This is a genomic window from uncultured Lutibacter sp. (genome assembly GCF_947493565.1).
GTDB classification, from domain to species: domain Bacteria; phylum Bacteroidota; class Bacteroidia; order Flavobacteriales; family Flavobacteriaceae; genus Lutibacter; species Lutibacter aestuarii.
On sequence record NZ_CANLRG010000005.1, the window covers coordinates 1 to 57671 of the forward strand.

Here is a 57671-nt window from a genome sequence, read left to right on the forward strand (position 1 = left end):
GTACTGCCACTCGGTGGGAGAGTATGTCACCGCCTTTCTTTTGAAAACCTTCAACTTTATTGTTGAAGGTTTTTTTTATGCTAATTTTTTTAATTAAAGCTAAAATCCATTTATTGTTTTATATTTATAGTATTCTAACTAAAATAATTAAATCATGAAGTATCAAAATTATAGAAATCATAGAAGATTTGTGGTAGGTTATCACATTGTTACTTTTTTAATAGTATTGCTTTTTATTGTGGGTTCAATTAGAAGTTTGTTAAAGGCAACAGATGACAATTTGTATTCTGCTTCTTTATTAGTGTTAGTGGGGTTTATTTTACTACTTATGTTTTTTTATTTAAGAATTTTTGCGCTTAAAGCTCAAGATAGAGCTATCCGAGCAGAAGAAAAACTTAGATATTTTATTTTGACAGGAAAAACATTAAGTACTACAATAACTACACGCCAAATTATTGGATTGCGTTTTGCGTCTGATGATGAATTTGTAAGTTTAGTTGAAAAAGCAGAGAAAGAAAATCTTTCAGAAAGTGAAATAAAAAGATCGATAAAAAACTGGAAACCTGATCATTATAGGGTGTAAGAGCTAGCTTATTTTTGAAAATTACTCAAATTCCTCTAAAATTTAGAGGAATTTTTATTTTTAAAGTATTTAAATCAAAAACTTAGTAATTTTACAAAATGTATGGAATTTTAGATTGTAATAGCTTTTATGCATCTTGCGAACGTGTATTTAAACCTCATTTAATTGGTAAACCTATTGTAGTTTTATCAAATAATGATGGTTGCGTTATTGCTAGAAGTGATGAAGCTAAAAGTTTTGTTCCAATGGGTGCTGAAGCTTTTAACTATGAAAAAGTATTTAGAGATCATAAAATTCATGTGTTTTCATCTAATTATTCTTTGTATGGAGATTTGAGCTCTAGAGTGATGTCTATTTTAACTACATTCACCCCTGAAATTGAAATTTATTCCATAGATGAAGCCTTTTTTAAATTAAAGGATGTGGCATCTAGTGATATTGAGGCCTATATTTTAGATATTAAGAGAACTATTGAAAAATGGGTTGGAATACCCGTTAGTATTGGTGTTGCACCTACAAAATCACTTTCAAAAGTAGCTAATAAAATAGCTAAGAGGTATTCAAGTAGAACAAAGGGTGTTTATGCTATTGTAACTGAAAAGCAACGTATTAATGCTTTAAAATGGACTAAAGTTGAAAATGTTTGGGGAATTGGAAGGCGTATTTCAAATAGATTAAAAATACAACAAATTTACACAGCACATGAATTTACATTATTGTCAGATGAATACGTTCGTAAAAATTTTTCTATTGTTGGATTGCGTTTAAAACAAGATTTGTTAGGAAAACCTATTATAGGATTTGAACAAGTAAAAGATAAGCAAAATATTGCAACTACCCGTACTTTTGAAAGTGCTTTAAAATTATATGAACCTATAAAAGAACGTATTGCTACCTTTGCAAATGCCTGTGCAGAAAAACTCCGAAAACAAGAATCTGAATGTACTTGTTTATACGTTTTTTTAAAAACAAGCAAATATTCTAAAACTTCAAGAAATGTGGGTTTAGTTGTTCATTTACCTTATGCTACTAACTCCAGTTTTACAATTTGTAAATATGCTATAAAAGGGTTAAATCAACTTTATATAAAAGGGTACAATTATAAAAAAGCAGGTGTAATTGTTATGAATTTAAAACCTGCATCAAAACATCAATTTTCTATTTTTGAAGATGAAAACCCAAAGCATCAAGTATTAATGAAAATACTTGATACGTTTAATTTAAAGTATGGCAAACCTAAAATTAAAATTGCAAATCAAGATTTAAATAAAACTTGGAAAATGAAACAAGAACATTTATCCCCAAGATACACAACGGTACTTAATGAAATAATTGAAGTAAAATGCGAGTAAAAAAATTTGAAAGTAAAGTATTAACAATATATATACCAGAACAATCAAAACTTATTACAAGACCAATTGTTAGTGAAAATATTCCAGCAGGATTTCCTTCCCCAGCTGAGGATTTTCAAGAAGTACGCATAAGTTTAGATAAAGAATTAGTTAAAAATGAAGCTGCTACTTTTTATGCTAGAGCACGGGGAAACTCTATGATTGATGCTCATATAGAAGATGGAGATTTATTGGTTATAGATAGAAGTATTGAGGCTAGAAACGATAAAATTGCAATATGTATGATTGATGGTGAATTTACCGTTAAGAGGTTAAAAGTTGAAAGCGATTGTATTTATTTACTAGCTGAAAATAAAAATTATAAGCCAATAAAACTTACAGAAGGAAATGAATTGATTGTTTGGGGAATAGTAACCTATGTTATAAAAAAAGTGTAATTTTTAAAAATTACACTTTTTTTATTGATTAATTATTTTAACACTTCTAAAATTGTTTTACCTGTACTTCCGTTAGGTTCTGTTATTTTTAATAAATTGGAAAGAGTAGGAGCAATATCTACTATTGGATAATAACGAGCAGATTTACCTTTTTTAATACCATTTCCATAAAATAATAAAGGAACATGAGTATCGTAGGCATAACCAGATCCATGTGTGGTTCCAGTTTTAGAGCGTGAAATTGTTGAAGGATATGGAATTAATAGTACATCTCCAGATAATTTTTGATTGTACCCTTTTTGTAGTATCTGTAAAATTCCTGAATTAAAACTTGTAGTTTGCAATGTATGTGCTGTAACTGTTTTATATACACTTTCAAAGTTGATAATCTCATCTGCTAAAATTTGAGATACTTCATGTACGTTTAAGTTTAATTCTTGAAGTTTTTCTTTGTTTAAAAATAGTTGATAATTGGAGATGTTTTCAACAATTTCATTTGAATTAAAATACTTGATTGTAATTTCATTTACAAAACCTTTAAATTTCTTTGTGTTAAAATAACCTCCAGGAATTTTAAGAGAGTTTAAGTAAGAAGGTACTTGTACCGCTGCGTGATCTGCAGTTAACATAATAGTATATTTATTTTCTCCTATTTCTTTATCTAAAAAGTCAATCAATCTTTCTAATTCTTTATCTAATCTAATATAAGTGTCTTCTAATTCTTTTGCATTTACTCCAAATTGATGTCCTACATAGTCTGTACTCGAATAACTAATAGCTAAAAAATCGGTATAATCACTTTTTCCTAAATTTTCACCTATAATAGCAGCTTCAGCAAAATCTGTTGTAATAGTATTTCCTGAAGGTACTGCTTTTAATAAGTTATAATTTCCATTTAATTTTCTTAATTCGGCAAGGTTATAAGGAAAGGTAGGGGTTGTTTTTCCTTTAAATAAACCTTCAAACTCATTATTGTCTGGAAGTGTCTCTGTATAAGTTGAAATGTCATAATAAGTATTCCAAGTTTCATTTAAATAAGTAGTTGCTTTTCCAGAATTGTTAAATTGTTTTACCCAATTTGGTAGTTCGTTCATATAGAATGTACTGGTAATAAATTTACCTTCGTCACCTCCTTCAAACCAATAAGCAGCATTTGCGGTATGCCCAGCTGGTAAAATAGCAGATCGATCTTTAATAGCAATTCCTATTGTTTTTCCTTTTGAATTTTGCGCTAACTTTAATTGGTCAGTAACCGTTGTTGTTACCATCCTGTGAGGTGATTTATTACCTCCAGAATTTGCCCCTACAGTTTTATAATTATTATCATCTACACAATAAATTGATTTTTTTTCATACTTATCATACCAATTATTTGAAATAATTCCGTGATTGGTAGGTGTAGTTCCTGTATAAATTGAAGTATGCCCAACGGCTGTGTATGTAGGGATGTAGTTATAGTGAACATTTTCTAAGTTATAACCATTTTCCATTAAACGTTTAAATCCTCTTTCTCCATATTTAGTATAAAAGCGTATTAAATAATCGTACCGCATTTGATCTACAACTATTCCAACAACTAGTTTTGGAGGAACTGTTTCATTATTTGTAATAGGATTTACAGTTATGGCTTTTTGAGTACTAATCGGACTAGTTGAAGTTGTAGATTTTGATTTAACAGCAATACATTGAGTTAAAATTGCACTTAAAAATATAAGGATAAAAAGCTTTTTCATTTTTAAAATTTAGGTTTCATATTAACAAAATCAAAAGTACTATTTTTTTTATGCCTACTATTAATTTTATGTTACAAAAAGAATATACCTAGTTTTAATTTAATATTTTAGCAAAAATTAATATTTAATGAACTATTTAGAGCATATAGGAAAGTATTTTATAATGCTAAAGCAGGTTTTTAAAAAACCACAAAAATGGTCGGTTTTTAAAGAAATGTTATTTAGAGAAATTGAAGATTTAGGATTGAAATCTTTAGGAATAATTATGTTTATATCGTTTTTTGTTGGTGGTGTTGTAGCGATACAAACAGCGTTAAATGTAGACAGTCCTTTTATCCCAAAATACCTTATTGGTTTTGCAACTAAACGTTCTATGATTTTGGAGTTTGCGCCAACATTTATGTGTGTAATTTTAGCAGGTAAAGTAGGCTCGTATATTTCTTCAAGTATTGGTACTATGAGAGTTACAGAACAAATTGATGCTTTAGAAGTAATGGGAATAAACTCATTAAATTACTTGGTACTACCTAAAATTATAGCGACCTTGTTTTTTTATCCGTTATTAATTTTATTAGCCATGTTTTTAGGAATTTATGGAGGCTATGTGGCAGGAACACTTACAGATTTATTTTTTAGTGAAGATTATGTGTATGGAATTCAATTAGATTTTAATCCTTATTTTATAAAATATGCCTTAATAAAAACCTTGGTTTTTGCGTTTGTGATTGCAACCATTCCTGCATACCATGGCTACTATGTAAAAGGAGGTTCATTAGAAGTTGGACGAGCAAGTACACAAGCTGTGGTATGGACAAGTGTTGTAATAATTTTACTAAATTATTTTTTAACCCAAATGTTATTAGGATAAATGATAGAAGTTAAAGATTTATATAAAGAATTTAATGGCATACCTGTTTTAAAAGGAGTTTCTACAACTTTTGAAAAAGGAAAAACCAATATGATAATTGGGCAAAGTGGTTCAGGAAAAACAGTTTTTTTGAAGTGCTTACTAGGTTTGCATATACCTGAAAAAGGAATTATTTCTTTTGATGGAAGGAAGCATACCGAATTGGACATTAAAGAACGCAGACAATTGCGACAAGAAATAGGCATGGTTTTTCAAGGAGGAGCTTTATACGACTCTTTAACAGTTGAAGAGAATATTATGTTTCCCCTAAAAATGTTTACTGATAATTCGTATTCAGAGATGTTGGAACGGGTAAATTTTGTTTTAGATAGAGTAAATTTAGAAAATGCCAATAAAAAATTTCCATCAGAAATATCAGGAGGAATGCAAAAAAGAGTTTCAATAGCAAGAGCTATAGTTATGAACCCAAAATATTTATTTTGCGATGAACCTAACTCTGGATTAGACCCAAATACTGCAACTGTAATAGATAATTTAATTCAAGAAATTACTAAAGAATATCAAATGATTACTGTTATTAATTCACATGATATGAATTCTGTAATGGAAATTGGAGAAAAAATTATTTTTTTAAAAAATGGTGTGAAAGCTTGGGAAGGATCCAATAAAGAGATATTTAAAACTGAAAATGAGAGCATTGTAGATTTTGTTTATTCTTCTAATTTATTTAAAAAAGTTAAAGAGGCTTATTTAAATGAAACAAAATAGAAAAGTTGTTTGTTTTTTTAAATTATACCTTTATATTTGCACCCGCTAAAAAGGAAAAGAATGACCTGGTAGCTCAGTTGGTAGAGCACCTCCCTTTTAAGGAGGTGGTCCTGGGTTCGAGCCCCAGCCCGGTCACAAAAAACTTCTCAAAATAGAGAAGTTTTTTAATTTGAAATTTTGGTGAGATACTCAAGTGGCCAACGAGGGCAGACTGTAAATCTGCTGCGCAAGCTTCGGAGGTTCGAATCCTCCTCTCACCACCAAAAAAGCGACTCAAATTTTGAGTCGCTTTTTTTAGTTTACAATAAGAGTATCTAAGTTTAACCTAGTTTTAAGCCATTTTTTAAGTAGTATTTCTTGCTGATTAGTATTGGGGACAGAATCGTGCCAAACGGTGTTAAAAACCGTAATGGTATCTATAGTGTTAAAGTTTGTTTTAATTTGTTTGGCGTAACTTAATTCTTTTAATCCATTGTAATTTATTTGAGCTTCTTTACTAATTTGCATAAATGGTATTTGAGCGTTATAATATTTAGACAATTCAATTTCTAATATTTTAATTTTATCTTCTTTTTCTTTAATAGATTCATCTCTGTTAGTAATGATTTTTTGATTTTGAACATACAAATCTGTTAAATTCTTTACTTCATGTCTTAAATCTGAATCATCCACACCTTGTTGAATTTCTAGTAAGGTTGATTCTAAGCCATATTCAGGCAATCGATTATTCCATTTCTCAATTTCACTTGCAGATAATTTATTACCATAAACAAATATTTTTACACGTTTGTTGTGGTAATCAATATTTTCATCAACTTCATCTATAATGCTAATTCCATCTTTTTTGATATCATCAATTAGGTTTTGAGCAGCTTGCCTAAATTGGTTTTCCTTAAATAAATTGAAAAATAGGTAAATACTTCCAGTAAGAACTAAAAAAGCAACAAATGAAGCTAAACGGGCAATACGTTTTCTTTTTGTTGAATTGATATATTTTAGCATTGGAAATCCTAAAAATTTAACAATTACAAAAGTTGCTAATGCTATAAAAATGGTGTTTATAGTAAACAAAAACATGGCGCCGCCAAAGTAACTTAAATTCCAAGTAGCAAGTCCATAACCAGCTGTACAAAGTGGAGGCATTAGCGCTGTTGCAATTGCAACTCCAGCAATAGTATTCGTTTGTTTACTTCTTCTACTTAAAGCAATAATTAAAGCTAAACCACCAGCAATGGCAATAAAAACATCTCGGACATCTGGAGCGGTTCTAGCTAGTATTTCTGGAGTTTCATTTCTAAATAAGGGGATTAAAAAGAAGAAGAATGATGTTGCTAAGCTTAATACTACCATTACTCCTAAATTAATTAGTGAGCGTTTTAACGTATCTATGTCATTGATTCCTATAGAGAGTCCAACACCTAAAATTGGACCCATTAGAGGAGATATAAGCATCGCTCCAATTACTACTGCAGTAGAACTTACATTTAACCCTATGGAGGCAATTAAAATTGAAAAAACCAATACCCAAGCAGTATGTCCTTTCATAGATATATTCCCTTTAATATCTTCAATGGTAGCTTCTTTGTCAGTATCTTTTCGAATGTCCAACAATTCAATTAAAAATTGTTTGATACTAATCCAATACCCGTTTAGATCTGGATTAGTAGTATTTTCAGAAGTTGTAAATTTTTCTTCTGATTGATTGTTTGTGGTATTTTCCATATTTAATTTGAATTAAACATATTTGTTTCCAAAAGCTTTTTGAACTTCGTTGGTTATTTCTTTAATATCTTGCTCTTTATTTTTAGGACAAATAAGAATGACATCTTCTTTTTCAACCACAATATAATCATTTAATCCTTGTATTACTACTCGTTTATTATTTTGAGTTTTAACAATATTGTTGTGAGCGTTTTTAAATACAACTTTTCCTCCCACAGTTGCATTTTTATTTTCATCTTTTGAAAGTTTTGAATAAAGTGACCCCCAAGTACCTAAATCATTCCAATCAAAATTAACTGGCATAATAAATACATTGGAAGCTTTTTCCATGATACCAAAATCAATAGAAATATTTTGAGATAAAGCATAATTGTTTTTTATAAAATTAGCTTCATCAGGGGTATTATAAAAACAATTTCCTTTCGAAAAAAGTTGAAACATTTCAGGTAAATAAGTTTTAAAGGCTTTCAAAATACTTTTTACACTCCAAATAAAAATTCCGGCATTCCAAAGATAATCACCACTTTTTAAAAATTGTTCAGCAGTTTCTAAATTGGGTTTTTCAGTAAATTTTTCAACTGTTTTTATGTCTTTATCTGAGTTTTTATACTTGATATAGCCATAGCCTGTATTAGGTGAAGTTGGTTGAATACCAAGAGTTAGTAAAGCCTCTTTTTTAGAACAAAAATTAAAAGCAGTAGCAATGTTTTCTAAAAACTCTTTTTCATTTTCAATCCAATGATCTGAAGGAGCTATCACCATAACTCCATCTGGATTTTCGGCATTAATTTTTAAAGCACTATATAAAATACAAGGAGCAGTATTTCTCATTGCAGGTTCAAGAAGTAATTGGTTTGATGAAACTTCAGGCAGTTGATTTAAAACTAATTGCTCGTATTTTTTATTAGTAGCAATTAAAATGTTTTTTGAAGGAATTATTGATTTGAAGCGTTGATATGTATTTTGAATTAAAGTGTTTCCAGTTCCAAGCATATCATGAAATTGTTTTGGAAATTCCTGAGTACTTATTGGCCAAAATCTTGAGCCAACTCCACCAGCCATTATAATTGCGTAGTAATTGTTATTCATTATCATTTTTTAAATATAAAACCTCTGCATTTTTATTAAACAAATAGGTTTTTTTACTTTGTAATTCAACACATTCAAAACGCGTTCTTCGAATGCTTCCTTTTTTATAGTTTTTATTATTAAATTTAAAAATACTTCCGTGTGCTAATTCAAATATAAAGTTCTTTCCTGACATTTCATCATATTGTTTTAAAGCGTATGTTAAATTCACATCGGAACCCGTACTAGCTTTAGGATTTTTTAAATAGTTTGCTAAATGTGGAAGAATGTTTTCAGGAAAAATTGATGGCTGTAAAAAAGGCAACATTAAATGTTGAAAATTTTGTTTCCATTCAAGCCCATGAGGTTTGCTGTTTTGGTATTTTTTATAAGTTATAAAATGAGCAATTTCATGTATTAAAGTGAGTAAAAATTGAAATTTATTTAAATTATTATTTAATGTTATTTGAAAATTACCATTGCTAAATCTTTTAAATTCACCATGTTTAGTCCGCCTGTTGTTAACTATTTTAATATAAATTGGGTGTTCAGTTAGAATTTCTTTAACTAAAGGAATTGCTTTTTCTGGAAGATATTTTAAAAGAAGTTCACTCATAAAATTATGGTGTTGTTGAAGACACTTGAATTATTTTTCCATTAAAAAATTGATTTCCTGTTAAAGCAAAATTGTACATGTAGCTTGCCATTTCTTTTGCAGAAACGGGAGCTTTATAGCCAGAAAAAGCTTCTTCTAACATTTCGGTTTGTACAGCGCCTAAAGCTAATGCATTAAATGAAATTTGCTGCTCTTTATATTCTTCTGCAAGTAATTCAGTAAGGGTTAAAACTGCTCCTTTAGAAGAACTATAGGCTGCTAAGCCTGGGAATTTCATACTTCCCTGTACGCCACCAATGCTGCTAATAGTAACCACATGACTTCCTTTAAAAAGAAATGGAATTATTTGACGAGTTAATTCTGCCATTGCAAAAACATTTACTTTATAAACTTCTAAAAAATCGGTTGAAGTTAAATTTTCAAAAGGTTTGTTAATTAATTTACCAGCATTATTTATTAAAATATCTACTTTTTTCCAGTGAGAAGCTATAAAATCGATTACTTTTTTTAAATCTGATTCATTAGATAAATCCACAGATAATGAAGTGATATTTTGAATATTAAGGTTGTTTAAAGGTTCAGAATTTCGAGATAAAGCCAAAACGTTATGGTTGTTTTTGGCAAATAATTGTGCCAATTCAAAACCAATTCCTCTACTGGTTCCTGTGATAATTACATTTTTCATTTTAAATTAATTTTCAAAAATTATATGTTGATATGCTCCAATATCTGCAGGCATTGTTCTTTGAATTCCTAAAATATCATAAGGAACTATACTTGTTGCTTGAGTAGTTGCTTTTTGAATTCCCTTAGAATTTTCACCAATAATTAATTGATTGCTGTATGGAGCTTTAAAATCTGAGATTCCATTAAAAATATTGTCTATATAATGATTTGAATCTTCAAAATTATATGTTTCAATAGTTGTAGCGTTTTCATTTAAAAGGTCGAATTTAATTAAGTTATTTTTAAACAAATAATTAAATTCAGTACCTTCAACTTTGTCTAAAATAAATTCATTTATATTACTTCCATCAATAATGCAATTGGTAAAATTAGCTGCAGCCAAAGTTCTAGTTTCTACAACTTGAGCATTATTTTTAAAATAAGTGAAATAATTGTTAATCAAAACGCTAGGGAATTTACGAAAACTGTTATTCCAAAAATTAGCAAATGTTGAATGAGTAAAATTATAAGTGCCGCCAATGGTACATGCTAAAGATGATTTACCACTGTTGTTTATAACGATGTTTTCTCCTTTAATATTGGTTTCTCGACCTAATAATCCAAATGATAAACTATTGTAAATTTGAGTGTTTTTTATGGTTAATATTGGAGTTGAAGAAAAACCCAACGAATCTACAATAATACCTGCTGAAGCATTTTTAATAATTGTATTATTTATTTCATGGTGGTTACTACCAGCGCGTAACCAAATGGTTCCCCATTGACCTGGAATATTTTTATATGAAGGCTCTAACCGATCTCCTTCAATTATAACTTTATTGTTCAACTCTCCATTAATAATTAAAGAGGAGTTTTTAGAGGCAATTAATCCAGAGTTTGAATGGAAATAAAGTTTACTTCCAGCTTCAATTATAAGTTTTTTTCCTTCTGGAATTGCACAATAACCATAAATTACATAAGGTTTTTCATTAGTAAAAACAGTATTTCCATTTAAATAAAATCCTTGAGTTCGAATTTCTTCTCCCTCATCATCAACGCCTATATTGATAGTTGCTATAAATCCATCTGTATTTTTTGATGGATATAAAAAGTGAGCATCTTTAACTAAGGTAACTAACTTTACATCTTGAAGTTTTTCTCCTGCATCAAAAACAATAGAATCTGTATAAATTGGGTTAGAAATTTGTTGGTAGTTTATAGTAGTTTCAATAAAAATATAGATACTGTCTTTGGCTAAAATTTCAACATTATCGAAATTTTTTCCTGGAACTCCATCTACGTTTAATCTATAAAATGAATTTTCACCTCGGCCTAATTTAATGGAGGGAATAGAAATAGCCTTATTGCTTTTATTGTACACTTTTAAATTATAAGTACTGGAACCGATATTTGTAAATACCGTATCTAAATAAACAGTGTCTTTTGAAAAAGTAAGCTCTCCACTACTTAATTCTGTTGAAAAATCTTTTCTACAAGATGAAAAAAATATTGTAAAAATTAAAAAAGTAATGGTATAACGCATTGAGGATGTTTTTGTAAAGATAAGAAGAATGATTCAGAATTATTTTTTAATCAATTCAATTTCATACAATTTACCCCAATGTTTACCAGTAACAAAAAGTCTATTATTTTCTTTGTCAAAAGCAATACCATTTAATACTTCATCATCATCGGTTAAATTTTGTTCTTTTAAAATATCTTCTTTTAAACTGTTTAAATTAGCAACGCCTTCCACTTTTCCTGTCTTAGGATTTATCATTAAAATAGAGTTTTGTTGCCAAATATTTGCATAAATTAAGCCATTTACATACTCTAATTCATTAAGTTTTTCAACTTTTCTATCGTTGGTATAAGCTTCAATATAACTTTCTTCAACTAACGTTTCTGGATTTAAAAACCAAATACGTTCGGTTCCATCAGTTTTTAATAATTTTTCACCATTATTTGCAAGTCCCCAGCCTTCTCTGCTTTTGGTATATTTAAACTCTTTTTCTTTCTCAAAAGTATCTAAGTTATATACAAATCCAACACCGCTTTGCCAAGTAAGTTGATAAATTTTATGGTTAAATATGGTAATACCTTCGCCAAAATATTGGTCATCTAAATCTATTTGTTGTAATACTTTTCCAGATGTAAGTTCAACTTTTCTAATGTATGAACTTCCTTTTCTCCCTGTGCCTTCATATAAATAACCATTATAATATTCTAACCCCTGTGTAAAAGCATTTTTATCATGAGGGTATTTGTTAATTATTTTAAAGGTATAAATATCAGGTGCTGTATCAGCGGTAAAATATATAGGTTTTGTAATTTTTTTAGTTTTGCTTTCAAAAAAAACAATAGCAGTTATGGTGTGCTTACCTAACTTATAATCTCTAATGTTTATTGTTGAAGTATTGCCTTTATTTATAATTTTATTACCATCAATAGAAAATTGAACAGAATCTATTGGTTTATTGTTTTTTTCCGAAATTGAAATGGTTAATTCTTGATTGCTTTTTATTTTTTTAGGAGTATTTAAAGTGAATTTATACTCACTTTTACAGGATATTAGTAAAATAAAAGTTAAAAAACTAAATAGAGGCTTATAGGACATAACTTTGTTTGAAGATTTATATTTTTTATGTAAATAAAATAAATTATTTGTTTGAAGTTTCAAAAATATAGTTAAATTTGCAGTCTTAAAAATAAAAATAGAATTAAAACGAGTTTACGATGAGAAAAGGTATACACCCAGATAATTATAGAATGGTAGCATTTAAAGATATGTCTAATGAAGACGTGTTTTTAACTCGTTCAACAGTAAATACTAAGGAAACTATTGAAATTGAAGGTGTTGAATATCCTTTAGTAAAATTAGAGATTTCAAGAACTTCACATCCATTTTACACTGGTAAATCTAAATTAATAGATACTGCTGGACGTATTGATAAGTTCAAATCTAAATATGCTAAATTTAAAAAATAAGCATTTTTTAGTTTAAAAATATTTAAAATCCTCAACGAAAGTTGAGGGTTTTTTGTTATTAAATACTTAGGTTTAAGATAGATATGAATATTTTATAAAAAAATTGCTATATTGTATAAAAAATCTACACTATGCCAATTTATATGGATCGTCATGATATCCCAAAAGAAATTAAAGCAGAACATGTAGCTGAGATGCATCAAATTGATTTAAAAATTGAACACAAATTTGGCTGCAGGGGATTAACATATTGGTGTGATGAAGAAAGGAATACTGCTTTTTGTTTGATTGAAGCTCCTAATAAAAAAGCCATTCAAGATATGCATAACCAAGCTCATGGTGAATTTCCTCATAGCATTATTGAAGTTGATAAAAAAATCGTTGAATCTTTTCTAGGAAGAATTGAAGATCCAGTAAAAGCTAAAAATACGAAGTTAAATATTATTAATGACCCTGCTTTTAGGGTTATTATGGTCTTAAAAACGAGTAGTTTTTTAAATAGATTAGAAGCCAATCAGTTTAGTTTATTTTTGCAAAAATTTCATAATAGTGTTTTAAAAACCTTTAAACATTTTAAAGGAAGTATTGTTAAAAGAGATAATAATCACTATTTAGTATCTTTTAAATCGGTAAGTAATGCTGTAACTTGTATGTCAAAAATTCAATCAAATTTTAAATACATTACTCCAAAATTTGATTTAAAAAATAGGAGGATAAAAATTGCATTAAGTGCTGGTTCTCCAGTTTCTGAAAAAGAAACAATTTTTGAAGAAGCCATAACATTGGCTACAAGAATGTGTGATATTGTTAAAAATCAATTAGTAATATCAAACGAGGTAAGAGAGTTGTATGAAAGTGAAAATAGAAATTTGATTATTGATCGAGAATTGATAAAAGTTTTAAAACCAAACGAAGAAGTTTTTTTAAATAAATTAATGAATTTTGTTGAACAAGTTTGGAATAAACCAAGTTTTAAAGTAGCTAATTTTTGTAAAGGTATGGGGTATAGTAAATCTCAACTTTATAGAAAATTAATACAATTAACAGGAATGTCTCCAAATAATTTTATTAGAGAATTTAGACTACATCAAGCTCTAGGATTACTCCACAAACAAAGCCAAAATATCTCTGAAATAGCTTATGAATCTGGTTTTAATAGTCCAGCGTATTTTTCTAAATGTTTTATAGAAAAATATGGAATTTTACCCTCAAAATACATTCAACAACATAAAACTTAGTTTAATTAAGTTTTATAAATGACCCAAAATTATACTTATTTGAATTAAATATAGAGGTGTGTTCCTTTATATATTGTTAAAATTGGTTATATAAAAGATGAACTAATTAGGTTGTTAATTTTTAATAATTAATAATCGTAAAGAATATTTATTTACTAACCTAAAAATAAAATTTATGTTTAATTCAATAAATAATTTAAACGAATCAATTATTGAAGAATTTAAAGCTCAAATAAGAGGTGAGTTGGTTTTTCCAAATGATTTTAATTATCATACTGCTCGTAAAGTCTATAATGGTATGATCGATAAATATCCAGGTTTAATTGTTAAATGTATAGATGTAGCAGATGTTATACATTCAGTAAACTTTGGAAGAAATAATGATTTGCTAGTAGCTGTTAGAGGTGGAGGTCATAATGGAGGAGGATTAGGAATTTGTGATGATGGTTTAGTGATTGATTTATCTGGAATTAAATTTGTAAGGGTTGATATTTCAGACCGTACTGTTCGAGTAGGAGGGGGTAATTTATGGGGAGAAGTAGACCATGCAATTCACCCTTTTGGATTGGCAATACCAGCAGGAATTATTTCTACAACGGGTGTTGGAGGTTTAACTCTTGGAGGTGGTGTTGGTCATCTTTCTAGAAAATTTGGGTTAACCATTGATAATTTATTAGAAGCGGATATGGTTTTAGCTGATGGTAGTTTTGTTACAGTAAATGCCAAACAACATCCTGATTTATTTTGGGCTATTAGAGGTGGAGGTGGAAATTTTGGAATTGTAACTTCTTTTAAATTTAAAGCATATAAAGTAAAAACGGTTATTGGAGGACCAACTTTATGGCCAATTGAAAAAACTGAAGAGATTATGGAATGGTATCATAATTTTATTCAGAATGCTCCTGATGAGTTGAATGGATTTATTGCGACTATGATTATTCCTGGAGATCCATTTCCTAAGCATTTACACAATAAACAATTCTGTGGTATTGTTTGGTGTTATGTAGGTGACCCAGCTAAATTTGATAAATTGTTTGAAGCTGTATTAGAGTTAGATCCTTTATTTCAACATGTAGGTGAAATGCCATATCCGTCTATACAAACCTTGTTTGACGGTTTGATGCCTCCTGGGATGCAATGGTACTGGAGAGCCGACTTTTTCAATGAATTGGGAGCAGAAGTTAGAGAACAGCATTTAAAGTTTGGTTCAAATATTCCAACACCACTTTCTCAAATGCATTTATATCCTATAAGTGGAGCAGCAAGCAGAGTTGGGGCTCAAGAAACACCTTGGGCGTACAGAGATGCTAAGTATGCTGGAGTTATAGTTGGTGTAGATCCAGACCCTAAAAAAGCTGACAAAATTACCTCGTGGTGTAAAGATTATTGGCAAGCTTTACACCCATATTCATCAGGTGGCGCATATTCAAATTTTATGATGGATGAAGGGCAAGACCGTGTAAAAGCAAGTTATAAGCACAATTATGAACGCTTAACAAAAATTAAAAAGAAATATGATCCAACTAATTTATTTAAAGTAAATCAAAACATTCAACCAAGTAACTAATTTAAAATCAAAATAATCATGAAAACTACTAAACTAATTGTCATTTTTATAATGACATTATTCATTACAAATTGCTCGAATAAAAAGGCAGAGAAACAAAATAACTCAGATGAAAAAATAACTGAAGTTGTTGAAAGTACACCTGAAGAGGTAAGTTTATTTAATCGTTTAGGAGGTGAAAAAGGAATTTCTATGATTGTAGATGATATTGTTCAGGCTCATTTGGACAACCCTACCATAAATGAAGTTTTTTTGCCTTTAAAAGAAAACCCTGAACACTTTGAAGCTTTTAAACGTCACGTAAAAGAATTTTTATCAGCGGGTACTGGAGGAGAAGCCACTTATACTGGGAAAGATTTACCAGCTGCTCATAAAGGTTTAAATACCACTGAAGCTCAATTTTTGGCAGCTGTAGATGATATTTTAGGTGTTTTAAGCAAGCATAATATAGATGAGGAAACCAAAAAAGATATGCTTTATATTTTGTATTCTATGAAAGGAGCAGTAATTGGATTATAATTATTTTTTAAATAACTAAAACCTATTTTTATAGAATATTAAGTATAAAAAACCCATTGTAAAAAACACAATGGGTTTAAATTATTTATAGATGTTCTATGTAACTAAGCTAACATTGTTACAGGATTTTCAATGTATTGTTTTAAAGTTTGTAAAAATGCAGCACCAGTAGCTCCGTCAACCGTTCTGTGATCACAAGCTAAGGTAACTTTCATAGTATTTCCAACAACAATTTCTCCATTTTTTACTACTGGTTTTTGAATGATAGCACCAACGGATAATATAGCTGAGTTTGGTTGATTGATGATTGAAGTAAATTCTGAAATTCCAAACATTCCAAGGTTAGAAACTGTAAAAGTACTACCTTCCATTTCTGCAGGAGTTAATTTTTTAGTTTTAGCTTTAACTGCTTTATCTTTTACTTCTGTGCCTATTTGAGTTAAACTTTTTTGATCTGTAAATGGAATCACAGGAACAAGAAGTCCATCTTCAACTGCAACAGCAACACCAATATTTACATGGTGGTTTATTCTAGTTCTATCATCAAACCATTGTGAATTTACTTGAGGGTGTTTTTTAAGCGCCATCGCACTTGCTTTTACAACCATATCATTGAAAGACACTTTGGTATCAGGAATTTCATTAATAACTTTTCTTGACGCTATTGCGTTATCCATATTTATTTCCAACATTAAGTAATAATGTGGTGCAGTAAATTTAGATTCGGCTAATCTGCGTGCAATAGTTTTACGCATTTGAGAATTGTTAGTTTCTTCAAAGCTTTCTTCTCCTAAATTGATAGGGGAAGTTACTGTAGTTGTAGCTGTAGCTGTAACAGGAACAAAGTTCTCAATATCGCGTTTTATAACTCTACCGTTTTCACCAGAGCCAGCTACTGTTGCTAAATTGATACCTTTTTCTTCAGCAATTTTTTTAGCTAAAGGGGAGGCTACAATTCTACCTGAAGTATTTACAACGGGTGCTGCTACTTGCTCAACAACAGCAGTTTTAGGTGTATTCACTTCTTTTTTAGGCTCTTCAACTGGTGCTTTGGTTTCTTTTTTAGTAGAAGTTTTTTCTTTTACAGGAGTTTCTAAATTAAAGTTTTTTACAATATCATCTATATTTTCGCCTTCTTCACCTATAATTGCTAATAAAGAATCTACAGGAGCACTTTCACCGTCTTCTAAACCAACATATAAAAGAGTTCCTTCGTTAAAAGATTCGAATTCCATAGTTGCTTTGTCAGTTTCAATTTCGGCTAAAATATCGCCTTCTGAAACTTTATCACCTACTTTTTTTAACCACTGAGCAACAACCCCTTCGGTCATTGTATCACTCAAACGCGGCATTGTAATTATTTCTGCCATTTATCTATGTTTTAAAAATGGATAATCTTCTTGTTCGTAAACTACATCATATAAAAGTTGCTTATCTGGGAATGGAGATTCTTCAGCAAACTTTTGACATTCTTCAACTTTATCTTTAACTTCTTGATCCCAGGCTTTTATTTGTTTATCAGTAGCGTATTTTTTCTCTTTAATGATATTTAATACCTGAGTAATTGGATCAATTTTTTTATATTCCTCAACTTCAGCTTTTGTTCTATATTTTTGAGCATCACTCATTGAATGACCTCTATAACGATAAGTTTTGATATCTAATAAAGTTGGTCCATCTCCACGTCTAGCGCGTTCTATAGCTTCTTCCATAGCTTCTGCAACTTTAACAGGATTCATTCCATCAACTGGGCCGCAAGGCATTTCATAACCTAAACCTAGCTTCCAAATATCTTCATGATTTGCTGTACGTTCAACTGAAGTTCCCATGGCGTAACCATTATTTTCACAAATAAAAACTACAGGAAGTTTCCAGTTTATAGCCATGTTAAATGTTTCGTGTAAAGATCCTTGACGGGCTGCACCATCACCAAAATACGTTAGTGTTACACCATCTCTGTTGAAGTATTTGTCTGCAAATGCTAAACCTGCTCCTAAAGGAATTTGTCCACCTACAATTCCATGTCCGCCATAAAAATTGTGTTCAGGCGAAAAAATATGCATTGAACCACCTAACCCATGCGAAGTACCAGTTTCTTTACCTAATAACTCGGCCATCACTCTTTTTGGATCAACACCTAACCCAATAGGTTGAACGTGATTACGATAAGCTGTAATCATTTTATCATTTTTTTTCATAGCGTGCAAAGCACCTGCTAATACAGCTTCTTGACCGTTATATAAATGTAAAAATCCTCTTACTTTTTGTTGAATATAAAGAGCCGCAAGTTTGTCTTCAAACTTTCTCCAAAACAACATGTCTTTATACCAATTGATATAGGTCTGTTTCGTTATTTTTTTCATTTATTTAAATAATATATGTTTTTAGTCGAATTGCAAAAATACTATAATTGTGTAATGTAGCCAAGTATAAGCTCTTTTTTTACGATAATGTTTTCGAAATTATGAATAGTATTTATAAAAAAAGTCTTGAAATAAATTCAAGACTTTTTTGTAATCGATGTTCCAAATTAATCTTCGATGTAATCTTCAATAGGATTACAAGAGCAAATTAAATTTCTATCTCCATAAGCATCATCAACTCTTCTTACTGAAGGCCAGAACTTATTTTCTTTAAGATAAGGTAATGGAAAGGCAGCTTGTTGACGTGTGTAAGGATAATTCCATTCATCAGCAGTTAGCATTTCTTGTGTATGAGGAGAATTTTTAAGTGCTGAATTAGTATCACCACTTTCCATAGCATCAATTTCTCCTTTGATGTTAATTAATGCATCACAAAAACGATCCAATTCTGCCTTGTTTTCACTTTCTGTAGGTTCTATCATTAATGTTCCTGCAACTGGGAATGATACTGTTGGAGCGTGGTAACCGTAATCCATTAATCTTTTTGCAATATCGGTAACTTCAATTCCTTTTTCTTTAAAAGCTCTAAAATCAACAATCATTTCATGAGCTGCAAAACCATTTTCACCTGTATAAAGTATACTATAATGTTGTTCTAAACGAGCTTTTAAATAATTGGCATTTAAAATAGCGTTTATAGTAGCTTCTTTTAAACCTTTAGTACCTAACATTTTTATATAACTATATGATATTAATAATACTAAAGCTGATCCCCAAGGAGCCGATGAAACTCCTGTAATTGGTGTTGTTCCACCTGTAGGAATTATCGGATTTGATGGTAAAAATGGAGCTAAATGTTTTGCCACACAAATTGGACCTACGCCTGGACCACCACCTCCATGTGGAATTGCAAATGTTTTATGTAAGTTTAGGTGGCAAACATCTGCACCAATGGTTGCAGGGTTGGTTAAACCTACTTGGGCATTCATATTTGCACCATCCATGTACACTTGACCTCCACGTTGGTGAATGATTTCGGTTATTTCTTTAATGGTACTTTCAAAAACACCATGGGTTGATGGGTAAGTAACCATTAATGCGGCTAAATTTTCTTTATGTAATTCGGCTTTTTCTCTTAAATCATCTACATCAATGTTTCCTTCAGCGGTTGATTTAGTTACCACAACTTTCATTCCAGCCATAACTGCCGATGCAGGATTTGTTCCATGAGCAGATGCAGGAATAATACATATATTTCTATGATGATCACCTCTTGATTCATGGTACGCTTTAATTACCAATAAACCAGCGTATTCACCTGAAGCTCCTGAATTTGGTTGTAATGAAGTTGCATAAAAGCCAGTAATTTCATTCAAAGCAGTTTCCAATCCTTTTATAACTTCTTGATAACCTTGTGCTTGTTCTATAGGTACAAAAGGATGCATTACTCCCCAGTTAGGCCAGCTTAAAGGTAACATTTCAGTTGCAGCGTTTAATTTCATTGTACAAGAGCCCAAAGAAATCATAGAATGATTTAATGATAAATCTTTACGTTCTAATTTTTTGATATAACGCATTAACTCGGTTTCTGAATGGTAGTTTTCAAAAACTTCATTAGTCATAAATTTTGAAGTTCTTGTTAAATTGGCTGGCAGCAAGTTTTCTTCGATTTCATTAAATGACACAGCTTCTTTACCTTCAGCTTCGGCTAAAATTTCTAATATTTGATTTACATCTTCCAAAGAAGTAGTCTCATTTATTGAAATATTTACAAGTTTATCTGATGGATAAAAGAAATTGATACATTTATTTTCTGCAATTTCTTTCACTTTTGAAGCGTTTGATACTTCGGCTAATAATGTATCAAAAAAGACCTTGTTTTGTTGTTTTATATTTAACTTTTCAAGCCCTTTGTTAAGAGTTGCAGTTAAATTTTGAATTTTAGTAGCAATATAAGTTAATCCGTTAGCTCCATGATACACACCATACATTCCAGCCATTACCGCTAGCAATACTTGTGCAGTACAAATATTTGAGGTTGCCTTTTCTCTTTTAATATGTTGTTCACGAGTTTGAAGTGCCATACGTAAGGCTCTGTTTCCGTCCTTATCTTGTGTAACACCAATAATTCTACCAGGAATATTTCTTTTATAGGCTTCTTTTGTCGCAAAATAACCAGCGTGTGGTCCTCCATATCCCATTGGAATACCAAAGCGTTGAGTAGTTCCAACAACAATATCTGCTCCCCATTCTCCAGGAGGTGTTAATAAAGTTAAACTAAGTAAGTCTGCAGCAACAACAATTTTAGCTTCAACAGATGTTGCTTTTTCAACAAATGGTGTATAATCAATAACTTGTCCAGTTTTTGCTGGGTATTGTATAATTGTACCATAAAAATCTTCAGTGAATTCAAAAGACTCATGATTTCCAATAACTAATTCAATTCCTAAAGGAATGGCTCTTGTTTTTAAAACATCAATGGTTTGAGGTAAAACTTCTTCCGAGACAAAGAATTTTATTGCATTGTTCTTTTTTTGGTCTCTTGAACGTGTATTTAACAGCATAGTCATAGCTTCAGCAGCAGCAGTTCCTTCATCTAATAAAGAAGCATTTGCTAACTCCATACCTGTTAATTCACTCACCATTGTTTGGTAATTTAACAAAGCTTCTAATCGACCTTGCGCTATTTCAGCTTGGTAAGGTGTGTAAGCTGTGTACCATCCTGGGTTTTCTAAAATATTACGTTGGATAACCCCAGGTAAAATAGTTGGATGATATCCTAAACCTATATAGTTTTTAAATAGCTTATTTTTATTGGCAAGTTCTTGAATATGTGTCATATACTCATATTCACTCATTGCTTTTGGTAAATTTAACTCGTTGGTAAGTCTAATATCGTTAGGAACAGTTTTATTTATTAATTCATCTACTGAAGAAACTCCAATAGTTTTTATCATATCGCTAACCTCATTTTCACGAGGACCTATGTGTCTTAAAACAAAAGAATCAGTTTTCATTTACGTATTGGTATATAAAATATTAATGTGTTCAAAAATACTGAAAATTCCAAGATCAAAGGGTTAATAATAGTACTTATTTATGATATTTTGTTAACCAAGAAACTTAGTATATTAACAATTACTTACTTTTGTTTCATGAATTCTTTAAAAAGAATAATAGATTTTTATATTTTTAGTAATATCCATGTAGCTTTAGCTGGGTTTTGTATTACAAAAATAACACTTGTTAAATTTGGTGTTTTAGGAAATTTAACTTCGCTATTTGTAGGGTTGTCAATTGTGATTTCTTATAATTTTATTAGGCTTTACGAGATTAAAACGAATAGACTTAATTGGTTAAAAAAATGGTTTTTTGTGCATAAAAAATCATTATTAATACTTACTTTTTTTTCAATAATAGGACTTATATATTTGATGTTTTTTACAGGGTTCAATCAAAACTCAATTTATATACTTTTTCCTTTTGTGTTCATGACTTTTTTTTATGTAATTCCATTATTAAAAGTTGGTAAAATTGAGTTTTCATTTAGAAATTTCCCATTTATAAAAATTTTTAGCATTGCCATAGCTTGGGCAGGAATTACTGTTTTTTTTCCTTTACTTGAGGCTAAGTACGCTCTTACAACAGATGCTTATATAGAATTTTTTGAGAGGATTTTTTTTATCATTGCTATTACTATTCCTTTCGATATTAGAGATGTAAATACCGATCCAAAATCTTTAAAAACTTTACCTCAGGTTTTTGGAATAAAGATGACTAAATTAATTGGTTTAGGATTACTTTTTTTGTTTGTTGTATTTGAAGTTTTTAAAAAGGAAATTTCTTTTATCGAAGTAGTAATCTCATTACTAATTTCAATAATTACTGCTGTTTTTTTATTGTTTTCAAATGACCAAAAGTCACGGTATTATACTAGCTTTTGGGTGGAAGCCATTCCAATAATTTGGTTTATATTAGTTGTTTTATTTTTATAAATGATAATTTTAAGAATTATATGAGTACAAATTTTAATAAATATTTTGAAGTAAATAAAGAAACTTGGAATAACAAGGTTGCTATCCATTCTAAATCTGAATTTTACAATGTTGAAGAATTCAAGAAAGGTAAAACGTCTTTAAATAGTTATGAAATTGAGGAGCTAGGAGATGTTGAAAGGAAAACACTTTTGCATTTGCAATGTCATTTTGGACAAGATACTTTAAGTTGGAGTAGGATGGGAGCAACATGTACAGGAATAGATATTTCTGACAAAGGCATTAAAGAAGCTAAAAAATTAAATAGTGAGTTGGGTTTAAATGCAACGTTTATTGAAAGCAATTTATACGATGTACCCCAAAAAGTAAAGGGTGTATTTGATATTGTATTTACATCTTATGGAGTTATAGGCTGGTTACCAGATTTAAATACTTGGGGGAAAATTATAGCAGAGAAATTAAAAAAAGGAGGAGTGTTTTATATGATTGAGTTTCATCCCATTGTTTGGATGTTTGACTTTTTGCAAACCCCACCTAAATTAGCATATCCGTATTTAAATAAAGAAGTAATTTATGAAGAGTATAAGGGTACTTATACCAATAGTGATGCATCCATAATTAGTAAAGAATATGGTTGGAATCATGGATTAGGAGAAGTAGTATCTGCTTTAACTAATGCAGGATTACAAATTGAATTTTTACACGAGTTTGAAAAGTCGCCTTATAATAGTTTTCCAGATATGGAAATGACCGATGACGGTTTGTTTATTTTAAAAGAAAATCAACGAATGTTTCCCTTGTTATATTCTATACGTGCAACCAAAAAATAAAAAAAGGCTTCTATTTTTGGAAGCCTTTTTTATTTATAATTTCAAGCTTTTTTAGCTTAATAATTTATCAATTTTTTCTTTTTCTTCTTCAGCCAAAGCACCATCAACTAGAATTCTACCACTATGCTCATCAGTAATAATTTTTTTACGGCTGGCAATTTCAACTTGTCTTTGCGGTGGAATTGTAAAGAAAGACCCTCCAGATGCACCTCTTTCAATGGAAACAACAGCCAATCCATTTTTAACGGTAGCTCTAATTCTTTTATATGCTTTTAATAAATGGTCATCAATTAATTCACTGTACTCATCAGATTTTTGTAATAAAAGTTCTTCTTCTTTTACAGTGTCTTTCATAATATCATCTAATTCAGCTGATTTATGTTTTAACAAATCCTTTTGTTTAGCAATATTTTCTTTGGTTGCTGCTATAACTTCGTTTTTTTGTTCAATTTTTGCCTTGTATTCTTTAATTCTTTTTTCAGCCAATTCAATTTCTAGCTCTTGATATTCACTTTCTTTACTTAATGAGTTGAATTCTCTATTATTACGAACTTTCTTTTGTTGTTCAGCGTATTTTTTTAATAAAGCTTTAGCTTCTTCAATGACTATCTTTTTATCAGAAATTTCACCTTTAAGGTTTGTTACATCTTCATCTAAATTAGAAAGTCTTTTGTTTAAACCTATGATCTCATCTTCTAAGTCTTCAATTTCTAAAGGTAGTTCACCTCTTACATTTTTAATTTCATCTACTCTAGAGTCTATTAATTGTAAGTCGTAAAGGGCTCTTAATTTTTCTTCAACAGTAACTTCTTTATTTTTAGCCATATTATAAGTAATAAATTGGATTTGTGTTTTTTTGCGATAAAATGATTGCAAAATTAGGAAATTTTTTTGTAAGTATATCAACTAAAAGATTTTTTGTGAATTGTTCACTTTCAAAATGACCAATATCTGCAATAACTAATTTGTTTTCAGCTTTGTAAAATTCATGATATTTAATGTCGGAAGTTATATAAATATCAGCTCCAGAGTTGATTGCGTTATGAATTGCAAAACTTCCAGAGCCTCCTAAAACAGCTACTTTTTTTATGGGTTTATTTAAAAGTTTAGAATGTCTAATCCCTTTAGCATTCATAGTTTCTTTTAAAAAATTTAAAAATTGAAGTTCTTCTTGTTCAGTAATTAATTCACCAATCATTCCCATACCAATCTCTTGATTTGTGTTGTCTAAAGAAGTAATTTCATAAGCAACTTCTTCGTAAGGATGTGATTTAAAAAGAGCAGCTAAAATAGAGCGTTCTTTATGTTTTTCAAAAATTACACTAATTAAAGTTTCGTTTTCAATATGAAGTTTCCCTTTTTCACCTAATGTAGGATTTGAATTTTCATTTCCTTTATAGGTTCCATAGCCTTCTATGTTAAAACTACAATTATTGTAATTTCCAATACTACCAGCGCCTACTTTAAATAAGGCTTGTCTAACCATTTCAGCATTGTTGTTTGGAGCGTAAGTCGTTAATTTTTTTATCGTATTTTTTTGAGGAATTAATATGTTGGTGTTTTTCAACCCCAATACTTCAGCTATTTTTGCATTAACGCCAATTATAGAGTTATCTAGAGCGGTATGCATTGCATAAATAGCAATGTCGTTTTTAATGGCTTTTAAAACCACACGTTCAACATAATTTTTTCCATTTAGCTTTTTTATTCCTGAGAAAATGATTGGGTGAAAACTTACAATTAAATTGCAATTTTTTTCAATGGCTTCCTCTACAACATTTTCAAGAGTATCTAATGTTACTAAAACACCAGTAACATTAGTATTATAATCACCAACCAATAAACCTACATTGTCAAAATCTTCAGCATAATTTAAAGGAGCAATTTCTTCAATACAAGAGGTAATGTCTTTAATTTTCATAATTTAAAAATAGCTTATGTAAGCAAAGATAAATTTTACCTTAGAAAGTTACCATAATTATGTATAAAATTTGCTATTTGTTTGTATTTTCGCTTTTAGTGAATTTATTAAGAAAAATAGCATATCCATTTTCTATATTGTATGGAATTATTACAAGTATTCGTAATTTTTTATATGATGTTGAAATTTTAAAGGCAACTAAATTTAAAACCCCAACCATAGTTGTTGGTAATTTAAGTGTTGGTGGTACAGGTAAAACTCCACAAATTGAATATTTAATTAGGCTGTTACAGAACGATTACAAAATAGCGATATTAAGTAGAGGTTATAAACGAAAAAGTAAAGGTTTTATAATTGCCGACAAAACATCTTCAGCAGAAAGTATTGGTGATGAACCATTTCAATATTATAAAAAATTTAAAGATATAATTGTTTGTGTAGATTCTAACAGAGCAAATGCAATACAACAACTAGAAGCCTTAAAAGATGCTCCTGAAGTTATTTTATTAGATGATGCTTTTCAACATAGAAACGTAAAAGCAGGTTTTACAATTCTATTAACATCCTATAATAATATATATGTAGATGATATAATGCTTCCTACAGGTAATTTGAGAGAATATCCTTCTGGAGCTAAAAGAGCGAATTTAATTATAGTTACTAAATGTCCATCAAACCTAAATGAGGTTGAACAAAATAAGATTATTGCAAAACTGAAACCATTAAGTCATCAATCGGTATTTTTTACTACAATTAGTTATGATAATGAATTAAAGGGAGACTCAAAAATTGATTTAGAAGATTTAAAAAATAAAAAAAATATTTTAGTAACAGGGATAGCAAATCCTCAACCTTTAATAGATTTTTTAAATGATAAAGGATTGATATTTAAACATTTAAAATATTCAGATCATCATAACTTTACTTTAAAGGAAATTAAAGAAATAAAAAATGCATATCAAGCAATTTCAACAAATAAAGGCACGCTTTTAACAACTGAAAAAGATTATGTTCGTATCTTTACCAAGATTAAGAAATTGCATTACATCTCAATAAAAACATCATTTATAAATCATGAAAATGATTTTAAAACTAGTATAACATCTTATGTGGAACAAAGTACAAGAAACCGTTAAATTTTTAAAAGAAAGAGGAGTCTCAGCACCTGATTATGGTATCATTTTAGGAACTGGATTGGGCAATTTAGTTGACAAGATTGATGCAGAAATTACGCTACCCTATGAAGATATTCCTAATTTTCCAGTTTCAACTGTTGCAGGTCATTCAGGAGAACTAATATATGGAAGCATAGGTGTAAAAAAAGTTATAGCCATGCGTGGAAGATTTCACTTTTATGAAGGCTGGACGATGGAACAAACAGTGTTTCCTGTTAGAGTTATGAAATTTTTAGGGGTTGAAAATTTAATTGTTTCAAATGCTTCTGGAGGTGTTAACCCAGCTTTTAAAGTTGGTGATATTATGTTAATAACAGATCATATTAATTTGATGCCATTTCATCCATTACATGGTAAAAATGATGAGCGTTTTGGCCCTCGTTTTGTTGATATGCATGAGGCGTATAGCAAAAAAATGATTGCTAAAATGGAAAGGATTGCACAGGCTATGAATGTACAAGTTCATAAAGGAATTTATTTAGCCTTACAAGGTCCAACTTTTGAAACCCCTGCAGAATATAAGATGGTAAAAATTTTAGGAGCAGATGCTGTTGGAATGTCTACCGTTCCTGAAGTAATTGTTGCAAAACATATGAATATGACTGTTTTTGGAATCTCTGTAATTACCGATTTAGGTGTTGAAGGGATTGTTGAAGCAGTTTCTCATGAAGAGGTGCAAAAAGTGGCAAAAAAATCAGAAAAAATTGTGGGTAAATTAGTAGAGGTTTTTGTTAAAAGTTAAAAATTTTATAACTTATTAAAATATAGGCTCTTAACAATACCATCAGCTAAACCAATTTTAGGAACAAATATTTTTTTAGCGCCACTCCATTTCATTGCAAATAAGTATATTTTAGTAGCAGGAATAATTACATCGGCTCTATCCGGATTTAATCCTAATTCTGAAATACGTTCATCATACGTCATTTGTTTTAAGAAATGATATTGAGCTTTTAAATAAATATATGATAAAGGTTTTCCAAGTAACGTTCCGGAAAGTTTAAATATTTTATTGATATTTCCTCCAGAACCGATTAATGAAACTTTGGTTAAGTTTTGTGTATTTGCCTTAATCCATACTTCCATATTTTCCCAAATATCTTTGTTAGACTTGTTTTTATTTAATAAACGAACTGTTCCTAGCTTAAATGATTTTGAATTGATAATTTTTCCTTTTGAAAAAACCGTAATTTCAGTACTACCCCCACCAACATCAACATAAACATACGACTTATCACTTTTTATGATATTGGTTAAATCTGTTGAAAAAATAATGGCAGCCTCTTTTTTACCATCAATAATATCAATTTTAATTCCTGTATTATCTAAAATTTCAGTTACAACTTGAGTGCCATTTTTTGCTTCTCGCATTGCAGAAGTAGCACAAGCTTTATATTTTTGAATTCCATGAACTTCCATTAATAATTTAAAAGCCTCCATAGCTTTTAACATTCGATTTTTATTTTCTTCTGAAATAATGCCTTTAATAAAAGTATCGGCACCTAGACGTATTGGTACACGAACCAACGCTGATTTTTTAAAAATTGGAGTTTCATTTTTTTCAGTAATTACATTGGCAACTAATAAGCGTATTGCATTTGAACCTATATCTATACCTGCAAGTTTTTCAATTTTCATTTGCAATTATTTTATTTATAATGTTTTGGGAATTCTGTTAAAAAAGTAGTTCCGTTTTTAATGTTTTTCCAATGATTTGTTGTGAATTTAATTCCAATAACCCCACAGGTTGGTACGTGATCAAGAAATATACTTCCAAATTTATTTACAAAATCGCTAATACCGTGATCGTGACTAAAAATAATGGCAGAATCGAACCCGTCATCTAAAGCTTTTACAGTTTTAATTAAGTAACCATCGCTAAAATTGTAAAGTGATTTACTTATTTTAAGATTTGTTAAAGGGTAGTTGAAAGTATAGCTAAAAATCATTGCAGTATGCAAGGCTCTGTTAGCACAACTTGAAATGAAAACATCGGGAGTGGCAACTTTTTTTGTCAATACATTTGAGACTAAGTAAGCATCATTAATTCCTCTTTTTTTTAAAGGACGGTCAATATCTTTAATTCCTTCATAATTCCAAGATGATTTTGCGTGACGTACTATGTAAAGTGTTTTCATTTGGTGTTGGTTGAGGTTCAAATATATAAAAAATCAAGGAGCTAATCTGTCAATTTTCCAATCAAAATCTTCTTGAAGTTTGTATCTAATCCTGTCGTGCATTCTATTGGGTCTTCCTTGCCAAAACTCAATACTTATAGGTTTTACAATGTAACCGCCCCAATGTTTAGGTCTTGGAATTTCTTTATTCTGAAATTTTTTTTCAAACGAAGCCAAACGCTCATCTAAATAGTTACGTGATGGTACGGGTTCACTTTGGTCAGAAGCCCAAGCACCTAATTTACTTCCATCTGGTCTAGATTCAAAATAACCATCGGATAAGTTTTTCGATATTTTTTCAGCTTTTCCTTTGATGATCACTTGTCGTTCAATATTGTGCCAAAAAAAAGAGAGGCAAACATTTGGGTTTTTATCAATAGCTTTTCCTTTTTCACTGTTATAGTTGGTGTAAAAAATGAAGCCTTCCCACGTATATTTTTTTAAAAGCACCACTCTGTTTTTGGGGTAACCATCACTACCAATGGTTGAAATTGTCATAGCATTTGCTTCAGTATCTCCACCAAATTGTTCCACCTCATAAAACCATTTTTGAAATAATTCCATTGGATTGTCAGAAACTTCCTTTTTAGAAAGTTCACTTTTTTGATACACTCTACGGTAGTTGCTTAAATCCTTTTCCATGCCACAAAAATATAAAATCTTTTAGTACCTTAATTTCTTTTTTTTATTAAAAGTAACCCTAAAAATGTAAGCAATCCGTTTATAATTAAAAGTTCGTACCCAAAAACATAGCCGTTAAACCATAGTTTAGAATTGTCATTTATTAGGTAAGTTATTAAAACTGAAAGTATACCCACAATCCATACGTACTTATCTTTTATGGTAATTTTAGTGAAAATACCAAGGGCAAATAGTCCTAATAACGGACCATAAGTGTAAGATACTACTTGTAATAAGCTGCTAATCACATTATCTTTTAATATATATTTAAAAATTATAATGACTATAACTAATAATACCGAGATGCCAACATGTACTTTTTTTCTAAGTTTTTTTTGTTTGGATTTTTCTTTATTTTGAATGTCTAAGAAATCGATACAGTACGAAGTAGTTAAAGAGGTTAAAGCGCTATCAGCACTTGAATAAGCTGCAGCAATTAAACCTAAAATAAATATACTTCCAATGGCAATACCTAAATTATTATTTAAAGCAATTTCAGGAAATAATAAATCGGTTTTAACAACATCATCAATTTTAGGAATTTGAATTCCAAATTTTTCTGCATAAATAAATAACAATGCTCCTAAAACTAAAAAAATAAAATTGACCAATATTAATACAAATCCTAATGAAATTACATTCCATTGAGATTCTTTGGTGTTTTTACATGTTAAGTTTTTTTGCATCATATCTTGGTCTAAGCCTGTCATTGCAATAGCAATAAACATTCCTCCTAAAAATGATTTGATTAAATGTTTTTTATCGTTAAAATCATTAGTAAATAAAAATTGACTGTATTTATTAAATTCTTCAGAAGAAAAGAAATCTGAAACAGACCAATTTAACCTGTTCAAAAGAATGTAGATTGTAGCTATTACAGCGAAAATCATAAAAAATGTTTGTAAAGTATCTGTCCAAACTATAGTTTTAATTCCTCCTTTATAAGTGTAAACCCAAATTAATAAAATGGAAATAATTACGGTAAGTTCAAAAGGTATTTTTAAAGCATCAAAAACAAAATATTGCAATACAGAAGCCACTAAAAATAATCTAAACGAAGCTATTAAAACTCTAGAAATAAAAAAGAAGAAAGCTCCTGTTTTGTGAGTTATTGGCCCAAAACGCTGTTTTAAAAACTCATAAATTGAAGTAATGTTTAATTTGTAATAGAGTGGAATTAATACATAGGCAATAACTAAATATCCAAACAAATACCCAATTACAATTTGCATATAACTAAACTGAGAGCTTTGAACCCAGCCTGGAATTGAAATAAATGTGACTCCAGAGAGTGAAGCACCAATCATTCCAAAAGCAACAAGATACCAGTTTGATTTTTTATTGGCTCTAAAAAAAGTTTCGTTACTATCATTTTCACCTGTAAAATATGCAATTAGTAATAACACTAAAAAATAGACTGTTATTAATGATAAAATATAAATGGGTTGCATCTATTAATTTTGAATTTATAAAGAACAAAGAAACTAAAATTATTGAGAATTTCATTTCCTAATTGTACATTTGCTGCATGAATTTTTCATCTAAACTTTTAGAGAATGCAGTAAATGAAGTGTCTCAATTACCTGGAATTGGTAAAAGAACTGCGCTTCGTTTGGTATTGCACTTATTAAAACAACCCGCTTCGCAAACACATCAATTGTCGGCATCTTTAAATAATTTGGTAAATGATATAAAGCTATGTAAAAAATGTCATAATATTTCTGATGTTGAGATTTGTGAAATTTGTGCAAATCCATCAAGAAATTCTGAAATTATATGTGTGGTGGAAGATGTGCGAGATGTAATGGCTATTGAAAACACTTCTCAATTTAAAGGATTATACCATGTTTTAGGTGGTAAAATTTCACCAATAGAAGGTATTGGACCACAAAATTTAACCATTGATAGTTTAATTGAAAAGGTGAAAGAAGGTTTGGTTAAGGAAGTTATTTTTGCCTTAAGTTCTACGATTGAAGGGGATACTACTAATTTTTATATTTATAAACAATTAGAAAAGCTGGCGGTAAAAACATCGACTATTGCGAGAGGAATTGCAGTAGGTGATGAGCTTGAATATGCTGATGAAGTTACTTTAGGTAGAAGTATCGTCAATAGAATTCCGTTTGAAAATTCTTTGTAATTTCCAAACGGAATCGTTCAACTAAATATTTAAAGAAAGAAATTTACAATAAATAAATTTCTAATTTTTTTCAATTCTAATTCTAGCATCTACTGCAAATATTTCTTCAGAGGTTCCTAAAAGAGGGTTTAAATCCAATTCAGCAATTTCAGGAGCAACGTCAACCAAATTTGAAATTTTTTCAATTATTTCTGCAAATTGATGTTCATTTATTCCTTTTTGGTTTCTAATGCCTTGTATTATTTTATAGGATTTTAAATTACGAATCATTTCTAAGGCTTCATTTTTTGAAACTGGAGTTAGAGCAGCTTGAGTATCTTTTAATACTTCAATATAAATACCTCCTAAACCACATAAAACTAAATGTCCAAATTTATCTTCTTTTTTTGCGCCAATAAATAATTCAATTCCTTTCTTCATTGGTTGAATTAATACTGAAGTTGCACCTTTAATTTTCATGATAACATCGAATGATGCTGCTAATTTTTCTTCAGAAGTAATATTTAAAATAATACCACCCACATCACTTTTATGAACAGGACCAACTACTTTTAAAACAACTGGAAATCCCATTTTTTTGGCAGCTTTTAAACAGGTTTCTTTAGTAGTACAAACCGCTTCATCTACCATAGGAATTTCAGCATACAATAACAATTGTTTTACCTGTTGAGGTTGTAAATAGCCATTTTTAGAATTCTCAATAATGGTTCTAATTTTTTCTGAATTAATAGGTGTTGTTTTTTCTTTAATAGTTATTGGTTTTACTGTATGTACAACTTTCCCCAAGGCATTTCCAAACAACACTTCATCAGGAAAATTGATATTTCCTTTTGAAATAAAATAATCAATTTCATTTTTAACATTTACTACAGATGGTAAAATTGGAAAAATTGGTTTTTTACATGTTTGTATTTTTTTATGAAGTACCTCATAAACATCATACACTTCAAATAAACCAGGGCTTCCAAAGATAACTACCATTGCATCAATTTCATCAAATTTATGCTCGCAATAATCTATAATTGTTTCTAATTGTTCAGCATTTCCTGTTGCTAAAAAATCAATGGGATTAGAAACTGATGAACCTAGATATAATTTCTCAAGTAATGCTTTACTTTTTTTGCTTTTAATTTCTGGAACATTTAATCCATTTTTTGAAAGCGCGTCGGTTAACATTACTGCAGGACCGCCAGCGTGTGTAATAATAGCAATATTTTTTCCGTTTAATTCAGCATGCATAAAAATAGAAGCAACAGTAATTAGCTCATTTCTGCCATAACAACGAACGATACCGGCTTTTTTAAATAATGCATCTACTGCTATATCAGAATTTGCTAAAGCACCCGTATGTGAACTTGCAGCTCTACTTCCTGCGGTAGAGCTTCCTGCTTTTATTGCTGCAATTTTACATCCTTTTTGTATTAGTGAAGTTGCGTGTTTTAATAGTTTTTTAGGATTGTTTATACTTTCAATATATAGCAATTTAACTTTAGAGCTTGTGGTTTTATCAAATGTCTCATCCAAATGTTCCAATACTTCTTCAACGCCAATTTGAGCTGAATTTCCAACAGAATATACGCTTGAAAATGTTAATCCGGTTGCCATTGCAGCTTCAATAATAAACACAGCTGTTGCTCCAGATCCTGAAATAAAATCAACACCTTTAGAGTCTAATTTTGGAATTGGAGTGGTAAACACTCCAGTATAATTTTGATTAATTAAGCCAATATTATTAGGTCCTAATAAAGTGCCACCTACAGCATTAATTTCATCAACTATAGCTTGTTCTAATTTTTTTCCTTCGTTATCTTTTTCGCTAAAACCAGCTGAAAAAATAATAAAACCTTTGGTGTTTTTTTCTTTGACTAAAATTTTAATTGTTTCTAATGTAAATTTAGCTGCAATAGCAATTATAGCGACATCAACAGAAGGAATATTTTTAATATTCTGAAAACACTTTATATCTTGAACTTCAGTTTCTTTAGGGTTTACGGCATAGATTTCACCTTTAAAATTGTGATCTAATAGATTTTTTAAAACCCGCCCTCCTGGAGTTTGAACGTTATTTGAAGCCCCAACAACTACAATACTTTTAGGGTTGATTAATTTTTGATGTAACATTTAATTATAATTTTAAGAAACAATTTCAGCGGCAACTTCTTTTCCTTTTTCAAAAGCTTCTAAATTTTTATTAACAATGCGCTCTCCTTTTCTTTCAAAAAGCGTTTGTATTGCTTTTTTTAAACTTTCATCAGTTAATGGTAATAGAGCAGAAGCAGCACCTAATAAAACAATATTTGTTGCTCTAGAATTTCCTAAATCTTTTGCTATTTTTTTAGCATCTAATAAAATGCTATTGGGTTGCGATTTAATTTCGGTATATAATGCATCCATTTCAGGGTAATTGGTAATGTTTACAAACGGATTTGAATCTGTAACTAAATGCCCACCTTCTTTTAAGTAAGGTAAATAACGCAATAGTTCCATTGGTTCTACCGAAATAATCATGTCTGCTTTTCCTTGTGGAATTAAATCTGAAAATATTTCTTTGTCTGAAATACGAACATGGCTTTGAACTGCTCCACCACGTTGGCTCATTCCATGTACTTCAGATTGTTTAATGTTTAAATTGCAGTCTAACGCCGCAGTATCTAGAACAGCAGCTATTGTTAAAATACCTTGTCCGCCAACACCTGCTAATATAATATTTGTTTTCATTTGTTTAAATTTAGTTTAGTGTTACCTTTTTAAGTTCTTTTAATTTGTCTTTTTTTTCTTTTGGTAACTGAACGCAAGGTCTTTGTGATATAATTACAGAAACTCCTTTATAATTTATTTCGTCTCTAATTAAATTAATATTTTCATCTAAATTTTTGTGAAGGGGAGTAATTATTTTTAAATGTTCTTCATCAACACCTAAACCTTTACAAATACTAATCAATCTTCCTGAAGCAGAAGAGTCTTGAGCACCTGTCATAGCTATAGCAGAATTGTCTGAAATTATTACCGTAATTTGGGTGTTTTCAATAACCGCGTCAAGTAAGCCAGTCATTCCAGAATGTGTAAAAGTTGAATCTCCAATAATAGCAATAGAAGGGTGTACACCTGCGTCAGCAGCACCTTTGGCCATTGTTATTGAAGCGCCCATATCAATCAAAGTGTTAATGCTTTCATAAGGTTTTAGAACACCTAAGGCATAGCAACCAATATCTCCAAAAACTTGTTGGCTGCCCATTTCTTTTCCTAAAGCGTTCACCGCATCAAATAAATCTCTATGACCACAACCAACGCATAATTCAGGAGGTCTTCCTGCAACTACTTTTGGAACAGTTTCATTTATAACTACATCAAAACCTAATGCATTGGCTATGTTATCTGGGTTTAACTCTCCAACTCGAGGAATATCACCACTTAATCTTCCAATTACTTTTCTGTTTTCACCTAAAAAGTCAGAAATGGCTTCTTCAATAAAAGGATAACCATCTTCTAAAACTAGTATTTTTTTACAAGTGTTAAAAAGTTGTTTTACAGGTTTTTTTGGAATTGGGTATTGAGAAACTTTTAAAATAGGGTATGGACAATCTTCGCCTTCAAAATTTTCCATTAAGTAGTTATAAGCAATTCCTGAAGCAATAATTCCAATGGAGGTATTAGGACCTTTTTTGAATTCATTAAAATAGCTATTTTCTGAAGTTTCTAAGATATCGGACTGAATATCAACTAGATGTTTGTATCTACCTCTAGCATGCATTGGAATTAGTTGAAATTGTGTAGGGTTACTAGGTAGTTTTAAATTTTTTTGAGGGGTTCTATTTCCAGTTTCAATACCTGCACGAGAGTGTGATAAACGTGTTACTAACCTAATTAAAACAGGAAGGCCTAAACTTTCCGATAATTCGAAAGCATATTTAGTTATTTCGTAACATTCTTGTTGTGTAGAAGGCTCAAGTATTGGAATCATAGCAAATTTGCCATAATAACGAGAATCCTGTTCGTTTTGTGAAGAATGCATAGATGGATCATCGGCAACGACTACCACAAGTCCACCATTAATTCCTGAAACCGACATATTCATAAAAACATCAGCTGCCACGTTTAAACCTACATGTTTCATAACTGTCATTGCTCTTTTTCCTGCATATGACATTCCTAAAGCAGCTTCCATAGCTGTTTTTTCATTCACAGACCATTTTGAATGGATTTTTAATTCTTTTGCTGTTTTTGAACGTTGTATATATTCTGTAATTTCTGTTGAAGGAGTTCCTGGATAAGCATACACACCTGAGATTCCTGCATCAATAGCTCCTTGTGCCAATGCTTCATTACCTAATAGAAGTTTTTTCATAAAATATTGATTGATAAATTATTTTATTTATAATGCAATAAAATTACGAAAAGGTTTTCGAGTGAATTATGATTTTAGTCATATTGTAACTTGTAACGCATTGAAAAATAATATGTTATAAATTCAATAAACTGGAAGGTAATTTGAGTAGTTTTTAATAATTATTATGAAAATCTTAAAATATGGTACTAAATTCTTTTAAAGTTTAAAGAAATAATAATTTAGATAGTGTTATTTATTCTTTTTCCCAGCTATTTTTAGAGCGTATGTTTTTATACAATTTAATACCTAACATTAATAAAATTGAAAAACCAATTATTCCAACTGTACCAAAAACCCATCCTAAAGAATTTTTTAAAACCACTAAAAAAACACAAGCAAATAAAATAATTGTAGCTACTTCGTTCCAAATTCTAAGAAATGTGGAAGAGTATTTTAAATTGTTGTTTTTAATTTGATTGTACATAACTTGGCAGCTGCCATGATATATAAATAGCAACGCAACAAATGCAAGTTTAATTTGCATCCAACTTTGTTGTAGCCAAGATGGTTGTAGTACAAGTAGTGTAATTGCAAATATGGTTGCTAAAACTGCAGAGGGCCAAGTTATGATATACCATAGTCTTTTAATCATTAGCTGATATTGTTTTACCAAGATTGTTTTTTCTATTTCGGTTTTTTCTTCAGCCTCCTTATAATATATAAATAGTCTTATGATGTAGAATAAACCAGCAAACCAAGTAGTGATAAAAATAATATGAAGCGATTTTACATATAAATATTCCATAAAATTTATTTGGCCCAATTGTTAATCCAGTTTGCAACTGTTGTTGCCCAAGCTTTGTCATCATTTAAACAAGGAATTGTTGAAAATTGTTCGCCTCCCTGTTCTTCAAATGAATGTTTAGCTTCCATACCAATTTCTTCTAAAGTTTCTAAACAATCTGAAACAAATGCAGGAGTTACTATAGCTAAATTTTTAATTCCTTTTTTTGCAAAGTTTTCTATCGTTTGATCGGTGTAAGGTTGTAACCAAGGGTCTCTTCCTAAACGCGATTGGAATGAAGTGCTGTAGGTTCCTTCTTTTAAATTTAATTTTTCAGCAACTTGTTTAGTAGTCTCGTAGCATTGATGTCTATAACAAAATTCATGAGCTGGTGAAGGGGTGTTACAACAGCTACCATCAATTTTACAATGCGATTTTGTAATGTCAGATTTGAGAATATGTCTTTCAGGAACTCCGTGGTATGAAAAAAGTAAGTGCTCAGGTTTAGTTTCTTCCAAATGTTTTTGAATACTGTTGCTTAAAACTGAGATATAGTCTTCTTTATTATAAAAAGCAGGAAAATCTGTGATTTTGATATTAGGATATTCTTTTTTTACAATTTTATTTGCCAATACAACAATAGTTTCAGTGGTTGCCATGGCAAATTGAGGGTATAACGGAATTAGGAAAATTTCTGTAACACCTTTATTGACCAATTTTTGAATACCACTTTTGATAGAAGGATTGCCATAGCGCATAGCTAATTCAACAGGAATTTGTGTTTGTTCTTTTACTTTTTTATGTAAGCGTTCTGATAAAACTATTAATGGAGAACCTTCATTCCACCATATTTTTTTATAAGCTTCTGCAGATTTTTTTGGACGTGTATTTAAGATGATTCCTTTTACTACAAAAGCTCTAATTAAATATGGAGTATCAATCACTCTTTTGTCCATTAAAAATTCATCTAAATATTTTTTTACATCTTTAACTGAAGTGCTGTCTGGGGATCCTAAATTAACTAATAGTGCTCCTTTCATATGTTTTTTAATTATGACTTTGAATATTGTTTTGGAGTAATTTTATATTTTCTTTTAAACGCAGCAATAAAATGACTAGATGTACTATAACCTAAATTTATTGCAATTTCATTTACATTTAATTTTTGTTCTTGAAGTAATTTTTTTGCCAATTCCATTTTGTAATTTAATAAAAAAGTAAATACTGGAACACCATAAAACTCTTTGAAATCTGTTTTTAGTTTTTTAATGTTAAGGCCAACTTGTTTTGCTAACTCTTCAAGTGATGGAGGATTGATCATTTCTTCAATTATTATTTCTTTAGCTTTTTTTATTTTACTAATAGTTTCTTCATTAGCAATGTATGGACAATTTTCGTTTTCAGTATTATTTTCATTTGATGGGTTAAAGTAGTAGCTTAAAAGTTCATAAACTTTACCTTTGATAAAAACAGGTCTTAAAGCTTTAGTTATTTGTTTAGAAATAAGTTGATTGAGAACAAATTGAATTGTTGGGGTTGTTTGTTTAGGTTCAATAATTGGTTTACCAACTTTAAAACTATTAAAGTTGAATAAAAAATTACCTTCAATTGAAAATAAAGAGTGGAAATATTCAATAGAAATTAAAATGGTAATTAATTCTGATTTTGGAGGAAGAGTAAACAAAATATTCATTTGTTCATCTTTAAAATATACCATGTTAGAAAAACCTTCATCTAAATTTGTTGTACAATGTTCAAAATTAAAAGCAACTTTACAAGTGTTGCTATTGCAAAAATAAATTTGAATATAGTTGTTGGTTAATTGGTGTTTGAAGAATTCCGTTTCAGAACTTAAGTTGTTGAAATGAAATACTTTAAAAGTCTCTTTTTCATTAAAAAGTAAATGAGTACTTTTGTCGATATTTTTGTAATGATCTAAGTTGGATTTCATTTGATATTTTTACAAATTTTAATTAAAATCACTACAAAAGTACAATAAAAATTTGGATGTTTAAGATATATTTTTTTAAATAAATATGACAAATATCATATTTTACAACCCTTTAATTTACTGACATATGTCAGTATTTTTGAATTATTTACATTATTTAGAAATGTTCTAAATTAACAAATGTAACTTATGGCGATAGTAAAAGTACTTATGGCGATATTTTGTGCTAAATTATATTTGTACTTTTGTCGATACTTATTGGTAATATTAATGATATGAGTCAAGAGAATTTACCTACAAAGCTTTATAATGTAGGTTTGAGTTATAAAAAGGCAGATGTGAAGGTACGTGGTGCTTTTAGCATATCCAAAGAAAATCAAAAGTTATTATTAAAAGAAGCAAAACAAAATGGAATAGATGGTATTTTTGTTTTGTCTACTTGTAATAGAACTGAAATAACAGGATTTGCAAAACACCCATTTGAATTAATCAGTCTTTTAATCAAATATTCAAAAGGAAGTGTTGAAGATTTTATAAATGTATCAAATGTATATAAGGATAAAGATGCTGTAAAACACTTGTTTAATATTGGTACAGGCTTGGATAGTCAAATTTTAGGTGATTACGAAATTGTAAGTCAATTAAAAGAATCTTTTAAACAAGCTAAACAGGTTGGAACTACAAATGCTTATTTAGAAAGATTGATGAATTTGGTTTTACAAGCTAGTAAAAATGTTAAAAATAACACCAAATTAAGTTCAGGGACCACCTCAGTTGCATATGCAGCAATTCAATATATAATTGAAAATATTGAAGATAATAATGATAAAAAAATTCTAATCTACGGTTTGGGTGAAATTGGAAAAAACACTTGTAAAAACGTGTTACAATACACTTCAAATAAGCAAATCACACTTATTAATAGAACCATAGAAAAAGCTCAAGAGTTTAAAAAAGCACATCCTGAAATTACCATAGGAGATTATAATAACCTGACTAATGAAATTTATCATACAGATATCTTAATTGTTGCTACTGGAGCAAGTGTTCCAACAATTAATAAAGAGCATTTAAAAGAAGGGAAGCAATTATTGATTTTAGATTTATCTATGCCAGAAAATGTGGATGTTGCTGTTAAAAATGTGGAAGGAATAACACTTGTTAATGTGGATGAACTTTCAAAAATTACAGATAAAACAATAGAAATAAGAAGAAGTGAAATTCCTGCAGCCGAAAGAATAATCAATAAATATAAAGCTGAATTTAATGATTGGATTTCACATAGAAAATATGTGCCAGCTGTAAATGCACTAAAAGAATCATTAATGGCTATTCAACATGATGAAATTGATTTTCATTCCAGAAAAATAAAAGATTTTAATATTGAACATGCAGAGTATGTAACCAACCGTATGATTCAAAAAATAACCACACAGTTTGTGAAACACTTAAAAGACGAGGAAACTTCAGTAGATCAAAGTATTAGTGTAATTAGCAAAATGTTTAATATAAAAGAGTTAAGTTTAGATGAGAACAATTAAAATTGGGACAAGATCCAGTAAATTAGCTCTTTGGCAAGCAAATACAGTAGCAAAACAATTAGAACATTTCGGATATAAAACAGAAATTGTAAAAATAGATTCTGTTGGCGATATAGTTTTAGATAGACCATTATACGAACTTGGTATAACAGGTGTTTTTACAAAAAACTTAGACATTGCTTTATTAAATGGTAAAATAGATATTGCCGTACATTCTTTTAAAGATGTGCCTACAAATTTACCTCAAGGAATTGTACAAGCAGCAGTTATTAAACGTGGCGATTTTAACGATATTTTGGTAATAAAAGAAGATGAAAATTTCTTTACTAATGAAACTGCTACTATAGCAACAGGAAGTTTACGTAGAAAAGCTCAATGGCTGTACCGATATCCACATCATAAAATTACGGGTTTAAGAGGGAATGTAATTACTCGCTTACAAAAATTAGAAGATAATGATTGGGATGGAGCAATTTTTGCAGCCGCAGGTTTAAAGAGAGTAGATTTACTTCCAAAAAAAGAAAAATATCTAAAACTAGATTGGATGGTGCCTGCACCAGCACAGGGAGCAGTTATGGTAGCAGCACTAGAAAAAGATCAAGAATTACTTGAAATTTGTAAAGAAATAAATCACGAAGAAACCGCTACTTGTGTTAAAATTGAAAGAGAGTTTTTACAGGTGTTAGAAGGTGGTTGTACAGCACCAATAGGAGCCTTGGCAACATTAAAAGATGAAATTATTAAATTTAAAGGCGTTTTATTTAGCCCTGATGGAAAACATAAAATAGAATTTTTTAAAGAAGTTGAAGCCAATAATGTTAGTGATTTAGGAGCTTTTGGAGCCAACTATATTTTAGAAAGAGGTGGAAAAAAATTGATGAGAGAAATGATTAATATTGAAAAAGATATTAATATTTACGCTACAAAAAACCTTTCATTAGAACAAGTAAACGCATTGTCATCTCATATAGGCTCTTCTATGAGCGATTTTATAACTATTAGGAGCAATAGACTAAAACCTAAAATAGTTAAAAGCTCTATTGAGAATGTCGTTTTTACAAGCCAAAATGGAGTAGAAGCGGTGTTGGAAAATTTTTCACCAACGGATTTAGATTTTAAAAATATTTATTGTGTTGGTCGAAGAACAAAACGATTGATTGAAAAAAGAATTGGAAAAGTTACTCAAGTTGAAAATTCAGCTGAAAGCTTAGCCAATTATTTAGTTCAACAGCTACCAAATAAAAGTGTTACGTTCTTTTGTGGAAATAAAAGAAGAGATGAATTGCCTTCAATTTTAAAGAAAAATAATATTGAAGTTAATGAAGTTGAATGTTATCAAACTCAATTAACACCTAGAAAAATAGAAGATAAATACAATGCAATACTTTTCTTCAGTCCAACAGGTATCGAAAGTTTTATAAAAGAAAATAAAATAAAAGATATCGCAGTTTTTTGTATAGGAGAAACTACGGCAAATGAGGCTAAAAAGTACTTTAAAAATGTAATTGTCTCAAAATTATCAACTGTTGAAAGTATGATAAGTTCTGTTAATGAGTATTTTAAAGAAAAAGAAAATTAATAAATAACCATCATAATTTATAATAATTGATTTTAAAAAGTTTAAATCAACCAATAAATCAAGTGTAATGAATAGAACAAGACGTCTTAGAAAAACCGAAAATATTCGCCGTTTAGTTAGAGAAAATAAACTAACAATTGACGATTTAATTTATCCTTTATTTATTGAAGAAGGTGAAAATATTGAAACTGAAATTGTTTCCATGCCAGGAATAAAACGTTTTTCATTAGATACCATTTCAAAAGAATTGGATGAAGTAGTAGCTTTAGATATTCCAGCGGTTTTACTTTTTGGAATTCCTTCAAAAAAAGATGCTACAGGTTCAGAAACTTGGAATGATGATGGAATTATGCAGCAAGCAGTTCGTTTTATCAAAAAAAGCTACCCAAGTTTATATGTAATAACAGATGTTTGTTTTTGCGAATATACAAGTCACGGACATTGCGGAATTATCCATGACAATGATGTAGATAATGATGCAACGTTACCAAACATTGCTAAACAAGTTATTTCACATGCCAAAGCAGGAGTAGATATGGTTGCGCCTTCAGGAATGATGGATGGAATGATTGCAACTATTCGTGAAGCGTTAGATAATACAGGGTTCACTAACATCCCAATAATGTCGTATGCAGTAAAATATTCATCAGCTTTTTATGGTCCATTTAGAGATGCTGCAGATTCTGCACCAACTTTTGGAGATAGAAGAACCTATCAAATGGATCCTTCTAACAGAGATGAAGGATTAAGAGAAGCAACTTTTGATGATCAAGAAGGAGCCGATATTTTAATGGTTAAGCCAGCTCTTTCTTATTTAGATATCATTCGCGATTTAAAAAATAATTTTGACCGTCCGATAGCTTGTTACAATGTAAGTGGAGAATATGCAATGATAAAAGCGGCTGCAGCAAATGGATGGATAGATGGAGAACGTGTAATGATGGAATCCTTATTATCTATGAAAAGGGCAGGAGCCGATATAATTATTACTTACTTTGCAAAAGAGGTTGCAAAAGTATTATCAAAAAAATAAAAAAATGAAATTAGAAAGATCAATAGAACTATATACCAAAGGGAAAAGAAACTTAGTAGGATCTGTAAACTCACCAGTTAGAGCATTTAAATCGGTAGGTGGAGTTCCTATTTTTATAGAGAAAGCTAAAGGGAGCAAAATATATGATGTTGATGGAAATGAATATATAGACTTTGTATTGTCTTACGGACCAATGATTTTAGGACATAGAAATAGCAAAGTAGAAAGAGCTGTAGAAAAAGCATTAAAAAAAGGATATACTTTTGGAGCATCTACAGAGGCTGAGATAAAAATGGCTAAGTTGGTTTGCGAAGCTTTTCCGGGAATGGATAAGGTTCGTTTTGTAAGTTCAGGTACCGAAGCAGTTTTTAGTGCAATTCGTTTGGCACGTGCTTTTACTGGTAAAAATAAGATTATAAAATTTTCGGGTTGCTATCATGGACATTCGGATGCATTGCTAGTGGCAGCTGGATCAGGGTTGGCTACTTTAAGTATTCCAGGTAGCGCAGGTGTTCCTGATGAAGCAGTTAAAAATACCCTAATTGCCGAATATAATAACATAGATAGTGTTGAAAATCACTTAGCTAATAATAATGATATTGCAGCAGTTATAATTGAACCTATAGCTGGAAATATGGGCGTTGTTCAACCAACTTCAGAATTTATACAAGAATTAAGAGATTTAACCAAAGCTAGTGGTGTTTTATTAATAGTAGATGAAGTAATGACAGGGTTTCGCTCTAAATTTGGTGGCGCTCAAGAATTATTAGGAATTGAAGCAGATATTACTTGTTTAGGTAAAGTTGTTGGAGGAGGTTTTCCTGTAGGAGCTTATGGAGCTAGAAATGAAATTATGGAAATGGTTGCGCCATTAGGAAATATGTATCAAGCAGGAACATTATCTGGAAACCCAATAGCTATGGCTTGTGGAATTGCTACGTTAAAAGAATTGAAAAAGCAAAATCCATACGATAAATTTGAAAAAACAGCCGCTTTTATAGAAAGAGAGTTATTAGCAGCTGCAAAAGAATATGGAATAGATTTACAAGTTAACAGATTTGGTTCTATGATTAATCCATTTTTTACCAAAGAAAAAGTGGTTGATTTTAAATCTGCGCAAACTTCCAATACCGAACAGTTTAAAACCTTTTTCTGGAAAATGATGGAACATGGAGTGTTTTTACCTCCTTCTCAATTTGAAGCTTGGTTTTTAGGAACTGCAATGACTAAGAGAGATATCTATAAAGTTAGATCAGCCATAAAAATAGCAATGAAAGCTGTAGCTGAGAAAAAGAAATAAAAAAATGTTTTAGTTGTATGTTTTAGTTGTTTTTTTGAAAACAAATTGAACCAACAACAAATCAATAAATAACTGAAAAGTACAATGATTAAGAACGATTTATATTTAAGAGCATTAAAAGGAGAAAGTGTTGAACGCCCTCCAGTATGGATGATGCGTCAAGCAGGAAGATATTTACCTGAATTTATTGCAATTCGTGAGAAATATGATTTTTTTACAAGATGTAGAACACCTGAACTAGCTTCTGAAATTACAGTTCAACCAATTAGAAGGTACGGAATGGATGCTGCTATTTTGTTTTCAGACATTTTAGTAGTGCCACAAGCAATGAATATTGAAGTTGAAATGAAAGCTGGTGTTGGTCCTTGGTTGCCCAATCCAATACGAACACAGAAAGATGTTGATGCTGTGTTGGTTCCTGATGTAAATGAAGAATTAGGTTATGTCATGGAATCTATTAAAGTTACCAAACAAATGTTGAACAATGAAATTCCATTAATTGGTTTTGCAGGTTCGCCATGGACAATTTTATGTTATTGTATTCAAGGGCAAGGTTCTAAAAACTTCGATAAAGCAAAAGAATTTTGTTTTACGCAACCTGTTGCAGCCCATACCTTATTGCAAAAAATTACGGATACTACCATTGCTTACCTAAAAGAAAAAGTAAAGGCAGGGGTAAATGCAGTTCAAATTTTTGATTCTTGGGGAGGTATGTTATCTCCAGTAGACTATCAAGAGTTTTCATGGAAATACATCAATCAAATTATTGAAGCATTAAAAGAAGAAGCTCCAGTAATTGCTTTTGGAAAAGGATGTTGGTTTGCATTAGAGGAAATGGCTAAATCAAATGCTTCTGCTTTGGGAGTTGATTGGACCATAACACCTCAAATGGCTCGTAAGTTTACCAATAACAATATAACTTTACAAGGTAATTTTGATCCATCACGTTTGTTATCACCTCCAGCTGTAATTAAAAAAATGGTTACTCAAATGATTAACGACTTTGGAAAAGATAAATATATTGTAAATTTAGGACACGGAATTTTACCAAATATTCCATTAGACAATGCAAAAGCGTTTATTGATGCTGTAAAAGAATATAAAAGCTAGGTTCTAAAATTGAGGTTTTAGATTTTTAAAATCAACACTTTAGATCTCGTTATTTACTACTAATTATGAAAAACTTAATTCAAAAATATAATATTCCTGGGCCAAGATATACCAGTTATCCAACGGTGCCATTTTGGGATAAAGAAGGAATTGCTTTAGAAGATTGGAAAACAACGGTTAAAAAATCTTTTATAGAAAGTAATGATATTGAGGGGATAAGCCTTTATATTCATTTACCTTTTTGCGAAAGTTTGTGCACATTTTGTGCCTGCCATAAAAAAATTACCAAGCGTCATGAAGTTGAACAACCCTATATAGATACTGTTTTAAAAGAATGGGATTTGTATTGTGATATGTTTGAAGCTAGGCCAAAAATTAGAGAAATTCATTTAGGTGGTGGTACACCCACATTTTTTTCTTCAGAAAATTTAAAAAAACTAATCAATGGTATTTTTAAACGAGCAGACAAATTTGAGGTTTTTGATTTTAGTTATGAAGGTCATCCAAACCATACTTCAGAAGAACAATTACAAACGTTATACAATTTAGGCTCTAGAAGAAACAGTTTTGGAATACAGGACTATGATCCAAAAGTACAAAAAGCTATTCATAGAATTCAAAGCTTTGAGCAGGTTAAAAAAGTTCACGACTTGTCTAGAAAAATTGGTTATGAATCTATTAGCCACGATTTAATTTTTGGATTGCCTTTTCAAACAGAAGAAAGTATTCGTACTACTATTAAAAATACCATAGCTTTAAAACCAGACAGAATAGCTTATTACAGTTATGCACATGTACCTTGGATAAAAGGTGTAGGGCAACGTGGTTTTGACGAAAACGATTTGCCTAAAGATGATGAAAAACGCTATTTATATGAATTAGGAAAACAGCTGTTTTTTGATAATGGTTATGTTGAAATTGGGATGGATCATTTTGCTTTGCCAAGTGACTCGCTTCATAAAGCTATGGAGCAAAAGAAACTGCACAGAAACTTTATGGGATATACGGCAGGAAAAACAGAATTAATGATTGGTTTAGGAATGTCATCTATTAGTGATTCTTGGTATGCATTTGCTCAAAATGAAAAAGATGTTGATACTTATACCCAAAAAGTGAATAAAGGAGTTATACCAATATTTAAAGGACATTTATTAACAGATAAAGATTTGATTATAAGAAAACATATTTTAAATTTAATGTGTAATCTTGAGACGGAGTGGAATGTTGGTTTAGATGCAGAAACAAAAGCTGGAATTGTTGAACGCTTACAAGAAATTATTGATGATGGGTTAATTGAAATATCAGAAAATAAAATTTTAGTTAAAGAAGAAGGAAGAATGTTTGTGCGAAATATTTGTATGGCTTTTGATTTGCGCTTGATTGAAAATGCTCCTGAAACAAGAGTTTTTTCTATGACTATTTAATAAAGAATATAGCATAAAAAGCCCGAACAGTTTGTTCGGGCTTTTTTATATCTAATATTTTATTGGGGGGTTATTCACCCATTGTTCTCATATAATGAACAACTAACCACATATCTTCTTCACTCATTTTCTTTTCATAATTTGGCATATCTAAGCGTCCAATATAACTTTTGTAAAATAAAGCACCATCAGATTGTGCTTGGAATTCTTTAGAAGTGAAGTCTCCTAAATCACCATCTACTTCATCTGCTTTTGGACCATCTCCTTCGCCATTTTTTCCGTGGCAAGATTTACAGTGTTTAGAATATAAATTTTTACCCAAAGAAATATTTTCATTTGAGGCTTCTTCTGGATTGGTCATTTTTTCATATTTAGCTGGAACTTTCCATTCTTCTTGAGTTAATTTAGAGAATGAAACTAGTGCAAAGCTTATGACCCCTAAGGTGAATAAAATTTTAAGTGTTTTCATTTTTAAGATTTATTTATTAATAATTAGTAATCAAAAACAGTACCATAATGTATATTTACGACTATATTTCTTGTTTTTTGTTTTCTGTTATTTTTTTTCCTTCTTTTTTAATTTTGAATAAATAAGATATAGTATATGCATAATTTGCCCAAACTCCTAATAATAGAATTGTTAAAACAATGTACATCCACATTGGAGCCGCTTCAGACCAAAGTTTATTCCCTTCTTCTTTTACTTGTTTATTAAAGGTACCCCAATTTACAGTTTTCTTTTGAAATACGTTTCCAAAATCATCATTATCTTCAATTATTGAAAAAATTGTTATTTCGCCGTTTTCATTTCCTGGAATATCATTTGGGAATTCAAATTCATATTCTCCATCTTCAATATATTCTTCTTTAAGTTTCATTTTTGAAAGCATACCTTGTATAGAAATAATAACATCAGCTTCTTCCACAGGAGTTTTAACGCCAACACTATCAATTGTAAATGCTTTAACCAAAACAGTTTTTACACTATCAATTTCTTCAAGGTTTAATTCTAAAATTAAATCTTTTATAGAGATTTCATCTTCTTCTGCATCTATAGCATCAGAGCCTTCAAATTTGGCTATTAAATTTATGAGTCCATCATCATCAATTAAATATTTTTGCGAATTAGGAACTGTAATTTTAGCAATACCTTCATAAGAGGTCTTTGCAGTTCCTAATAAAACTTCTTCTTCATTCAAAATATTATAAAAACTAATTTCTGCATCAGCTACTGGAATTTTATCTTTTCTATCTTTTTTATTCTGACCAATAAATTCGACTTCAAGTAAACGTGAATTATCGGCTTGTTTAACTGTTTTAAAGTTAAATCTCATTTTATAATTACTTGCATCAAGCTCTTGGGCAAATCCATTAAAACTGAACGTTATTACAATAATAAGAGAAGTAATTAAATAATGTTTAAATATATTGTATTTCATAATTTCTAATTTATTATGTTATTCAGTAATCGTTTTTTTAAACCTTCTTTTCTTCTTATTCTGGTCAGTTTCGTTATCTATAATTCCAGACATTGGAATAACTGGCACAAATTTTATTAAAAGCGTAAATAATAAACAAAAAGCTGCAACACCTGTAAAGGTTAAGGCCCATTCTACCCAAGTTGCGGTGTAATGCACATATTCTGGGCGTGTATCTTGAATTGGTAAATACGGTGTTTCTAAGGTTGGAATTATAATTAAATACCTGTTTAACCATAGGCAAAATATTGCAATAACAGCAGTTAATGTTATTAGTTTTATTGTTCTTAATTTTTTAAAACTTATAATAATTAATGGTAGTAAAACAGCTCCGTAGTTAGCAATTATAAACATCCAAAAATAATTACTAAATAAGGTGTTTAATAAATTAGTATCTGAAGCTTTATGACTGAACCATTTTGGAAAATATTCACTAAATGTAAAGTACCCAAACAGTAACGATAGTATTAGTAAAATTACTCCAGCAAAAATAAAATGTACTTTTCTAATGTGTTTTTCTAGTTTTAAGTGTTTTCTAATTAAATACATTACTAAAATAATTACAGCAACACCAGTATATAAACCAGAGACAATAAAATATGGTGCAAAAATGGTACTATTCCAACCCGGCTGTAGTGTTAAACTAAATACCCAAGCTAAAATTGTATATGCAACTATTGCAAGTGCAATTACAATTACAGACATTGTTTTGGTTATTTTATGCAATTTTTCTTTTTGTTCATCTGTATTTTGATAACCAATTGCTAAATATCTATACATTTTCTTTTTCCATTTAGGCACTTTTAAATTGTCACTATCTCTTAAAATTGCCAAATCAGGAATAAATGTTAGGTATAAATATAAAATACAACCTATTAAATCTGTTATAACTGCAATAACATCCCAAGTAATTGGTGATTGAATTCGTGGATACATAAATAAATAATGTAATCTATCTAGTCTATAAATACATAATAAAATAAATACAGGGCCTATAACTATAGATAAAACAGTTGTTATTTCTACAATTCTGGATACGGAATTTTTCCAAGGAGTTTTTATAAAATGAAGTACACTAGATATAAAAGCGCCTGCATATCCCATTCCAAGAAAAAATATAAAGTTTACTGTATAAATACCCCAAACTACATTATCTCTCATTCCAGTTACACTTTGCCCTTCATATATTTGAAGAAATAGGGCGTAAGCACCAACTAAAATTATTGCTACAAGCGACCAAATCCAAATTTTTGAAAGGGTACTTGTTTTCTCTAACATAGGTGAAAATTCTTTAACTAATTCACTTTTTCTACGAGTTAAATTCATCATAATTAGCTTTAAAGTTTACCTTGTTTTTTTAATTCTTGTACGTAAGGAACATCTTTATAACGTTCTATAATTTCCTCATCAATATCAAATCCACGTTCTAATGGGAATTGCTTGTTGACAGGTGGTAAATAATAAACGTTTGGTTTTGTTCCTAAATGTTCTAAATGACGATATCCAGCTCTATCTTTTATTAATTGCGAAAAACGAACAGTTTCTTCTCCGTTTGTTACAATATCTTCATTTTTATCACCAAAATAAATTACTCCCATTGGGCAAGATTGTGCACAATGTGGTAATTTTCCTTGACGTAACATATCTGGACAGAAGTCGCACTTTATTACAGTTCCTTCCGCACCTGGAACAGATGTTTCTGGAGAATATGGTTGACTTTTATCATCGTATTTAGCTTTGTGCTCCCAATTAAACTGTCTTGCAGAATAAGGGCAACTTGTAATACAAAATTTACAACCAATACATCTGTCGGTATCTACTAAAACAATATTATCATCACGTTTAAAAGTGGCACCTGTTGGGCAAACTGTTACGCAAGGAGGTTCATCACAATGCATACAGTTTTTTGGAAACCAGTATGGTTCAGCTTCAGGATTATCTTGAATTAGCTGTACTTTCATAAATTCTTCACCATGGTCTAGTTTATGTCCTTTTTGGCAGCCTTCAACACATTTTCTTGCATTTTTACATTTAGCTAAATCTATTACCATAACAAATTTTCTGTTAGGGATTCCTTTTCTAGCTTCTGCTGGAGTGATATGTGCTTCAGGATAGTTGTTAATATTAGTAGCATCAACCTCAACAACTTTGCCATCTGGTGTTAATAATCTAACTTTTTCTCCGGAAGCTTTTAATTCTTCTTCTGATGCCAAATTTGAAATTAATGAAGCACCTGCAACAGCAGTTACACTAGACATTAGTCCTAATTTTAGGAAGTTACGTCTGTTGGTGCTACTTTTTTCATTTTTATTTTTTTCCATGATTATCCTTGTTAAATAAATTTAAGGCTTAATTAAGTAAAACAGACTAACAAATTTTAAAAAATCAATTGGGGTGATTTATTTGTTGTTAGTCTGTTTTTAATATCTAATTATTGCTAAAAATTGTAGATTCTTGTAATATTAAAACCAATTAAGAAATCGCCATTAAAGAAATCATTTTGGTTATACATATAGTTCTTTTGCGCAACAATTCCATTATTATTAGTTAAGAAAATTTGAAACTCATGAGCTGAGGTTGCAAATTCTGCTCCTATACTAAATAGCGGTTTAGGCTGCATGGCATCAAATTGTGTAATTGGTTGACTATAGTCAATTAAAATTGATGTTTGAGGGCTTATTTTAACTCTACCACCAATTGCTACAGAAACCAAATCATTTTCCATATCTGGATGCACTAAATTGTAATGAGATACACTTGGTGCAATTTGAAATGATACATTTGGACTAAATCTTTTAGCGATAATCAATTGGTTAAAATAAGAATATCTATCTTGTTTTAAATTGAACTTATCTTTTTTACGTGCATCAATAGTAAAGTTACCGTAGTAAGAAACACTAATAGGCATACTATTAGAACGTGTTTGTCTTAATAAAGCTACTTTCCAATTAAAATCTTGTAAACGATTGAATTTTGTGGTTCCATATCCAATAGTAAGCCTTTCATGAATTCCATAAGATAAACCAATTCTTATGTTTGAATCGCCCCAAAAACCAGCCAAATCATTACCAGCTTCACTATTAATTAATCCAAATCTGTGTTGCATTTGAACTTCTAAAGCGTCTTTGCTTAATAAAACGTTGGTTGGATTATCTATAATATTTGAACTATCAAAGGCGTCTCTTTCAAGTTTCTCTTTCACTTTTTTTTCTTTTGTAGCACCTTCTTCTTGAGCTAAAGAAACAAAAGGTACTATTAAAAGAAGTAAAAGTAGTTTTATGTAATTTTTCATATTTAATATCTTAAAAATTAGTTATCTAGCGCACCTTGGTTTATCCAAGCTTTAATTAATTCAAGTTCATCAGGAGATAAGCCACCGTGTCCATTTTTAATAAATGTGTAAAACGAACTATTTTCTGCGCTATTTTCTGTAACAAATTCAGGAATTAATGCGTCATAAGATTTACCTTCTCTTAAATCTGGATCTCTATTGTCGCTATGACATCCAATGCAATTTGCAGTAAATAAAGGTTGAATATCGCTACTTAATTTTATTTCAACATAATTTGGATCATCTGGATCTGTTGGGATTTCAGGTGGATTTAATATATGTTCAGGAATTTCATCATAATAACATGAAAAACACAATAAACTTAAGCTGCTTATTAGAACTATTTGCAATAGTTTTTTCATTTGTTTTGTATTTAATAGTTAATTATTAACTTATACTTAAATTTATCAGATAAGAAATTTTAAGTTAATAGTAATGCATTCTTTTGCAGCAAGAATATAATTAGTTTAAACTCAGGAGCTATTTTACTAACTCCTGAATTTATATAAATATCTAATTATCTTCTAAGGCTTTAAGTGCATTTGTAATTAAAGCTTTTGTGTATGTAGGGTTGTGTACACCGTGGCTACCATCTTTATATACAGTAACATAGTTCCATAATGCTTGTACTTGTTTAAAAGGAACCTTTTCTGTTTGTTTAGGAGTGTTTCCAGCTTCATCTAAAAGACCAAGTGCAATTAATTTAGCTTTTAATACTGCCATATCATCTGCTAATCCTGCAACTTCTGTTGGAGGTGTTGCTCCGTGACAATCTGTACAACTATCTAAACTAACTTTAAAAGTATGCAATCCTTTTTCTGCGTCAGTTGACGTACCCATATGGCAAGAAGTACAAGAAGCGCCAGTTCTGTGAGCTGAAGTTCCAATTGCAGGAAGTTCAACTGCACCATCTACTTCAATATAAGAACCTTGAATACCTTCTAAGACTGTTGATTGTCCACCGTAATGAGGGTAAAATCTTGAGTTTGCTTGTAAATACATTCCAGTTCCATCATCAACCGGAGCTTTAGATCTTGGTTGGTGACAAACTAAACAAGAGTTACTAGCGTTTCCATAATCAATTGTATAACTGTCATCTGTGTCTAAAGTTACTGCTTCCATAGTTCTTAACGCATAATCGTGACCGTCATTTTCAAAATCGAATGTGCTATGTTTACTGTGGCAAGTTGTACAAGAAACACCTGAAGGCATTTCGCTTTTTACTGCTGGTTTTCCTTCTATGTAATTAATATACCCTTCGGATGTGTGGCATTTAGTACAAGAAGCAGAGACTCCATTTGTGTAGTTAGCTAAATCTTGACCAGTATACATAATTGTTTGGTCTGAATGGCTAGATTTTGCGAACGAATTTATGATTGGAGTTCTATGGCTTTCAGAGTGACAAGCAATGCAACTTGCAGTACCGTCAACACCGTCAACTCCATCAACACCGTCAATACCATCTGTACCATCAATCCCAGCTTGTCCTTGAGGTCCCGCAATAGGTTCGCTAGTACATTGAATAAACATTAAACTTGACACCAAAATCATCAAGAATCCTATTAATTTTAAATTTTTCATAATATTAGATATTTGTTTGTTTTAAATCTTTTATAAAAATAAGAACAAGAAGAGAGTAATATTATGATTTAAGTCATAGTTCTTGAATTTTTAAAAACCTGAAAATTAGCTATATAACCTCTATTTAGAATGAGTAAAAGTAATTTAATTAAATTTTTCTGCAATAATTGTTACTTATGCTTGTAAATATTGTTACAGATTATAATTTTTAGCTATTTAAGTGATATTTTAATTAAGTATTTTATAATTTTTTTGAATTTAATTGAGCTAATAAATAATTTAGGAGGTTTTATAAATAGGTTTGTTATTAAATTCGTATAATAGATGCGTAGAATAAAATCCTACATATTTAATATAAGGTTATATTTTTTGTAAATTTGCAAAACTTAAAAAAATCATAATGGCTAAATTTGAAGTTAAACTTCCTAAAATGGGTGAAAGTGTTGCTGAAGCAACCATAACATCTTGGTTAAAAAATGTTGGAGATAGTGTTGAACTTGATGAAGCAATAGTTGAAATTGCGACAGATAAAGTGGACTCAGAAGTTCCGAGTGAAGTAGAAGGTACTATTACAGAAATCTTATTCGATGTTGATGCTGTTGTAAAAGTAGGTGAAACCATTGCAATTATTGAAACTTTGAGTGATGATTCTAATGAAGAAAGTAGTAAAACTGTAGAAGTGGCCGAATCTGTTATTGAAGAAATTGAAGAAGAAGTAGATAAAATAATTGAAACTACTACAATTAGTAAAGTATCAAATTCAGGAAAATTTTATTCACCATTAGTTAGAAATATTGCCGAAACTGAAGGTGTTACTATGGATGAGTTAGAGGCAATAGTTGGTACAGGAAAAGATAATAGAGTTACAAAAAATGATATTTTAGCTTATTTAGAAAGTGACAGAAATGTTGCAAGTAAGCCAAAACCTGAAGCTAAAAAAGAACTTGTTGAAAATCAAACTCCAAAAATAGAAAAGAAAGAAGTTGTTAAAACTCCTGTTTCTGTTAATGGAAATGATGAAATAATTGAAATGAGTCGTATGGGTAAATTAATTGCCCATCATATGGTAGAGTCGGTACAAACTTCAGCCCACGTTCAATCTTTTATTGAAGTAGATGTTACTAATATTGTAAATTGGAGAAATAAAATTAAAGAGCAGTTTTTTGCTCGAGAAGGAGAAAAAATAACATTTACTCCAATTTTTATGCAAGCTGTAGCAAAAGCTATTAAAGATTTTCCTATGATTAATATTTCTGTAGATGGAGATAAAATTATTAAAAGAAAAGCAATTAATTTAGGGATGGCAGCATCCTTAAACGATGGTAATTTAATTGTTCCAGTTATTAAAAATGCAGATCAACTAAATTTAGTAGGAATGACTAAAGCGGTTAATGATTTAGCAAACAGAGCAAGAAAAGGCCAGCTGAAACCTGATGAAATTCAAGGTGGCACATATACAGTAACTAATGTAGGAAGTTTTGGAAGTGTTTTTGGAACACCAATAATAAACCAACCACAGGTAGCAATATTGGCTTTAGGAGCTGTTCGAAAAGTTCCTGCTGTAATAGAAACTCCAGAAGGAGACTTTATTGGGATTCGTCATAAAATGTTTATTTCACATTCGTATGATCATAGAGTGGTAAATGGTGCGCTAGGAGGAATGTTTATTAAAGCGGTAAAAGAAAGTTTAGAAGCTTGGAATGTAAATGCCGAGTTTTAATTGATAACTAATTTGTATTAAAAAGAGGCTTTTTTTAAAGCCTCTTTTTTTTATAAAAAAAAATAGTTTATACTATAGTAAACTCTAAATTTGTGTTTAATTAAATTTTAAATAGGGATGAAACTTCAGAATGCTGATAAGTATGTTTATTTAATTAAAAGTACTTTAATTGATAAAGGAGTAACGGAGTTTTGGGCAGGGCTCATAAACTTGGTGGTGGTTTTGTTTTTAATTTTAGTTGTTACCTATATTATTGATCGAATTTTAAGGAGAATTATAATTAAAGCATTTGATGTTTTTTCAGTTAAAACTAAAACTACTTTTGATGATTTTTTGGTGCAAAGTAAATTTTCTAGGTATTTTGCGCATATCATCCCTTTATTGTTATTAAAAATAATAGTTCCAACCGTTTTACAAGACTTTCCTTTTTTATTAAAAATGTTTCAAAATATTATAAACATTTATGGAGTTATTTTATTTGTAAAAATTATACGAAGTTTTCTAAGATCTACTCAAAGATATTTAAGAACTAAAGAGCGTTTTAAAGACAAACCTTTAGAAAGCTATGTGCAAGTAGTAATGATTTTTTTATGGGGGCTCGCCATATTTTTTATTGTTTATCAATTAACTGGGAGAGATATTTTAAGTTTTGCAACATTAGGAGCAGCTTCTGCAGTAATATTATTAATTTTCAAAGATACTATTTTAGGTTTTGTGGCTTCAATTCAAGTTTCAGTAAATGATATTGTGAGAATTGGAGATTGGATTACTTACGAGAAATTTGGAGCAGATGGTACTGTTACCGATATTAATTTAGCCACTGTTAGAGTGCAAAACTGGGACAATACTTTTACCACAATACCAACGTATAGCTTAATTTCAGATTCTTTTCAAAATTGGAGAGGAATGGAAGAATCTGGAGGAAGAAGAATTAAAAGAGCGGTTTTAATACAACAAAATTCTATAAAGTTTTTAACAACTGAAAAAATTGAAGAATTTAAAAAAATACAACTAATTAGAAATTATTTAGACGCTAAATATCAAGAAATTACAAATTATAATGAAAAGAAAGGTATAGATAAGTCTGTTTTAATTAATGGAAGAAATTTAACTAATTTTGGAGTTTTTAGGAAGTATGTAGATGCTTATCTAGAGCAAAATTCTTCCGTTAGTAAAGAACTATTTACCATGGTAAGGCAATTGGCTCCAACTCCAAAAGGGATTCCTCTAGAAATATATTGTTTTAGCAGCGATAAAAAATGGGTGAATTACGAGGCAGTTATGTCCGATATTTTTGACCATATTATAGCTGCCGTTCCCTATTTTGATCTTGAAATTTTTGAAGAGCCTACAGGTAAAGACTTAAATTATTTTGTTACTAAAAACTAGTCAATAATTTATAGTTTTAAGAACTATATGATATTAAACTTGTTTCAGTTTTTTACATAATTTAACCACTATTAAAAAAACTGAAACAAGTAAAAATTTATAATTTTACTTCAAAAAATTAACAATAATCTTACAAGTTAATTGTGTCCATATTGCGGGTTCACTCGATCATACTTACAGCAATTATGCAAGTTGTTATAAGCTTTGTCAGTAGCTTTTATTTTATCTGTGTCATGACCAACTGCGGCAATGTTTTTATGAATTGTGAGTTCATCAACTTTCCGTTCATCCATAATTAAAGACAATTGATGAGTTTTGATATTCCAATTGCAAAATTTTACACCCTTGGTTTTTAAAACAGCTTTTTCAATACGTTCTTTACACATTTCACAAATACCATTTACTTCAAAGGTAATTTTGGCATTTTTCTTTTGTGCGTGTGTTGTAATTCCTATAAAAAGTAAAGCAATAATTAATAGTGTTTTTTTCATTTTTTTAAATTTTAGTTATTGAATGTTATATCTTATTCCGGTATAATACATAGCACCAAGTACTGAAGAATAAATAATACTTGTGTCAAAATTTTCTCCAAAAGGATTATCTGCTCCTAAAATTGGAGTTTTTTGTTTGTGGTTTGTTAAATTTTCACCTCCAAAATACCATTCAAATTTGGGTGAAAATACTTTTGTAATTTGGGCATTCATACTAACGTGCGCATCGGCATAATTAGGTAATTGATAGTTGGATGCATAAATGCTTGTATCTGGTAAGCGTTGTTCACTTTGCCAATTATATGTATAGTCAAACTTCCAATTTCCACCTTTGTTAGTTTGATGTGTTTGAAATGATAGATTGGTGAAAAAACGATTTTTAGGCTGTAAAGGAAGTTGTTTTTCCCCTAACATATAGGTATTTGTAATATCTTGGTGTTTGTAAGCCGTTTTAATACTAAAATGTATAAAAGGGCTATAGTTTATTTCAACTTGAAAGCTGTTTGCTTTACTTTTAGCAGGAGCATTATAAAATGCGACTTCAGAAGGATTTTCAAAATCTACAATAATTTGTTCGTTAAAACTTGTTTTGTAAAAATCAAAGGTAACATCTCCTTTTCTATTTAATAAACTAAATTTTTGAGTGAATGATACTCCATAGTTCCAAGCTATTTCAGGGTTTAAACCATAAAATTGACCATTTTCATCAATAATTTTTATGGTTCTGTTCGTTCCAAATAACCATTGATTTTCAGCAAAAATAGCCGTGCTTTTTTTCCCTCTTCCTACTGAAGTTCTAAATGTTCCTGTATCCCATGGCTTGTATTTTATATGTAGCCGAGGCGTTATAAATGTTTCAAGTAAGTTATGGTGATCTATTCTAATTCCAGCAGATAAATTTAAATTATTTAAGTTGTCATAATTGTATTCAAAAAATGCGCCGATAGATTTTTCGTTTCGCTTATAATTTGAGGCTAACACCAATTCATCAATCTTATCAAAAGAAGTATTTATTCCTGTAACAAACTTGTTTCGAGTATCTGAGATTATTGAATTGTAAATAAAATTAGCGTAAAGGCTTTTGTGATTGATAGTGTAGTCTTTTAACCCAAAATAAGAGTCTTGATTGTGGTAACTGTAAGCAAACTGTAATCCAAAGTTTTTATAAGGTAATTCAGGAAAAACATAGCCAATTTTTGCCGAGGTTTCAAAGCGTTCAGTTGTT

At 30.0% G+C, this 57671-nt stretch carries 53 protein-coding genes and 2 tRNA genes (1 of these 55 running past the window's edge); 24 read left to right on the forward strand and 31 right to left on the reverse strand.

Annotated features, from left to right (window positions below; genetic code table 11):
- Positions 1-154 precede the first annotated feature (154 nt).
- From Q0714_RS07020 to Q0714_RS07030, 3 genes are all read left to right on the forward strand, one after another.
- A complete protein-coding gene (locus tag Q0714_RS07020; RefSeq protein ID WP_298263792.1) occupies positions 155-583 on the forward strand; it encodes a DUF6526 family protein in 429 nt (142 codons plus the stop codon).
- 98 nt (positions 584-681) lie between these two features.
- On the forward strand, positions 682-1935 hold the full coding sequence (locus Q0714_RS07025; protein ID WP_298263793.1) for a Y-family DNA polymerase: 1254 nt from the start codon (positions 682-684) through the stop codon (positions 1933-1935).
- Positions 1926-2372, forward strand: coding sequence for a LexA family transcriptional regulator (locus Q0714_RS07030; protein WP_298263795.1), 447 nt, complete (start codon positions 1926-1928; stop codon positions 2370-2372). Before Q0714_RS07025 ends, Q0714_RS07030 begins: the two co-directional genes overlap by 10 nt.
- 32 nt (positions 2373-2404) lie before the next feature.
- Here Q0714_RS07030 and pafA read toward each other — a convergent pair whose 3' ends face one another.
- Positions 2405-4105 carry an alkaline phosphatase PafA gene (gene pafA, locus Q0714_RS07035; protein ID WP_298263797.1) on the reverse strand — a complete coding sequence of 567 codons (1701 nt, stop codon included), beginning with the start codon at positions 4103-4105 and terminating at the stop codon, positions 2405-2407.
- A gap of 127 nt (positions 4106-4232) precedes the next feature.
- Here pafA and Q0714_RS07040 point away from each other — a divergent pair, with 127 nt between their 5' ends.
- The 4 genes from Q0714_RS07040 (at position 4233) to Q0714_RS07055 (ending at position 6004) form a co-directional block, all read left to right on the forward strand.
- The gene (locus Q0714_RS07040; protein ID WP_298263798.1) at positions 4233-4973 is read left to right on the forward strand and encodes an ABC transporter permease; all 741 of its coding nucleotides are present in this window, start codon (positions 4233-4235) and stop codon (positions 4971-4973) included.
- Complete coding sequence (locus tag Q0714_RS07045; RefSeq protein WP_298263801.1) at positions 4974-5741, forward strand: ABC transporter ATP-binding protein; 768 nt, start codon at positions 4974-4976, stop codon at positions 5739-5741. It abuts the gene before it with no gap.
- A gap of 62 nt (positions 5742-5803) precedes the next feature.
- Positions 5804-5876, forward strand: a tRNA-Lys gene (locus Q0714_RS07050).
- A gap of 44 nt (positions 5877-5920) precedes the next feature.
- A tRNA-Tyr gene (locus tag Q0714_RS07055) sits at positions 5921-6004 on the forward strand.
- 31 nt (positions 6005-6035) lie between these two features.
- Here Q0714_RS07055 and Q0714_RS07060 read toward each other — a convergent pair.
- Genes Q0714_RS07060 through Q0714_RS07085 form a run of 6 tightly spaced genes read right to left on the reverse strand, consistent with a single transcriptional unit; the run spans position 6036 to position 12430 of the window.
- Positions 6036-7463, reverse strand: a complete 1428-nt coding sequence (locus Q0714_RS07060; protein WP_298263802.1) for a DUF389 domain-containing protein — start codon at positions 7461-7463, stop codon at positions 6036-6038.
- 12 nt (positions 7464-7475) lie between these two features.
- Positions 7476-8552, reverse strand: a complete 1077-nt coding sequence (locus Q0714_RS07065) for a mannose-1-phosphate guanylyltransferase (protein WP_298263804.1) — start codon at positions 8550-8552, stop codon at positions 7476-7478.
- Entirely contained in the window at positions 8545-9147 is a 603-nt protein-coding gene (locus Q0714_RS07070) for a SprT-like domain-containing protein (protein WP_298263806.1), read from the reverse strand. Before Q0714_RS07070 ends, Q0714_RS07065 begins: the two co-directional genes overlap by 8 nt.
- A gap of 4 nt (positions 9148-9151) precedes the next feature.
- Positions 9152-9832, reverse strand: coding sequence for an SDR family oxidoreductase (locus Q0714_RS07075; protein WP_298263808.1), 681 nt, complete (start codon positions 9830-9832; stop codon positions 9152-9154).
- Between the two features lie 6 nt (positions 9833-9838).
- Complete coding sequence (locus Q0714_RS07080; RefSeq protein WP_298263809.1) at positions 9839-11356, reverse strand: hypothetical protein; 1518 nt, start codon at positions 11354-11356, stop codon at positions 9839-9841.
- 39 nt (positions 11357-11395) lie between these two features.
- On the reverse strand, positions 11396-12430 hold the full coding sequence (locus Q0714_RS07085; RefSeq protein WP_298263811.1) for a glutaminyl-peptide cyclotransferase: 1035 nt from the start codon (positions 12428-12430) through the stop codon (positions 11396-11398).
- A 119-nt stretch (positions 12431-12549) separates the two neighbouring features.
- Here Q0714_RS07085 and Q0714_RS07090 point away from each other — a divergent pair, with 119 nt between their 5' ends.
- The 4 genes from Q0714_RS07090 (at position 12550) to Q0714_RS07105 (ending at position 16125) form a co-directional block, all read left to right on the forward strand.
- Positions 12550-12801: a type B 50S ribosomal protein L31 gene (locus Q0714_RS07090; protein WP_298263812.1), complete on the forward strand. Its 252-nt coding sequence runs from the start codon at positions 12550-12552 to the stop codon at positions 12799-12801.
- 131 nt (positions 12802-12932) lie between these two features.
- Positions 12933-14039: a nickel-binding protein gene (locus tag Q0714_RS07095; protein ID WP_298263813.1), complete on the forward strand. Its 1107-nt coding sequence runs from the start codon at positions 12933-12935 to the stop codon at positions 14037-14039.
- 175 nt (positions 14040-14214) lie between these two features.
- Positions 14215-15606: an FAD-binding oxidoreductase gene (locus tag Q0714_RS07100; RefSeq protein ID WP_298263815.1), complete on the forward strand. Its 1392-nt coding sequence runs from the start codon at positions 14215-14217 to the stop codon at positions 15604-15606.
- An 18-nt stretch (positions 15607-15624) separates the two neighbouring features.
- The gene (locus tag Q0714_RS07105; RefSeq protein ID WP_298263816.1) at positions 15625-16125 is read left to right on the forward strand and encodes a group 1 truncated hemoglobin; all 501 of its coding nucleotides are present in this window, start codon (positions 15625-15627) and stop codon (positions 16123-16125) included.
- A gap of 104 nt (positions 16126-16229) precedes the next feature.
- Here Q0714_RS07105 and Q0714_RS07110 read toward each other — a convergent pair whose 3' ends face one another.
- The 3 genes from Q0714_RS07110 to gcvP form a co-directional block, all read right to left on the reverse strand.
- Positions 16230-17495, reverse strand: coding sequence for a pyruvate dehydrogenase complex dihydrolipoamide acetyltransferase (locus tag Q0714_RS07110; RefSeq protein ID WP_298263818.1), 1266 nt, complete (start codon positions 17493-17495; stop codon positions 16230-16232).
- On the reverse strand, positions 17496-18488 hold the full coding sequence (gene pdhA / locus Q0714_RS07115; RefSeq protein ID WP_298263820.1) for a pyruvate dehydrogenase (acetyl-transferring) E1 component subunit alpha: 993 nt from the start codon (positions 18486-18488) through the stop codon (positions 17496-17498).
- A 167-nt stretch (positions 18489-18655) separates the two neighbouring features.
- Positions 18656-21505, reverse strand: a complete 2850-nt coding sequence (gene gcvP / locus Q0714_RS07120) for an aminomethyl-transferring glycine dehydrogenase (RefSeq protein ID WP_298263821.1) — start codon at positions 21503-21505, stop codon at positions 18656-18658.
- A gap of 138 nt (positions 21506-21643) precedes the next feature.
- Between gcvP and Q0714_RS07125 the strand changes: the two genes are divergently transcribed.
- Positions 21644-22483 carry a hypothetical protein gene (locus Q0714_RS07125; protein WP_298263823.1) on the forward strand — a complete coding sequence of 280 codons (840 nt, stop codon included), beginning with the start codon at positions 21644-21646 and terminating at the stop codon, positions 22481-22483.
- Positions 22484-22503: 20 nt separating this feature from the next.
- Positions 22504-23313, forward strand: a complete 810-nt coding sequence (locus Q0714_RS07130) for a bifunctional 2-polyprenyl-6-hydroxyphenol methylase/3-demethylubiquinol 3-O-methyltransferase UbiG (protein WP_298263825.1) — start codon at positions 22504-22506, stop codon at positions 23311-23313.
- A 51-nt stretch (positions 23314-23364) separates the two neighbouring features.
- Here Q0714_RS07130 and Q0714_RS07135 read toward each other — a convergent pair whose 3' ends face one another.
- Positions 23365-24138 carry a C4-type zinc ribbon domain-containing protein gene (locus Q0714_RS07135; RefSeq protein ID WP_298263826.1) on the reverse strand — a complete coding sequence of 258 codons (774 nt, stop codon included), beginning with the start codon at positions 24136-24138 and terminating at the stop codon, positions 23365-23367.
- A gap of 1 nt (position 24139) precedes the next feature.
- Positions 24140-25234 (reverse strand): Nif3-like dinuclear metal center hexameric protein, encoded by a 1095-nt coding sequence (locus tag Q0714_RS07140; protein ID WP_298263827.1) that lies wholly within the window; start codon positions 25232-25234, stop codon positions 24140-24142.
- Positions 25235-25293: 59 nt separating this feature from the next.
- Here Q0714_RS07140 and lpxK point away from each other — a divergent pair, with 59 nt between their 5' ends.
- Both lpxK and Q0714_RS07150 read left to right on the forward strand, forming a co-directional pair.
- Positions 25294-26370, forward strand: a complete 1077-nt coding sequence (gene lpxK, locus Q0714_RS07145; protein WP_367181331.1) for a tetraacyldisaccharide 4'-kinase — start codon at positions 25294-25296, stop codon at positions 26368-26370.
- A complete protein-coding gene (locus Q0714_RS07150) occupies positions 26342-27151 on the forward strand; it encodes a purine-nucleoside phosphorylase (RefSeq protein WP_298263829.1) in 810 nt (269 codons plus the stop codon). The genes lpxK and Q0714_RS07150 overlap by 29 nt, the downstream gene beginning before the upstream one ends.
- Positions 27152-27156: 5 nt before the next feature.
- Here Q0714_RS07150 and Q0714_RS07155 read toward each other — a convergent pair whose 3' ends face one another.
- From Q0714_RS07155 to Q0714_RS07170, 4 genes are read right to left on the reverse strand one after another with little or no spacing between them, the layout of a single operon-like run.
- Positions 27157-28047 carry a Ppx/GppA phosphatase family protein gene (locus tag Q0714_RS07155; RefSeq protein WP_298263830.1) on the reverse strand — a complete coding sequence of 297 codons (891 nt, stop codon included), beginning with the start codon at positions 28045-28047 and terminating at the stop codon, positions 27157-27159.
- A gap of 11 nt (positions 28048-28058) precedes the next feature.
- A complete protein-coding gene (locus Q0714_RS07160; protein ID WP_298263832.1) occupies positions 28059-28547 on the reverse strand; it encodes a histidine phosphatase family protein in 489 nt (162 codons plus the stop codon).
- 33 nt (positions 28548-28580) lie between these two features.
- Entirely contained in the window at positions 28581-29228 is a 648-nt protein-coding gene (gene pdxH, locus Q0714_RS07165; protein ID WP_298263833.1) for a pyridoxamine 5'-phosphate oxidase, read from the reverse strand.
- A gap of 29 nt (positions 29229-29257) precedes the next feature.
- Entirely contained in the window at positions 29258-30718 is a 1461-nt protein-coding gene (locus Q0714_RS07170) for a sodium:solute symporter (RefSeq protein ID WP_298263835.1), read from the reverse strand.
- A 77-nt stretch (positions 30719-30795) separates the two neighbouring features.
- On the opposite strand from Q0714_RS07170, the gene recR reads away from it, so the two are divergent.
- On the forward strand, positions 30796-31407 hold the full coding sequence (gene recR / locus Q0714_RS07175) for a recombination mediator RecR (RefSeq protein WP_298263837.1): 612 nt from the start codon (positions 30796-30798) through the stop codon (positions 31405-31407).
- Between the two features lie 60 nt (positions 31408-31467).
- Here recR and Q0714_RS07180 read toward each other — a convergent pair whose 3' ends face one another.
- The 6 genes from Q0714_RS07180 to Q0714_RS07205 all read right to left on the reverse strand — a co-directional run bounded on the left by Q0714_RS07180 (position 31468) and on the right by Q0714_RS07205 (position 38469).
- Entirely contained in the window at positions 31468-33528 is a 2061-nt protein-coding gene (locus tag Q0714_RS07180) for an acetate--CoA ligase family protein (RefSeq protein ID WP_298263839.1), read from the reverse strand.
- A 12-nt stretch (positions 33529-33540) separates the two neighbouring features.
- Positions 33541-34125: an indolepyruvate oxidoreductase subunit beta gene (locus Q0714_RS07185; protein WP_298263841.1), complete on the reverse strand. Its 585-nt coding sequence runs from the start codon at positions 34123-34125 to the stop codon at positions 33541-33543.
- A gap of 10 nt (positions 34126-34135) precedes the next feature.
- Positions 34136-35752: a thiamine pyrophosphate-dependent enzyme gene (locus Q0714_RS07190; protein WP_298263843.1), complete on the reverse strand. Its 1617-nt coding sequence runs from the start codon at positions 35750-35752 to the stop codon at positions 34136-34138.
- A gap of 235 nt (positions 35753-35987) precedes the next feature.
- Complete coding sequence (locus tag Q0714_RS07195) at positions 35988-36539, reverse strand: CopD family protein (protein WP_298263845.1); 552 nt, start codon at positions 36537-36539, stop codon at positions 35988-35990.
- Positions 36540-36544: 5 nt separating this feature from the next.
- Complete coding sequence (gene hemH / locus Q0714_RS07200) at positions 36545-37558, reverse strand: ferrochelatase (protein ID WP_298263847.1); 1014 nt, start codon at positions 37556-37558, stop codon at positions 36545-36547.
- An 11-nt stretch (positions 37559-37569) separates the two neighbouring features.
- Positions 37570-38469: an AraC family transcriptional regulator gene (locus Q0714_RS07205; RefSeq protein WP_298263849.1), complete on the reverse strand. Its 900-nt coding sequence runs from the start codon at positions 38467-38469 to the stop codon at positions 37570-37572.
- 275 nt (positions 38470-38744) lie between these two features.
- On the opposite strand from Q0714_RS07205, the gene hemA reads away from it, so the two are divergent.
- From hemA to hemN, 6 genes are all read left to right on the forward strand, one after another.
- Complete coding sequence (gene hemA / locus Q0714_RS07210) at positions 38745-40010, forward strand: glutamyl-tRNA reductase (RefSeq protein ID WP_298264215.1); 1266 nt, start codon at positions 38745-38747, stop codon at positions 40008-40010.
- Entirely contained in the window at positions 39997-41589 is a 1593-nt protein-coding gene (gene hemC, locus Q0714_RS07215; protein ID WP_298263850.1) for a hydroxymethylbilane synthase, read from the forward strand. Before hemA ends, hemC begins: the two co-directional genes overlap by 14 nt.
- Positions 41590-41656: 67 nt before the next feature.
- On the forward strand, positions 41657-42622 hold the full coding sequence (gene hemB, locus Q0714_RS07220; RefSeq protein WP_298263851.1) for a porphobilinogen synthase: 966 nt from the start codon (positions 41657-41659) through the stop codon (positions 42620-42622).
- A 4-nt stretch (positions 42623-42626) separates the two neighbouring features.
- Positions 42627-43922, forward strand: coding sequence for a glutamate-1-semialdehyde 2,1-aminomutase (gene hemL / locus Q0714_RS07225; RefSeq protein WP_298263852.1), 1296 nt, complete (start codon positions 42627-42629; stop codon positions 43920-43922).
- A gap of 84 nt (positions 43923-44006) precedes the next feature.
- Positions 44007-45032: a uroporphyrinogen decarboxylase gene (gene hemE, locus Q0714_RS07230; RefSeq protein WP_298263854.1), complete on the forward strand. Its 1026-nt coding sequence runs from the start codon at positions 44007-44009 to the stop codon at positions 45030-45032.
- Positions 45033-45097: 65 nt separating this feature from the next.
- Entirely contained in the window at positions 45098-46456 is a 1359-nt protein-coding gene (gene hemN / locus Q0714_RS07235) for an oxygen-independent coproporphyrinogen III oxidase (RefSeq protein WP_298263855.1), read from the forward strand.
- A gap of 70 nt (positions 46457-46526) precedes the next feature.
- Here hemN and Q0714_RS07240 read toward each other — a convergent pair whose 3' ends face one another.
- The 7 genes from Q0714_RS07240 to Q0714_RS07270 all read right to left on the reverse strand — a co-directional run bounded on the left by Q0714_RS07240 (position 46527) and on the right by Q0714_RS07270 (position 52846).
- A complete protein-coding gene (locus Q0714_RS07240; RefSeq protein ID WP_298263856.1) occupies positions 46527-46925 on the reverse strand; it encodes a cytochrome c in 399 nt (132 codons plus the stop codon).
- A gap of 61 nt (positions 46926-46986) precedes the next feature.
- Entirely contained in the window at positions 46987-47895 is a 909-nt protein-coding gene (locus tag Q0714_RS07245; RefSeq protein ID WP_298263858.1) for a hypothetical protein, read from the reverse strand.
- Between the two features lie 18 nt (positions 47896-47913).
- Positions 47914-49263 carry an NrfD/PsrC family molybdoenzyme membrane anchor subunit gene (gene nrfD, locus Q0714_RS07250; protein WP_298263859.1) on the reverse strand — a complete coding sequence of 450 codons (1350 nt, stop codon included), beginning with the start codon at positions 49261-49263 and terminating at the stop codon, positions 47914-47916.
- Between the two features lie 8 nt (positions 49264-49271).
- A complete protein-coding gene (locus tag Q0714_RS07255; protein WP_298263862.1) occupies positions 49272-50255 on the reverse strand; it encodes a 4Fe-4S dicluster domain-containing protein in 984 nt (327 codons plus the stop codon).
- Positions 50256-50371: 116 nt separating this feature from the next.
- Positions 50372-51226: a DUF5777 family beta-barrel protein gene (locus Q0714_RS07260; RefSeq protein WP_298263863.1), complete on the reverse strand. Its 855-nt coding sequence runs from the start codon at positions 51224-51226 to the stop codon at positions 50372-50374.
- Between the two features lie 17 nt (positions 51227-51243).
- Entirely contained in the window at positions 51244-51627 is a 384-nt protein-coding gene (locus Q0714_RS07265; protein ID WP_298263864.1) for a hypothetical protein, read from the reverse strand.
- A 151-nt stretch (positions 51628-51778) separates the two neighbouring features.
- A complete protein-coding gene (locus Q0714_RS07270; RefSeq protein ID WP_298263865.1) occupies positions 51779-52846 on the reverse strand; it encodes a multiheme c-type cytochrome in 1068 nt (355 codons plus the stop codon).
- A 400-nt stretch (positions 52847-53246) separates the two neighbouring features.
- Between Q0714_RS07270 and Q0714_RS07275 the strand changes: the two genes are divergently transcribed.
- Both Q0714_RS07275 and Q0714_RS07280 read left to right on the forward strand, forming a co-directional pair.
- Complete coding sequence (locus tag Q0714_RS07275; RefSeq protein ID WP_298263867.1) at positions 53247-54566, forward strand: dihydrolipoamide acetyltransferase family protein; 1320 nt, start codon at positions 53247-53249, stop codon at positions 54564-54566.
- A gap of 117 nt (positions 54567-54683) precedes the next feature.
- Positions 54684-55955, forward strand: a complete 1272-nt coding sequence (locus Q0714_RS07280) for a mechanosensitive ion channel family protein (protein WP_298263868.1) — start codon at positions 54684-54686, stop codon at positions 55953-55955.
- A gap of 137 nt (positions 55956-56092) precedes the next feature.
- Here the strand turns inward: Q0714_RS07280 and Q0714_RS07285 are convergent, their stop codons facing one another.
- Positions 56093-56446 (reverse strand): heavy-metal-associated domain-containing protein, encoded by a 354-nt coding sequence (locus Q0714_RS07285; protein WP_298263870.1) that lies wholly within the window; start codon positions 56444-56446, stop codon positions 56093-56095.
- Positions 56447-56461: 15 nt separating this feature from the next.
- On the reverse strand, positions 56462-57671 hold the 3' portion of the coding sequence (locus tag Q0714_RS07290; RefSeq protein WP_298263872.1) for a TonB-dependent receptor. 1019 nt of this gene lie beyond the right edge of the window; the window shows 1210 of its 2229 coding nt (coding positions 1020-2229); the start codon falls outside the window, past its right edge; the stop codon is at positions 56462-56464.

Coding starts and splice junctions, on each gene's coding strand:
- Q0714_RS07020 (WP_298263792.1), top strand. CDS start 155: ATGAAGTATCAAAATTATAGAAATCATAGAAGATTTGTGGTAGGTTAT.
- Q0714_RS07025 (WP_298263793.1), top strand. CDS start 682: ATGTATGGAATTTTAGATTGTAATAGCTTTTATGCATCTTGCGAACGT.
- Q0714_RS07030 (WP_298263795.1), top strand. CDS start 1,926: ATGCGAGTAAAAAAATTTGAAAGTAAAGTATTAACAATATATATACCA.
- pafA (WP_298263797.1), bottom strand. CDS start 4,105: ATGAAAAAGCTTTTTATCCTTATATTTTTAAGTGCAATTTTAACTCAA.
- Q0714_RS07040 (WP_298263798.1), top strand. CDS start 4,233: ATGAACTATTTAGAGCATATAGGAAAGTATTTTATAATGCTAAAGCAG.
- Q0714_RS07045 (WP_298263801.1), top strand. CDS start 4,974: ATGATAGAAGTTAAAGATTTATATAAAGAATTTAATGGCATACCTGTT.
- Q0714_RS07060 (WP_298263802.1), bottom strand. CDS start 7,463: ATGGAAAATACCACAAACAATCAATCAGAAGAAAAATTTACAACTTCT.
- Q0714_RS07065 (WP_298263804.1), bottom strand. CDS start 8,552: ATGAATAACAATTACTACGCAATTATAATGGCTGGTGGAGTTGGCTCA.
- Q0714_RS07070 (WP_298263806.1), bottom strand. CDS start 9,147: ATGAGTGAACTTCTTTTAAAATATCTTCCAGAAAAAGCAATTCCTTTA.
- Q0714_RS07075 (WP_298263808.1), bottom strand. CDS start 9,832: ATGAAAAATGTAATTATCACAGGAACCAGTAGAGGAATTGGTTTTGAA.
- Q0714_RS07080 (WP_298263809.1), bottom strand. CDS start 11,356: ATGCGTTATACCATTACTTTTTTAATTTTTACAATATTTTTTTCATCT.
- Q0714_RS07085 (WP_298263811.1), bottom strand. CDS start 12,430: ATGTCCTATAAGCCTCTATTTAGTTTTTTAACTTTTATTTTACTAATA.
- Q0714_RS07090 (WP_298263812.1), top strand. CDS start 12,550: ATGAGAAAAGGTATACACCCAGATAATTATAGAATGGTAGCATTTAAA.
- Q0714_RS07095 (WP_298263813.1), top strand. CDS start 12,933: ATGCCAATTTATATGGATCGTCATGATATCCCAAAAGAAATTAAAGCA.
- Q0714_RS07100 (WP_298263815.1), top strand. CDS start 14,215: ATGTTTAATTCAATAAATAATTTAAACGAATCAATTATTGAAGAATTT.
- Q0714_RS07105 (WP_298263816.1), top strand. CDS start 15,625: ATGAAAACTACTAAACTAATTGTCATTTTTATAATGACATTATTCATT.
- Q0714_RS07110 (WP_298263818.1), bottom strand. CDS start 17,495: ATGGCAGAAATAATTACAATGCCGCGTTTGAGTGATACAATGACCGAA.
- pdhA (WP_298263820.1), bottom strand. CDS start 18,488: ATGAAAAAAATAACGAAACAGACCTATATCAATTGGTATAAAGACATG.
- gcvP (WP_298263821.1), bottom strand. CDS start 21,505: ATGAAAACTGATTCTTTTGTTTTAAGACACATAGGTCCTCGTGAAAAT.
- Q0714_RS07125 (WP_298263823.1), top strand. CDS start 21,644: ATGAATTCTTTAAAAAGAATAATAGATTTTTATATTTTTAGTAATATC.
- Q0714_RS07130 (WP_298263825.1), top strand. CDS start 22,504: ATGAGTACAAATTTTAATAAATATTTTGAAGTAAATAAAGAAACTTGG.
- Q0714_RS07135 (WP_298263826.1), bottom strand. CDS start 24,138: ATGGCTAAAAATAAAGAAGTTACTGTTGAAGAAAAATTAAGAGCCCTT.
- Q0714_RS07140 (WP_298263827.1), bottom strand. CDS start 25,234: ATGAAAATTAAAGACATTACCTCTTGTATTGAAGAAATTGCTCCTTTA.
- lpxK (WP_367181331.1), top strand. CDS start 25,294: ATGTATAAAATTTGCTATTTGTTTGTATTTTCGCTTTTAGTGAATTTA.
- Q0714_RS07150 (WP_298263829.1), top strand. CDS start 26,342: ATGTGGAACAAAGTACAAGAAACCGTTAAATTTTTAAAAGAAAGAGGA.
- Q0714_RS07155 (WP_298263830.1), bottom strand. CDS start 28,047: ATGAAAATTGAAAAACTTGCAGGTATAGATATAGGTTCAAATGCAATA.
- Q0714_RS07160 (WP_298263832.1), bottom strand. CDS start 28,547: ATGAAAACACTTTACATAGTACGTCACGCAAAATCATCTTGGAATTAT.
- pdxH (WP_298263833.1), bottom strand. CDS start 29,228: ATGGAAAAGGATTTAAGCAACTACCGTAGAGTGTATCAAAAAAGTGAA.
- Q0714_RS07170 (WP_298263835.1), bottom strand. CDS start 30,718: ATGCAACCCATTTATATTTTATCATTAATAACAGTCTATTTTTTAGTG.
- recR (WP_298263837.1), top strand. CDS start 30,796: ATGAATTTTTCATCTAAACTTTTAGAGAATGCAGTAAATGAAGTGTCT.
- Q0714_RS07180 (WP_298263839.1), bottom strand. CDS start 33,528: ATGTTACATCAAAAATTAATCAACCCTAAAAGTATTGTAGTTGTTGGG.
- Q0714_RS07185 (WP_298263841.1), bottom strand. CDS start 34,125: ATGAAAACAAATATTATATTAGCAGGTGTTGGCGGACAAGGTATTTTA.
- Q0714_RS07190 (WP_298263843.1), bottom strand. CDS start 35,752: ATGAAAAAACTTCTATTAGGTAATGAAGCATTGGCACAAGGAGCTATT.
- Q0714_RS07195 (WP_298263845.1), bottom strand. CDS start 36,539: ATGGAATATTTATATGTAAAATCGCTTCATATTATTTTTATCACTACT.
- hemH (WP_298263847.1), bottom strand. CDS start 37,558: ATGAAAGGAGCACTATTAGTTAATTTAGGATCCCCAGACAGCACTTCA.
- Q0714_RS07205 (WP_298263849.1), bottom strand. CDS start 38,469: ATGAAATCCAACTTAGATCATTACAAAAATATCGACAAAAGTACTCAT.
- hemA (WP_298264215.1), top strand. CDS start 38,745: ATGAGTCAAGAGAATTTACCTACAAAGCTTTATAATGTAGGTTTGAGT.
- hemC (WP_298263850.1), top strand. CDS start 39,997: ATGAGAACAATTAAAATTGGGACAAGATCCAGTAAATTAGCTCTTTGG.
- hemB (WP_298263851.1), top strand. CDS start 41,657: ATGAATAGAACAAGACGTCTTAGAAAAACCGAAAATATTCGCCGTTTA.
- hemL (WP_298263852.1), top strand. CDS start 42,627: ATGAAATTAGAAAGATCAATAGAACTATATACCAAAGGGAAAAGAAAC.
- hemE (WP_298263854.1), top strand. CDS start 44,007: ATGATTAAGAACGATTTATATTTAAGAGCATTAAAAGGAGAAAGTGTT.
- hemN (WP_298263855.1), top strand. CDS start 45,098: ATGAAAAACTTAATTCAAAAATATAATATTCCTGGGCCAAGATATACC.
- Q0714_RS07240 (WP_298263856.1), bottom strand. CDS start 46,925: ATGAAAACACTTAAAATTTTATTCACCTTAGGGGTCATAAGCTTTGCA.
- Q0714_RS07245 (WP_298263858.1), bottom strand. CDS start 47,895: ATGAAATACAATATATTTAAACATTATTTAATTACTTCTCTTATTATT.
- nrfD (WP_298263859.1), bottom strand. CDS start 49,263: ATGATGAATTTAACTCGTAGAAAAAGTGAATTAGTTAAAGAATTTTCA.
- Q0714_RS07255 (WP_298263862.1), bottom strand. CDS start 50,255: ATGGAAAAAAATAAAAATGAAAAAAGTAGCACCAACAGACGTAACTTC.
- Q0714_RS07260 (WP_298263863.1), bottom strand. CDS start 51,226: ATGAAAAATTACATAAAACTACTTTTACTTCTTTTAATAGTACCTTTT.
- Q0714_RS07265 (WP_298263864.1), bottom strand. CDS start 51,627: ATGAAAAAACTATTGCAAATAGTTCTAATAAGCAGCTTAAGTTTATTG.
- Q0714_RS07270 (WP_298263865.1), bottom strand. CDS start 52,846: ATGAAAAATTTAAAATTAATAGGATTCTTGATGATTTTGGTGTCAAGT.
- Q0714_RS07275 (WP_298263867.1), top strand. CDS start 53,247: ATGGCTAAATTTGAAGTTAAACTTCCTAAAATGGGTGAAAGTGTTGCT.
- Q0714_RS07280 (WP_298263868.1), top strand. CDS start 54,684: ATGAAACTTCAGAATGCTGATAAGTATGTTTATTTAATTAAAAGTACT.
- Q0714_RS07285 (WP_298263870.1), bottom strand. CDS start 56,446: ATGAAAAAAACACTATTAATTATTGCTTTACTTTTTATAGGAATTACA.